51 protein-coding genes (1 of these 51 cut by a window edge) are annotated in these 56,579 nt (G+C 73.2%); 31 read left to right on the top strand and 20 right to left on the bottom strand.

The genetic code is table 11. The features are described from left to right. Window positions 1–25 precede the first annotated feature (25 nt). Together AC07A4_RS01315 and AC07A4_RS01310 are read right to left on the bottom strand one after the other, a co-directional pair. On the bottom strand, window positions 26–463 hold the full coding sequence (locus tag AC07A4_RS01315; RefSeq protein WP_478591314.1) for an ATP-binding protein: 438 nt from the start codon (window positions 461–463) through the stop codon (window positions 26–28). Between the two features lie 300 nt (window positions 464–763). Continuing rightward, on the bottom strand, window positions 764–1,756 hold the full coding sequence (locus AC07A4_RS01310; RefSeq protein WP_478591312.1) for a VldE C-terminal domain-containing protein: 993 nt from the start codon (window positions 1,754–1,756) through the stop codon (window positions 764–766). Between the two features lie 85 nt (window positions 1,757–1,841). Here AC07A4_RS01310 and dapE point away from each other — a divergent pair, with 85 nt between their 5' ends. Next, window positions 1,842–2,933 (top strand): succinyl-diaminopimelate desuccinylase, encoded by a 1,092-nt coding sequence (gene dapE, locus AC07A4_RS01305; RefSeq protein ID WP_478591310.1) that lies wholly within the window; start codon window positions 1,842–1,844, stop codon window positions 2,931–2,933. 98 nt (window positions 2,934–3,031) lie between these two features. Then, window positions 3,032–3,781 carry an LOG family protein gene (locus AC07A4_RS01300; protein WP_478591307.1) on the top strand — a complete coding sequence of 250 codons (750 nt, stop codon included), beginning with the start codon at window positions 3,032–3,034 and terminating at the stop codon, window positions 3,779–3,781. Between the two features lie 224 nt (window positions 3,782–4,005). Here AC07A4_RS01300 and folP read toward each other — a convergent pair whose 3' ends face one another. Continuing rightward, the gene (gene folP / locus AC07A4_RS01295; protein ID WP_478591306.1) at window positions 4,006–4,866 is read right to left on the bottom strand and encodes a dihydropteroate synthase; all 861 of its coding nucleotides are present in this window, start codon (window positions 4,864–4,866) and stop codon (window positions 4,006–4,008) included. 247 nt (window positions 4,867–5,113) lie between these two features. On the opposite strand from folP, the gene AC07A4_RS01290 reads away from it, so the two are divergent. Then, window positions 5,114–5,578 carry a DivIVA domain-containing protein gene (locus tag AC07A4_RS01290; RefSeq protein ID WP_478591304.1) on the top strand — a complete coding sequence of 155 codons (465 nt, stop codon included), beginning with the start codon at window positions 5,114–5,116 and terminating at the stop codon, window positions 5,576–5,578. Beyond that, entirely contained in the window at window positions 5,575–6,162 is a 588-nt protein-coding gene (locus AC07A4_RS01285; protein WP_478591301.1) for a DNA-3-methyladenine glycosylase I, read from the top strand. The genes AC07A4_RS01290 and AC07A4_RS01285 overlap by 4 nt, the downstream gene beginning before the upstream one ends. A gap of 16 nt (window positions 6,163–6,178) precedes the next feature. Here AC07A4_RS01285 and chcB read toward each other — a convergent pair whose 3' ends face one another. Beyond that, the gene (gene chcB / locus AC07A4_RS01280) at window positions 6,179–6,979 is read right to left on the bottom strand and encodes a 2-cyclohexenylcarbonyl CoA isomerase (protein WP_478591298.1); all 801 of its coding nucleotides are present in this window, start codon (window positions 6,977–6,979) and stop codon (window positions 6,179–6,181) included. Between the two features lie 352 nt (window positions 6,980–7,331). Between chcB and AC07A4_RS01275 the strand changes: the two genes are divergently transcribed. Continuing rightward, on the top strand, window positions 7,332–7,499 hold the full coding sequence (locus tag AC07A4_RS01275) for a DUF3117 domain-containing protein (RefSeq protein ID WP_003966491.1): 168 nt from the start codon (window positions 7,332–7,334) through the stop codon (window positions 7,497–7,499). Window positions 7,500–7,683: 184 nt separating this feature from the next. Here the strand turns inward: AC07A4_RS01275 and AC07A4_RS01270 are convergent, their stop codons facing one another. After that, entirely contained in the window at window positions 7,684–8,382 is a 699-nt protein-coding gene (locus AC07A4_RS01270; RefSeq protein ID WP_478592833.1) for an O-methyltransferase, read from the bottom strand. A 139-nt stretch (window positions 8,383–8,521) separates the two neighbouring features. Here AC07A4_RS01270 and sigE point away from each other — a divergent pair, with 139 nt between their 5' ends. From sigE to AC07A4_RS01245, 5 genes are all read left to right on the top strand, one after another. Beyond that, window positions 8,522–9,286, top strand: coding sequence for an RNA polymerase sigma factor SigE (gene sigE, locus AC07A4_RS01265; protein ID WP_199818946.1), 765 nt, complete (start codon window positions 8,522–8,524; stop codon window positions 9,284–9,286). Continuing rightward, window positions 9,283–10,251, top strand: coding sequence for an anti-sigma factor family protein (locus AC07A4_RS01260; protein WP_478591295.1), 969 nt, complete (start codon window positions 9,283–9,285; stop codon window positions 10,249–10,251). Before sigE ends, AC07A4_RS01260 begins: the two co-directional genes overlap by 4 nt. A gap of 112 nt (window positions 10,252–10,363) precedes the next feature. After that, the gene (locus AC07A4_RS01255; protein ID WP_478591294.1) at window positions 10,364–12,466 is read left to right on the top strand and encodes a S1C family serine protease; all 2,103 of its coding nucleotides are present in this window, start codon (window positions 10,364–10,366) and stop codon (window positions 12,464–12,466) included. A gap of 119 nt (window positions 12,467–12,585) precedes the next feature. Beyond that, a complete protein-coding gene (locus AC07A4_RS01250; protein ID WP_478591291.1) occupies window positions 12,586–13,068 on the top strand; it encodes a sec-independent translocase in 483 nt (160 codons plus the stop codon). 300 nt (window positions 13,069–13,368) lie between these two features. Beyond that, on the top strand, window positions 13,369–14,037 hold the full coding sequence (locus tag AC07A4_RS01245) for a hypothetical protein (RefSeq protein WP_478591289.1): 669 nt from the start codon (window positions 13,369–13,371) through the stop codon (window positions 14,035–14,037). Window positions 14,038–14,102: 65 nt separating this feature from the next. Here AC07A4_RS01245 and AC07A4_RS01240 read toward each other — a convergent pair whose 3' ends face one another. Genes AC07A4_RS01240 through AC07A4_RS01230 form a run of 3 tightly spaced genes read right to left on the bottom strand, consistent with a single transcriptional unit; the run spans window position 14,103 to window position 17,132 of the window. Next, window positions 14,103–15,236 carry an Mrp/NBP35 family ATP-binding protein gene (locus tag AC07A4_RS01240; protein ID WP_478591287.1) on the bottom strand — a complete coding sequence of 378 codons (1,134 nt, stop codon included), beginning with the start codon at window positions 15,234–15,236 and terminating at the stop codon, window positions 14,103–14,105. A 44-nt stretch (window positions 15,237–15,280) separates the two neighbouring features. Further along, window positions 15,281–15,868, bottom strand: coding sequence for a DUF1003 domain-containing protein (locus AC07A4_RS01235; RefSeq protein ID WP_478591284.1), 588 nt, complete (start codon window positions 15,866–15,868; stop codon window positions 15,281–15,283). Beyond that, entirely contained in the window at window positions 15,858–17,132 is a 1,275-nt protein-coding gene (locus AC07A4_RS01230) for a magnesium transporter MgtE N-terminal domain-containing protein (RefSeq protein WP_478591282.1), read from the bottom strand. The genes AC07A4_RS01235 and AC07A4_RS01230 overlap by 11 nt, the downstream gene beginning before the upstream one ends. 272 nt (window positions 17,133–17,404) lie before the next feature. Here AC07A4_RS01230 and AC07A4_RS01225 point away from each other — a divergent pair, with 272 nt between their 5' ends. Then, the gene (locus tag AC07A4_RS01225) at window positions 17,405–18,169 is read left to right on the top strand and encodes a hypothetical protein (protein ID WP_478591279.1); all 765 of its coding nucleotides are present in this window, start codon (window positions 17,405–17,407) and stop codon (window positions 18,167–18,169) included. Between the two features lie 7 nt (window positions 18,170–18,176). Here AC07A4_RS01225 and AC07A4_RS01220 read toward each other — a convergent pair whose 3' ends face one another. Beyond that, entirely contained in the window at window positions 18,177–18,686 is a 510-nt protein-coding gene (locus AC07A4_RS01220) for a hypothetical protein (RefSeq protein ID WP_478591276.1), read from the bottom strand. A 41-nt stretch (window positions 18,687–18,727) separates the two neighbouring features. Beyond that, window positions 18,728–19,843: a magnesium and cobalt transport protein CorA gene (locus AC07A4_RS01215; RefSeq protein ID WP_478591275.1), complete on the bottom strand. Its 1,116-nt coding sequence runs from the start codon at window positions 19,841–19,843 to the stop codon at window positions 18,728–18,730. 499 nt (window positions 19,844–20,342) lie between these two features. On the opposite strand from AC07A4_RS01215, the gene AC07A4_RS01210 reads away from it, so the two are divergent. The 4 genes from AC07A4_RS01210 (at window position 20,343) to AC07A4_RS01195 (ending at window position 23,992) form a co-directional block, all read left to right on the top strand. Further along, entirely contained in the window at window positions 20,343–20,927 is a 585-nt protein-coding gene (locus AC07A4_RS01210; protein WP_478591272.1) for a suppressor of fused domain protein, read from the top strand. Window positions 20,928–21,187: 260 nt separating this feature from the next. Then, a complete protein-coding gene (locus tag AC07A4_RS01205) occupies window positions 21,188–21,829 on the top strand; it encodes a DUF6758 family protein (RefSeq protein ID WP_478591269.1) in 642 nt (213 codons plus the stop codon). Between the two features lie 510 nt (window positions 21,830–22,339). Continuing rightward, the gene (locus tag AC07A4_RS01200; protein WP_478591267.1) at window positions 22,340–23,215 is read left to right on the top strand and encodes a PHP domain-containing protein; all 876 of its coding nucleotides are present in this window, start codon (window positions 22,340–22,342) and stop codon (window positions 23,213–23,215) included. A 174-nt stretch (window positions 23,216–23,389) separates the two neighbouring features. Then, window positions 23,390–23,992: a MarC family protein gene (locus tag AC07A4_RS01195; RefSeq protein ID WP_478591264.1), complete on the top strand. Its 603-nt coding sequence runs from the start codon at window positions 23,390–23,392 to the stop codon at window positions 23,990–23,992. Window positions 23,993–24,080: 88 nt separating this feature from the next. Here the strand turns inward: AC07A4_RS01195 and AC07A4_RS01190 are convergent, their stop codons facing one another. Beyond that, entirely contained in the window at window positions 24,081–24,233 is a 153-nt protein-coding gene (locus AC07A4_RS01190; RefSeq protein WP_478591261.1) for a hypothetical protein, read from the bottom strand. A gap of 220 nt (window positions 24,234–24,453) precedes the next feature. Here AC07A4_RS01190 and AC07A4_RS01185 point away from each other — a divergent pair, with 220 nt between their 5' ends. Beyond that, window positions 24,454–25,377, top strand: coding sequence for an NYN domain-containing protein (locus tag AC07A4_RS01185; RefSeq protein ID WP_478591259.1), 924 nt, complete (start codon window positions 24,454–24,456; stop codon window positions 25,375–25,377). Here the strand turns inward: AC07A4_RS01185 and AC07A4_RS01180 are convergent. Both AC07A4_RS01180 and AC07A4_RS01175 read right to left on the bottom strand, forming a co-directional pair. After that, on the bottom strand, window positions 25,371–26,294 hold the full coding sequence (locus AC07A4_RS01180) for an alpha/beta fold hydrolase (RefSeq protein WP_478591257.1): 924 nt from the start codon (window positions 26,292–26,294) through the stop codon (window positions 25,371–25,373). The genes AC07A4_RS01185 and AC07A4_RS01180 overlap by 7 nt on opposite strands. Window positions 26,295–26,910: 616 nt before the next feature. Continuing rightward, window positions 26,911–28,800 (bottom strand): DEAD/DEAH box helicase, encoded by a 1,890-nt coding sequence (locus tag AC07A4_RS01175; protein ID WP_478591254.1) that lies wholly within the window; start codon window positions 28,798–28,800, stop codon window positions 26,911–26,913. Window positions 28,801–28,996: 196 nt separating this feature from the next. On the opposite strand from AC07A4_RS01175, the gene AC07A4_RS01170 reads away from it, so the two are divergent. Further along, window positions 28,997–29,779: a ferritin-like fold-containing protein gene (locus AC07A4_RS01170; RefSeq protein WP_478591252.1), complete on the top strand. Its 783-nt coding sequence runs from the start codon at window positions 28,997–28,999 to the stop codon at window positions 29,777–29,779. Window positions 29,780–29,801: 22 nt separating this feature from the next. Here AC07A4_RS01170 and AC07A4_RS01165 read toward each other — a convergent pair whose 3' ends face one another. From AC07A4_RS01165 to AC07A4_RS01150, 4 genes are all read right to left on the bottom strand, one after another. Further along, window positions 29,802–30,071 (bottom strand): hypothetical protein, encoded by a 270-nt coding sequence (locus tag AC07A4_RS01165; RefSeq protein ID WP_478591249.1) that lies wholly within the window; start codon window positions 30,069–30,071, stop codon window positions 29,802–29,804. A gap of 339 nt (window positions 30,072–30,410) precedes the next feature. After that, window positions 30,411–30,638, bottom strand: a complete 228-nt coding sequence (locus AC07A4_RS01160) for a DUF3107 domain-containing protein (RefSeq protein WP_478591247.1) — start codon at window positions 30,636–30,638, stop codon at window positions 30,411–30,413. 173 nt (window positions 30,639–30,811) lie between these two features. Then, on the bottom strand, window positions 30,812–31,453 hold the full coding sequence (locus tag AC07A4_RS01155) for a TetR/AcrR family transcriptional regulator (protein WP_478591244.1): 642 nt from the start codon (window positions 31,451–31,453) through the stop codon (window positions 30,812–30,814). 194 nt (window positions 31,454–31,647) lie between these two features. Further along, window positions 31,648–31,872: a hypothetical protein gene (locus AC07A4_RS01150; protein WP_478591241.1), complete on the bottom strand. Its 225-nt coding sequence runs from the start codon at window positions 31,870–31,872 to the stop codon at window positions 31,648–31,650. Window positions 31,873–32,141: 269 nt separating this feature from the next. On the opposite strand from AC07A4_RS01150, the gene AC07A4_RS01145 reads away from it, so the two are divergent. The 12 genes from AC07A4_RS01145 (at window position 32,142) to moeZ (ending at window position 47,069) form a co-directional block, all read left to right on the top strand. Then, window positions 32,142–33,167 (top strand): alpha/beta fold hydrolase, encoded by a 1,026-nt coding sequence (locus tag AC07A4_RS01145; protein WP_478591239.1) that lies wholly within the window; start codon window positions 32,142–32,144, stop codon window positions 33,165–33,167. A gap of 8 nt (window positions 33,168–33,175) precedes the next feature. Further along, a complete protein-coding gene (locus AC07A4_RS01140; protein WP_478591236.1) occupies window positions 33,176–34,576 on the top strand; it encodes a DUF3152 domain-containing protein in 1,401 nt (466 codons plus the stop codon). A 119-nt stretch (window positions 34,577–34,695) separates the two neighbouring features. Next, entirely contained in the window at window positions 34,696–34,788 is a 93-nt protein-coding gene (locus AC07A4_RS01135) for an Ms4533A family Cys-rich leader peptide (RefSeq protein WP_478591234.1), read from the top strand. A 212-nt stretch (window positions 34,789–35,000) separates the two neighbouring features. Next, the gene (locus AC07A4_RS01130) at window positions 35,001–36,725 is read left to right on the top strand and encodes an ABC transporter substrate-binding protein (RefSeq protein WP_478591231.1); all 1,725 of its coding nucleotides are present in this window, start codon (window positions 35,001–35,003) and stop codon (window positions 36,723–36,725) included. 21 nt (window positions 36,726–36,746) lie between these two features. After that, the gene (locus AC07A4_RS01125) at window positions 36,747–37,802 is read left to right on the top strand and encodes an ABC transporter permease (protein ID WP_478591228.1); all 1,056 of its coding nucleotides are present in this window, start codon (window positions 36,747–36,749) and stop codon (window positions 37,800–37,802) included. A gap of 2 nt (window positions 37,803–37,804) precedes the next feature. Next, entirely contained in the window at window positions 37,805–38,860 is a 1,056-nt protein-coding gene (locus tag AC07A4_RS01120; protein WP_478592831.1) for an ABC transporter permease, read from the top strand. After that, the gene (locus AC07A4_RS01115; protein WP_478591225.1) at window positions 38,857–40,509 is read left to right on the top strand and encodes a dipeptide ABC transporter ATP-binding protein; all 1,653 of its coding nucleotides are present in this window, start codon (window positions 38,857–38,859) and stop codon (window positions 40,507–40,509) included. Before AC07A4_RS01120 ends, AC07A4_RS01115 begins: the two co-directional genes overlap by 4 nt. Before the next feature lie 247 nt (window positions 40,510–40,756). Further along, complete coding sequence (locus tag AC07A4_RS01110; protein WP_478591222.1) at window positions 40,757–42,580, top strand: DUF3492 domain-containing protein; 1,824 nt, start codon at window positions 40,757–40,759, stop codon at window positions 42,578–42,580. A 239-nt stretch (window positions 42,581–42,819) separates the two neighbouring features. After that, the gene (locus AC07A4_RS01105) at window positions 42,820–43,917 is read left to right on the top strand and encodes a hypothetical protein (RefSeq protein WP_478591220.1); all 1,098 of its coding nucleotides are present in this window, start codon (window positions 42,820–42,822) and stop codon (window positions 43,915–43,917) included. Between the two features lie 210 nt (window positions 43,918–44,127). Further along, complete coding sequence (locus tag AC07A4_RS01100; protein WP_478591218.1) at window positions 44,128–45,081, top strand: NAD-dependent epimerase/dehydratase family protein; 954 nt, start codon at window positions 44,128–44,130, stop codon at window positions 45,079–45,081. After that, a complete protein-coding gene (locus AC07A4_RS01095; protein WP_478591216.1) occupies window positions 45,069–45,827 on the top strand; it encodes a spherulation-specific family 4 protein in 759 nt (252 codons plus the stop codon). The genes AC07A4_RS01100 and AC07A4_RS01095 overlap by 13 nt, the downstream gene beginning before the upstream one ends. 63 nt (window positions 45,828–45,890) lie before the next feature. Then, window positions 45,891–47,069: an adenylyltransferase/sulfurtransferase MoeZ gene (gene moeZ, locus AC07A4_RS01090; protein ID WP_478591213.1), complete on the top strand. Its 1,179-nt coding sequence runs from the start codon at window positions 45,891–45,893 to the stop codon at window positions 47,067–47,069. Between the two features lie 135 nt (window positions 47,070–47,204). Here the strand turns inward: moeZ and AC07A4_RS01085 are convergent, their stop codons facing one another. The 3 genes from AC07A4_RS01085 to AC07A4_RS01075 all read right to left on the bottom strand — a co-directional run bounded on the left by AC07A4_RS01085 (window position 47,205) and on the right by AC07A4_RS01075 (window position 53,372). Next, window positions 47,205–48,776: an alpha/beta hydrolase gene (locus AC07A4_RS01085; RefSeq protein WP_478591211.1), complete on the bottom strand. Its 1,572-nt coding sequence runs from the start codon at window positions 48,774–48,776 to the stop codon at window positions 47,205–47,207. 94 nt (window positions 48,777–48,870) lie between these two features. Beyond that, the gene (locus AC07A4_RS01080; protein ID WP_478591209.1) at window positions 48,871–50,424 is read right to left on the bottom strand and encodes an alpha/beta hydrolase; all 1,554 of its coding nucleotides are present in this window, start codon (window positions 50,422–50,424) and stop codon (window positions 48,871–48,873) included. A 98-nt stretch (window positions 50,425–50,522) separates the two neighbouring features. Further along, complete coding sequence (locus tag AC07A4_RS01075; protein WP_478591207.1) at window positions 50,523–53,372, bottom strand: lysylphosphatidylglycerol synthase transmembrane domain-containing protein; 2,850 nt, start codon at window positions 53,370–53,372, stop codon at window positions 50,523–50,525. Window positions 53,373–53,536: 164 nt separating this feature from the next. Here AC07A4_RS01075 and AC07A4_RS01070 point away from each other — a divergent pair, with 164 nt between their 5' ends. Both AC07A4_RS01070 and AC07A4_RS01065 read left to right on the top strand, forming a co-directional pair. Continuing rightward, window positions 53,537–53,926 (top strand): MGMT family protein, encoded by a 390-nt coding sequence (locus AC07A4_RS01070; protein ID WP_478591204.1) that lies wholly within the window; start codon window positions 53,537–53,539, stop codon window positions 53,924–53,926. Window positions 53,927–54,130: 204 nt separating this feature from the next. Then, a protein-coding gene (locus tag AC07A4_RS01065; protein ID WP_478592829.1) for an ATP-dependent helicase crosses the window boundary here: on the top strand, window positions 54,131–56,579 show its 5' portion. 1,046 nt of this gene lie beyond the right edge of the window; the window shows 2,449 of its 3,495 coding nt (coding positions 1–2,449); it begins with the start codon at window positions 54,131–54,133; its stop codon lies beyond the right edge, outside the window.

The following is a 56,579-nucleotide window of genomic DNA, read 5'->3' as shown; positions in this document are numbered from 1 at the left end:
CGTGGACCGTACGTCGTGATCGACGTCAGCCCAGCGGCAGGCTCTTCACCGGCAGCTGGTCCGTCGGCAGTCCCTTGCCCACCTCGCCCGCGGGCAGGCCGCCCTTGGCGGAGCCCGCCGTGTCGTCCAGGACCTCGCCCGCGTCGTCGGTGACGTCGCCCGCGGCCCGCTGCGCGGCGGGCGTCGCGGTCTTCGCGCCCTTGCCGACGGTCTTGCCCGCCGTCGGGACGGCCTTCTTCACGGCCTTGCTCCCGGCTTCGCCCGCGAGGCCGCTGACGTTCTGCGCCGCGCCGTCGAGGGTGTCGCCCACGTGGGCCCCGTCCACGGCGGACAGGCCGCCGAGCGCGGGGGCGGCCGGGAGGTCGGCGGCGTGCGCGGAGCCGGCCGCACCGACCACGGGCGCCGCTCCCGCCGCGACGAGCAGCGCGGCACGGGCGATCCGGCGGGTCAGGGGGAGGGACATGATGCTCCTTTGACGGGAGAGGACGGGGGGTCGTCCGGCCGGAAGATCTCCGGCGTCGGACGCAGTGACTACCGCTCGAAGTCCCTGAAGGTTGCGGTGCGGCAACGTAAAGAGTTGTTAATGCGTCGCATTTTCGGCTGCGGATAAAATCGGGCAAACAGCATGCGCGAAAAGGGCGGCGGGGACGCTCAACCCCCTTTGCCCGCACGGGATTTGAGGGGCGCGGAAAGAACGTCCGAAAGTCCACTCGCGGTGCTGCCGGGGAGAGATCGCCGTCCCTCGATCGAGGGACCTTCCGCACTACTGCCCAGCGACGATTCGGACTTCGCGGGTACGCGCCCCGGACACGTCCGGGGCTTCGGGCGATGGCACCCTGCCCCCGGTGGACTCTCCGGCGCTCGCGTCCGGCAGGGGCGACTCCGCCCCCGACCCCGCGCGCGCCATCCGCCACCCGCCCCCCGAGTCCCCCGCGCGCCACTCCCGGCCCGCGAACGCGACCCGCTCGATGTGCAGCGCGGTGGCGTTGGCCACGGCCCAGTGCGCCAGCTCCCAGCCGCGCCTCGGCGCGTCGTCCTCCGGCGCGGCGGTCACACCGCCGGACACCGTCACGCTCAGCGACCGCCCCCGCTGCCCGGCCCCAGGGTCCGGCACGTCCCGCCCGAAGTCGCGCGCGAGGGCCCGCCGCACCCGCGCCGGGCCGCCCGGGTCCACGCCGGGCCGCCCCGCGCACGTCAGCGTCGCGGGCGCGCGGCCGGTGAGCGCGGCGGCGAGCAGCACGGCGTCCGGCTCGTGCTTGGCGTAGGCCTGCGGGAAGCCGCTGCGCTGCACGCGCTGCGCGGCGACCGTCAGGGGCAGCCGCGAATAGCCGGGGACCTTCTCCAGGCGCTCGTAGAACCGCCCCGACGCGTACACCGGGTCCATGATCTGCGCTTCGGTGCCCCAGCCCTGCGAGGGCCGCTGCTGGAACAGGCCGAGGGAATCCCGGTCGCCGTGGCGGATGTTGTGCAGGCCTGACTCCTGGAGCGCGGTCGCGAGGGCGATCGTCACCGCGCGCTCCGGCATGCCGCGCCGGGTGCCGACGACGGCGACCGTCGCGGCGTTGACGGCCTGCTCCGCGCTCATCTCGTACCGCGCCCCGTCGCCGTTGTCCGACACCACCGTGCACCGGGGTGTGGCGCGGTCCCCGGAGACGTACTGCATCGCCGCGTAGCCCGCGACGGCGAGCAGGACGGCGAGGGCCACCGCGCCGCGCGCGAGGCGGCCGCGCCGGGCGAAGGGGGACGGCTCGGACACGCGCACCAAGGTACTGGAGTCCGCCGACCGTGCCCGACCAGGAGCGGAGCGAGTCGGTCCGGGGCGGCGCGTTAGGGTCGACGCCATGGACCGGACCCCAGCCCACGCCCCGCTCGACCTGTCGCTCGACGCCGCCGCGCTGACCGCCGCGCTCGTCGACTTCCCGTCCCCCAGCGGCGAGGAGAAGGCCCTCGCGGACGCCATCGAGACCGCGCTGCGGGCCCTGCCGCACCTGACGGTCGACCGGCACGGCAACAACGTCGTGGCCCGTACGCACCTGGGCCGGGCCGAGCGCGTCATCCTGGCCGGTCACATCGACACGGTCCCGATCGCCGGGAACGTGCCCTCGCGCCTGGACGAGGACGGCGTGCTGTGGGGCTGCGGCACCTGCGACATGAAGTCCGGCGTCGCCGTGCAGCTGCGCATCGCCAAGACGGTCACCGAGCCCAACCGCGACCTCACCTTCGTCTTCTACGACAACGAGGAGGTCGCCGCCCACCTCAACGGCCTCGGGCACGTCGCCGAAGCCCACCCGGAGTGGCTCCAGGGCGACTTCGCGGTGCTCCTGGAGCCCACCGACGGCCAGGTCGAGGGCGGCTGCCAGGGCACGCTGCGGGTCTTCCTGAAGACCAAGGGGGAGCGGGCGCACTCCGCGCGCGCCTGGATGGGCTCCAACGCGATCCACGCGGCCACCCCCATCCTGCGGCGGCTCGCCGCGTACGAGCCGCGCAAGCCGGTCGTCGACGGCCTGGAGTACCACGAGGGCCTCAACGCCGTCCGCATCGAGGGCGGCGTCGCGAACAACGTCATCCCCGACGCGTGCACGGTGGTCGTCAACTTCCGCTACGCGCCGGACCGCACGCCCGCCGAGGCGGAGGCCTTCGTCCGCGACTACTTCGCGGACTGCGGCGTCGAGGAGTTCGTCGTCGACGACCACACCGGCGGCGCGCGCCCCGGCCTCACGCACCCCGCGGCGGCGGCCTTCATCGAGGCCGTCGGCGGCACGGCACGGCCGAAGTTCGGCTGGACCGACGTGGCCCGCTTCAGCGCGCTCGGCGTGCCCGCGGTGAACTACGGACCCGGCGCCCAGCTCCTCGCGCACAAGGTGGACGAGCGGGTGCGGGCGTCCCTGATCCCGGAGGCGGAGGCCCGCCTGCGCGCCTGGCTCACCTCCTGACGTCCCTCTGACATCGGCTCCCGACTTCCGTTATTACGCCACTCGTAACGCCCCTAGACCTACGCTGAAGAGGCACACGTCAGTGGAAGGGGATGTTCATGGGCAGTCCGGAAGATCAGGGTCCGCCGGAGGAGCAGCGCCTGGGGCCGGTGGTGCGGCGCCGCGAGCAGATCACACCCGGCACCACTGACCAACGGCTCCTCGACACCGAGGGCGACTCCGAGTGGGTGCACACCGACCCCTGGCGGGTGATGCGCATCCAGTCGGAGTTCGTGGAGGGCTTCGGCGCGCTCGCCGAACTGCCGAGCGCCATCAGCGTCTTCGGCTCCGCCCGCACCCGCCCCGGCACGGCCGAGTACGAGGCCGGGGTCCGCATCGGCAAGGCCCTGGTCGACGCGGGCTTCGCGGTGATCACCGGGGGCGGCCCCGGCGCGATGGAGGCCGCCAACAAGGGGGCCCGCGAGGCGAAGGGCGTCTCCGTCGGGCTCGGCATCGAGCTGCCCTTCGAGCAGGGGCTCAACCCGCACGTCGACATCGGCGTCAACTTCCGGTACTTCTTCGTCCGCAAGACGATGTTCGTGAAGTACGCGCAGGGGTTCGTGGTACTGCCCGGCGGGCTCGGCACCCTCGACGAGCTCTTCGAGGCGCTCACCCTCGTCCAGACCCGCAAGGTGACCCGCTTCCCCATCGTCCTGTTCGGCTCCGCCTACTGGGGCGGCCTAGTCGACTGGCTCCGCGACACGGTGGTGGCCCAGGGCAAGGCCTCGGAACACGACCTGCTCCTCTTCCACGTGACGGACGAGGTGGAGGAGGCGGTGTCGTTGGTGACGAAGGAAGTCGGCCGGTAGCCCGCGTGGGACGCCCCAGACCCACCCCTTCCCGAACTGGGGCTCTGCCCCAGACCCCGCTCCTCAAACGCCGGAGGGGCTAAAACTGTCGCAGCCCCGGCCGGATAGTTTCAGCCCGTCCGGCGTTTGAGGACGAGGCGCGAAGCGCCAATTGCTGTGAGCGGGGGAACGGGGGCAGCCGCCCCCGGATCGGGAAGGGGCGGGCCTGGGGCGCACCGCGAGGGCTATGCCAAGCCGCGGCGGGCCACCGCCGGAGCCCGGTGCCCCGCGATGGCGGCCACCATGTCCACCACCTGCCGCGTCTCCGCGACTTCGTGCACCCGGTACACCTGCGCCCCCAGCCACGCGGACACCGCGGTCGTGGCCAGGGTCCCCACCACCCGCTCCTTCAGCGGCCGGTCGAGCGTCTCCCCGACGAAGTCCTTGTTGGACAGGGACACGAGCACCGGCCACCCCGTGTCCACCATCTCCCCGAGCCGCCGCGTCGCCTCAAGCGAGTGCCGCGTGCTCTTGCCGAAGTCGTGCCCGGGATCGATCAGCACGGACTCCCGCGGCACCCCGAGGTCCACGGCCCGCTCGGCGAGCCCGACGGTCACCCGCAGGATGTCGGCCACGACGTCGTCGTACTCGACGCGGTGCGGCCGCGTCCGCGGCTCGGCGCCGCCCGCGTGGGTGCACACCAGGCCCACCCCATAGCGCGCCGCGACCTCCGCGAGCTTCGGGTCGACGCCGCCCCACGCGTCGTTGAGCAGGTCGGCCCCGACGTCGCACACGGCCTCGCCGACCTCGTGCCGCCAGGTGTCGACGCTGATGACCACGTCGGGGAAGCGGCGGCGCACCTCGGCGACGAACCCGACCGTCCTGCGCGCCTCCTCCTCGGCGGTGACCTCCTCGCCGGGACCGGCCTTGACGCCGCCGATGTCGATGATGGCGGCCCCTTCGGCGACCGCCTGCTCCACGCGCGCGAGGGCGGGCTCGTCATGGAACGTGGCGCCCCGGTCGTAGAAGGAGTCCGGGGTCCGGTTCACGATCGCCATGATGACCGGATCATGCGCCTCGAACACGCGCGTGCCGAGCTTGAGCATCCGCTGTGCGCCTCCTCGTCGTTACGTCGGTACGTCGTTATGTCGTTACGGAATGGCGGTTCCCGCTGTTGCCGCGGTGACGGCCGCCGCCGCGGGTCGCCGTGGTCGCCGCGGCGCGCCACAGCCTCCGTGGCCGTCGCCGCCTGCGACCTTAGCTGTCAGAGCCGCATGGCACGATCAGAGCCTGACAGTTTCCGTGCCGGCCGCCGTGGTCGGCATCCGAGCGTGGGGACCAGCTGAGATGGTCATGTTCCTGTTCTTGGTCATCGCCCTCGTCGTGGTGGTCGCGGCGGTGACGCTCGCCATCCTCGGCGGCCCGGAGGGCGCCGCGCTGCCGGACGTGCCGCCGGAGCGCTTCGCCGACCCCCTGCCCCCGGACCGCCCGCTGCGCCGCGCCGACGTGGACGCGGTGCGCTTCCCGATGACCGTCCGGGGCTACCGCATGGTGGACGTGGACGAGGCGCTCGACCGCCTCGGCGCCGAACTCGCCGAGCGCGACGCGCGCATCGCGGAACTGGAGACGGCCCTCGCGGGCGCCCAGGCGACCGCCGTCGGCGGCCCCGGCCTCTTCAAGGCGTACGGCTCCGAGGCGTACGGCTCCGAGGCGTACGGCGCCGAGGAGTACGGCTCCGGGGCGTACGAGCCCTCGGACCGCCCACCAGGAGACCGCGGCCAGGCGCCCTCGGCCGACCGCCCGGAGGAGGACCGATGAGCGGCGCGGTCCCCGGCCCCGACGGCGCCCCGCGCTGCCCCTGGGGGCTGTCCACCGATGACTACGTGGCGTACCACGACGAGGAGTGGGGCCGCCCGGTCCACGGCGACGACGCGCTCTTCGAGCGGCTGTGCCTGGAGGCCTTCCAGTCGGGCCTGTCGTGGATCACGATCCTGCGCCGCAGGGAGGGCTTCCGCGCGGCGTTCTCCGGGTTCAAGATCGCCGCGGTGGCGGAGTTCACGGACGCCGACCGGGAGCGGCTCCTGGCCGACGAGGGGATCATCCGCAACCGCGCGAAGGTCGACGCGACGCTCGCCAACGCGCGCCTGCTCGCCGACTGGCCCGAGGGCGAGCTCGACCGCCTGATCTGGTCCTTCGCCCCGGATCCCGCGACCCGCCCGGCCCCGCGGACGCTCGCCGACGTGCCGGCGGTGACGGACGCCTCCACGGCCCTGTCCAAGGCCCTCAAGAAGCAGGGCCTGCGCTTCATCGGCCCCACCACGGCGTATGCCCTGATGCAGGCCTGCGGCCTGGTGAACGACCACCTCGCGGACTGCGTGGCCCGCGCGGCGAGCGGCGCCTGACCTGGTCCTGAGCGGCTCAGCGGCCCAGGTACTTCGGCTTCTCCTTGTCGAGGAAGGCCTGTACGGCGATGGCGTGGTCCTCGGAGGCGCCCGCCTTCGTCTGCAGCTCGTCCTCCTTGTCCAGGGCCTCGTCCAGGGAGTGCCCGGCGGCGAAGGCCAGGGACTCCTTGATCGCCCCGTACGCCAGCGTCGGGCCCTCGGCCAGCGCGCGGGCCACCGCGCGCGCCTCGTCGGCGAGCGCGTCCGCCGGGACGACCTTGTTGGCGATCCCCAGGTCGTACGCCTCCTGCGCCTTGACGCTGCGCGGGAAGAGCAGCAGATCGGCGGCCCGGCCGGGGCCGATCAGCCGGGACAGCGTCCAGGAGACCCCGGAGTCGGCCGTCAGGGCGACCCCGGCGAAGGACGTGGTGAACGAGGCGGTGTCCGCGACGACGCGGTAGTCCGCGGCGAGCGCGAAGCCGAAGCCCGCGCCGGCCGCCACGCCGTTGACGCCCGCCACCACGGGCTTGGGCATGCCGGTCAGGGCCCGCACGATCGGGTTGTAGTGCTCGCGCACCGTGCTCATCGTCTGCCCCGACCCCGAGGCGCGGGCCTCCTGGAGGATGCCGACGTGCTCCTTGAGGTCCTGTCCCACGCAGAACGCCCGGCCGGTCGCGGTGAGCAGCACCGCGCGCACCGCCGGGTCCGCCCCGGCCTCCTGGGCGGCCTCGCGCAGGGCGACCTTGGCCTCGGTGTTCATCGCGTTCATCGCGTCGGGGCGGTTCAGCGTGATCGTCGCGAGCCCGTCGCTCACTTCGTAGAGCACGGTGTCGGCCATGGTGGGGTCCCCTCCGCTGGTCCTGTGGTGGCCCGGTGGGCCGCCCGGCGGGGAGATGTCCCGCGGGCTCCGGTGCGCCCAGCATGACCTAGATCATCGGCCTTCGGTATGCGGCCGGAGATGTGACCTGCGTCAAAGAATATGAGCCGGGAGTGGTGCCCGGGACGGCGCAGTATCGCAGTCACATCGCCGAATTGAGTGGTTTTGCGGGCGTGCGTTGCGCAAGCGATGCCGACTGATGTTGGTCATCGGGTCCCGCCATGCGGGATAATGACCTGGAAGCAATGTGTTCGATGCCGGTGACACCTGGGTTGTCGGCTGCGACAAGCTGGTTTCAGGAAGGGGAACGAGCATGGCGGCCATGAAGCCGCGGACGGGCGACGGCCCGCTCGAGGTGACCAAGGAGGGGCGGGGCATCGTCATGCGCGTTCCGCTCGAAGGCGGCGGTCGACTTGTCGTCGAACTGACCCCGGATGAGGCCGACGCACTCGGCGACGCCCTGAAGAAGGTAGTCGGCTGACGCGCAAGCGCCCACACTTTTTCACTGCCCCGGCATCGTACGACGAGCCGGGGCAGTGCTGTGTGCGGAGATCGAAAAGACACTCGAAGGCATACGGGAGCTTGACGCGCCCGGGCGCTGACCCTGTCGGGACCGGGGCGCTGACCCTGTCGGAACCGGGGCGCTGGCCCTGTCGAGCGGGGCTCTAGCGTTTGACCGCGCACAGCAGGCCGTCGCCCACCGGAAGCAGGGACGGCACCAGGTCCTGGCTCTCGCGCACCGCGCGCAGCAGCTCCCGCAGCCGCAGCACCTCCACGGGCTGTGGCCCGGAGTCCACCGTGCGGCCGTCGGCGAAGACGCCCTCGAAGCAGACGAGGCCGCCCGGGCGCAGCAGGCGCAACGATTCAGCGAGGTAGTCGAGGCACTCCATCCGGTCGCCGTCGCAGAACACGAGGTCGTAGCCGCCGTCGGCGAGACGCGGCAGGACGTCGAGGGCGCGGCCCGGGATGAAGCGGGCGCGGTTCCCGGCGAAACCGGCCGCCCGGAAGGCCATCCGGGCGAACTGCTGGCGCTCCGGCTCCGGGTCCACGGTGGTCAGGACGCCGTCGGGCCGCATGCCGTGCAGCAGATGGATGCCCGAGACGCCCGTGCCCGTACCGATCTCGGCGACCGCCTTGGCGTCCACGGTGGCGGCGAGCAGCCGCAGCGCGGCGCCGGTGCCGGGCGACACCGAGCGCAGCCCCGCGTCCCGCGCCCGGTCGCGGGCCCAGAGCAGCGCCTCGTCCTCGGCGACAAAGGCGTCGGAGAACGCCCAGCTCGTCTGCCGGTTGCCGGTAATGGCCCTCTCCTGTCCCCGTGGTTGCCTGGCCGTGACTGTATCCGTTGCCGCCGGGAACCCGCAGATGGGACCGCGCGTTAGTCAGGGGTGTGAGGCCGACGGGGGTTAACGGATGGATCAAGGCGCGAACGGCAGGGCCGCGAAGCATTGCCAAGAGGCAAATCTAGGTAAAAACGCTTATCCGGAGCTAACGGGCGAGGTGGTTATGGTAGGGGCTCCACTGGACACCACCAGAGCCGACAGGGGAGGTGCGGCCGAGTCCGCGGATCGAGGCGGAGCGCTCCGGCGTTTCCTCAGGTTGGCGGGTAGGCCGAAATCCGTGACCGACACCGCTGACCGCGCTAACTCCGCTCAGACCGCGACCTTTGCCGCTGACGCGGATGCACAGGCGTGGACTCCCCCCACCTGGGAGGAGATCGTCAGCACGCACAGCGGCCGCGTCTACCGCCTCGCCTACCGCCTGACGGGCAACCAGCACGACGCCGAGGACCTCACGCAGGAGGTCTTCGTCCGCGTCTTCCGCTCGCTGTCCACGTACACCCCCGGCACCTTCGAGGGCTGGCTGCACCGCATCACCACGAACCTCTTCCTGGACATGGTGCGCCGCAAGCAGCGCATCCGCTTCGACGCCCTCGGGGACGACGCGGCGGAGCGGCTGCCCAGCCGCGAGCCCTCGCCCCAGCAGGTGTTCAACGACACGCACTTCGACGCGGACGTCCAGCAGGCGCTCGACACCCTCGCGCCGGAGTTCCGCGCCGCCGTCGTCCTCTGCGACATCGAGGGCCTTTCGTACGAGGAGATCGCCGCCACCCTGGGCGTCAAGCTCGGTACGGTCCGCAGCCGTATCCACCGTGGCCGCTCCCAGCTGCGCAAGGCCCTTCAGCACCGTTCCCCCGAGGCCCGTGCCGAGCGTCGTTCGCTCGCCGTCACCGGAGCCGTGGCGCTGGGAGGAGGGGGCGCGACCGCGTGAGTGGATCACGGTCCAATCCTGCCGAGCGGCTCTTCGCCGAGCAGCACCTGGGGGACCGACTCGCCGCGCTGGTCGACGGTGAGCTCGGTCATGACGCGCGCGAGCGGGTGCTCGCGCATCTGGCCACCTGTCCGCAGTGCAAGACGGAAGCCGACGCCCAGCGTCGGCTCAAGAGCGTGTTCGCGCAGACGGCGGCCCCGCCGCCCAGCGCGAGCTTCCTCGCCCGGCTGCACGACCTCCCGGGGATGAGCCCCGACGACATCGAGCGACAGGGCGGCCCGCGCACCCCTGTCGACGACGGCTTCGCCACCGGCTCGTCCGAGACGACGGGGCTGCCGGGCGGCGGCGTCTTCTCCGTGAGCGCCCGCCGCGACCCCCTGATCGGGTACGCGCCTTCGGGCACCCACGCCGCCGTCCTGCCCAGCGAGGGGCGCGGCTTCCGCATCCATGACGTCGGCAGACCCGAGAGCGACCGGTCCGGCTGGCGCGGGCGGCGGTTCGCCTTCGCGGCGGCCGGAGCGGTGTCCCTGGCCGCGATCGCCCTCGGCGGGGTCACGGTCAACGCCCCGTCCGGAGCGGGCGAGCAGCGCGCGGGCGGGACCGGGGCGAACAGCAACGCCTCGCCGGGCTCCGCGAACGGCTCCGCCACCGGCGTCCCCGAATCGGTGCGCCGCCGTGGCAACAGCCCGCTCTCCGTCCAGGGCCAGCGCCCCCAGGCGCCCACGGTGAGCACGCCCGCCGTGCCGCTCCTCACGGGCGCGCAGGCGGCGTCCGCCCGCACGCCGCAGCACCTCGCGGCTCCGCTGCTCGCGGGCGCCGGGGTGATGTCCCCACTGGTGCGCGCCGTGACACCGGAGGACGGCCCGGGCACGGGCCTCACCCTGAACGCCGCCGCGGAGTCCTCGGCCCCGGCGACACCGCCCCCCGGCCTGGCCCAGCGGCGCGGCACGGCGGAGATCCACTGACGTCCCTTCGCCGCCGCGCACTGCGCGGCGGCGCGTCGACCTGATTGAATTCCCCGGTGTGCCCGACGGGGCATGGAATCGGCGTCCGCCGTGGGGCAGTTGTGGGGAGAGCATGGACGAGGTCGTGGGCACGGGGCCGGGCGGGGACGCGGGGACGGCCTCCGGAGCGCCCCAGGGCGATCCGTCAGCGCTGACGGATCCCCCCGCCGCGCCCGTCGCTCCGGCGACCCCCGCCACGCCCCCAGCGCCCGGCCAGCCCTCCGGGGCGCCCGCGCCCGCCGCGCCCCTGGACGCGGCCGCCGCCCCGGCCGACCGCCCCAAGCCCTTGCACGACCCGGACCCGTACAGCACCCCGCCGTACGGCAAGCCCGGCCCCTGGGCCCCCGCCCCGCCCGTACAGCACCCGATGGCGACGACACCGGCACACGGCACCCCCGCGCACGGCACCCCCGCACATGGCACCACGCCGGGCGCCCCGGCACCGGCCACTCCGGCCCACGGCACGGTCCCGCCCGGAACTCCGGCGCCCGTCGCGGGCACCCCGGCCGTTCCCGCGGCGCCCCAGGGTCATGGCGTGCCCGCGCCCGGCCCTCAGGCCCATGGCATGCCCGCGCCCGGCCCTCAAACCCCCGGCGTGCCCGCGCCCGGCACTCAGCCTCCCGTCGCCCACGGCGCTCCGGCCCACGGCGCTCCGGCCCCCGGCACGGTCCCGCCCGGAGCCCCCGCCCCCGGCACGGGCGCCCCAGCCGCCCCCGCAGCACCCCAGCCCCACGGCGCGCCCGTGCCCGGCCCTCAGGCCCATGGCACGCCCGCGCCTGCCGCCCCGGCCCCCGGCGCTCCCGGCCCCGGCGCCCCCCTGCCCGGAGCCCCCGCCCCCGCCATGCCTGTTCCCGGAACCCCGGCGCACGGCACACCCGCGCCTGCCGCCCCGGCCCCCGCCGCACCTCACACCCACGGCGCCCCCGCACCCCTCCCCAGCGCAGCCGCCCCCGCACCCCTCCCCAGCGCAGCCGCCCCCGCCGCCCCCTGGCAGCGCTACGACCCCTGGAGCGGGCCCTTGCAGCAGACCGGGGCCGCCGTGGACAGTGCGGCGGGGCGGCGTCGGCGGGTGCGGCGGGGGATCGTGTGGGGGGCCGTGGTCGTCGCGCTCGTCGCGGGCGGCATCGGTGGGGTCGTCGGGGCCAAGCTGGAGCGCGACGGCGGCCTCGGCGGCGGGGTGGAGCTGCCGCAGGCCGGGGCGGAGTCCGAGAAGCGGCCCAAGGACAGCGTGGCCGGGATCGCCGCGAGCGCCCTGCCCGGCGTGGTCACCCTGCACGTGCGGGGCGACGACGGCGCGGGCACCGGCACCGGCTTCGTCCTGGACCGCAAGGGCCACATCCTCACCAACAACCACGTCGTCGAGCCGGGCGGCGGCGACGGCGAGATATCGGTGACCTTCAGCGGCGGCGAGACCGCGAGCGCCAAGGTCGTGGGCCGCGACGCCGGGTACGACCTGGCGGTCGTCAAGGTCACCGGCGTGCGCGGGCTCAGGCCGCTGCCGCTCGGCAACTCCGAGAACGTCCAGGTCGGCGACCCCGTGGTGGCCATCGGCGCGCCCTTCGACCTCGCCAACACCGTCACCTCCGGCATCATCAGCGCCAAGGAGCGGCCGATCACCGCGGGCGGCGAGAAGGGCGACGGCAGCGACGTCTCGTACGTGAACGCCCTCCAGACCGACGCGCCCATCAACCCCGGCAACTCCGGCGGCCCCCTGGTCGACGCCAAGGCCCGTGTCATCGGCATCAACAGCGCCATCCGCTCCGCCGACGGCGGTTCGGAGTCCGACCGGGGCCAGGCGGGCTCCATCGGGCTCGGCTTCGCCATCCCGATCAACCAGGGCAAGCGCGTCGCTGAGGAGCTCATCAACACCGGCCGGGCCACCCACCCCGTGATCGGCGTCACCATCGACAAGCAGTTCACCGGCGACGGCGCCCGCATCGCCCGCAAGAGCCAGAGCGGCGGCCCCGCGGTCAACCGCGGCGGCCCCGGCGACAGGGCGGGCCTCAAGCCGGGCGACGTCATCACCGAGGTCGACGGCCAGCGCGTGCACTCCGGCGACGAGCTGATCGTCAAGATCCGCGCGCACAAGCCCAAGGACCGCCTCGACCTGACCATCGAGCGGGGCGGCGACGAGCGGAAGGTGGCCCTGGTCCTGGGCAGCGCCAGCGGCGACTGAGCCCCGCGGGCCACCCCGCGCGCTCCTGAGCCCCGTTGTCGCCGTGGTCGCCCTGCGGCTACCGAATGGACAGGAGCGCCGGGTACCGTAGAGCGGGTCCGGACGGCAAGGAGCTCAGGGTGTTCAACGACATCGGCGTATTCGAGATAGTGACGCTGGTCATCCTCGCCGTGCTCATCTTCGGCCCGGACAAGCTGCCGAAGCTCATTCAGGACGTGTCGCGGACCGTCCGTAAGATCCGGCAGTTCTCCGACAGCGCGAAGCAGGACATCAGGGACGAACTCGGCCCGGAATTCAAGGACTTCGAGTTCGAGGACCTGAATCCGAAGAAGTTCCTGCGCAAGCAGATGGAGAACGACGACCTCGGTCTGAAGGAAATCCGCAACGGCTTCGACCTGCGGAAGGAAATGGCCGAAGTCGCGGACGCCGTGCACGATCGCGAAGGCGACTCCGCCGAGGACGGCACGAGCCGCTCCGGCGCGGCCAAGACCGTGGCCAACGGCTCCGGTGGCGGCTCCGGCGGCGGCAGTGTCGACATGCAGAAGCGCCCGGCCAAGCCCGCCGCGGACGAGCACCCGCCCTTCGACGCCGACGCCACCTGAGCGCCCGGCACCAGCACCCGCTCCGCTCCGCTCCGGCACCGTCACCAGCGCCGGGGCGACCGTCCCGTCCCCCGCCTGACCGGCGCGGACGCCGCCGGTGCCCGTGTGCGCCGGTTGACGCCACGCGTGCGCCGCCCGGCGCGTCGCGGCCACGGCGCCGTAGCGTTCCGGACACCCGCGGGCCGACTGCCTTACCGGCTTCCGGAACCGGTGTGGCTATCCTGCCTTGTTGTCCGGCGTGAGGACGCCCGAGGGGGGCGGGCCGCTCCGGACCGACGAGAGCGAGGAGGCGGCCGGTAGATGGAGACGACAAGTCGCGTGGGCGCGCAGGCGTCAGCCGCGGACGGTGCCGCGTCAGCGGTGCCCTCCGCCCGGCGCGCGGTCGACGGCTACCTGATGGCGCCCTTCCCCTGGTACGGCCTGGACGAGGCCTACACGGGACCGCGCTGGCTGATGCAGGTCGGCACCGCCGCGGACGGCGCCGTGGAGCACGGCTCGATCGGCCACGGCGACGAGCCGTCGGTACGGGCCGAGGGCGGATACGGCAACGGTGACCGGGAGCGGTTCGCGGTCGTGGTGACCGTCGCCGCCAACCCCGTGCGGCGCAGCGCGGACGGCACCGGCGTCCTGGAGGCCACCTCGGTGTCCTCGGCGGCCTGGCTCGCCGGGGTCGGACTGCTGTCCTTCACCTGGCCCGGGCAGATGGACCACAGCCTGCGGGACGACTGGCTCGACCAGCAGACGGAGACCGCCTGGGTCCTCGCGGACGACCTGCACGGATCCGACTGGTCGTCGCTCTCCCTGCCCGTGGACGGGGTCCCGACCTCGTTCCACTACCGGGAGTCCGAATACGGCTGGGTGCTCGCCGGGTCCACCAAGGAGGGGGTGCATCTGGGGGCGTACGGACGCGGAATGAGCGCGTACGGGCTCGGCTTCGCCGTGGTGAAGGACATCGCCGCGTACGCGTAGCCCTCCGGGTCGGCCGTACGGGTCGGGGGCGCCACCGTGAGGGTGGCGCCCCCGAGACGTCCCGGCTAGAACTTGTTGCGGGGCGTGATGCCCAGGGACATGCCCGACAGGCCGCGCTGGCGGCCGCCCAGCTTGCCCGCGATGGCGCGCAGGGCGCTGCCCGCGGGGGATTCGGGGTCGGAGAGGACCACCGGCTTGCCCTCGTCGCCGCCCTCGCGCAGGCGCACGTCGATCGGGATAGAGCCGAGCACCGGCACGTTCGCGCCGGTCGTCTTCGTGAGGCCCTCCGCGACCCGCTGGCCGCCGCCGGTGCCGAAGACGTCGACCATCTCGCCGCAGTGCGGGCACGGCAGGCCCGACATGTTCTCGACCACGCCGACGATCTTCTGGTGGGTCTGGACGGCGATGGAGCCCGCGCGCTCGGCGACCTCGGCCGCCGCCTGCTGCGGGGTCGTGACGACCAGGATCTCCGCGTTCGGGACGAGCTGGGCGACGGAGATCGCGATGTCGCCGGTGCCCGGCGGCAGGTCCATCAGGAGCACGTCCAGGTCGCCCCAGAAGACGTCCGCGAGGAACTGCTGGAGCGCGCGGTGCAGCATCGGGCCGCGCCAGACGACCGGCGCGTTGCCCGGGGTGAACATGCCGATGGAGATGACCTTCACGCCGTTCGCGGACGGCGGCATGATCATGTTCTCGACCTGGGTGGGACGCCCGTCGGCGCCCAGCATGCGCGGCACCGAGTGGCCGTAGATGTCGGCGTCGACGACGCCGACCTTGAGGCCGTCGGCGGCCATCGCGGCCGCGAGGTTCACCGTCACGGACGACTTGCCGACGCCGCCCTTGCCGGAGGCCACCGCGTACACGCGGGTGAGCGAGCCGGGCTTGGCGAACGGCACCTCGCGCTCGGCCGTGCCGCCGCGCAGCGCCGCCGCGAGCTCCTTGCGCTGCTCGTCGCTCATCACGTCGAGGGTTACGCCGACGCGCGTGACGCCCTCGACGCGGGCGACGGCGTCCGTCACGTTCTTCGTGATGGTGTCCCGCATCGGGCAGCCGGAGACCGTCAGATACACGGTGACCGCGACCGCGCCATCCGCGTCGATCTCCACGGACTTGACCATCCCGAGCTCGGTGATGGGCCGCTGGATCTCGGGGTCGTTCACCGTCGCCAGCGCTTCGCGCACCACGTCTTCCGTAACCATGTACTCGATGGTACGGCTCCCGGTAGGGGGGTCCGAAAGGCCCGTCAGCGGTCGCCTACATCACGTGCCGCAGCGGACTCGGACGGGAATACGGGACGCTGCTCCTCCAGCTCCTTGACCAGGTCCTGGAGTTCGGAGCGCAGCCAGTCGCGGGTGGCGACCTCGCCGAGGCCCATGCGCAGCGAGGCGATCTCACGGGTGAGGTACTCGGTGTCGGCGATGGAACGTTCGTTCTGGCTGCGGTCCTGTTCGTGCGTGACCCGGTCGCGGTCGTCCTGGCGGTTCTGCGCGAGCAGGATCAGCGGGGCCGCGTACGAGGCCTGGAGCGACAGCATCAGGGTCAGGAAGATGAACGGGTAGGTGTCGAAGCGCAGGCTCTCGGGGGCGGAGACGTTCCAGACCACCCACAGGATGATGACGACCGTCATCCAGACGATGAACCGGCCCGTCCCGAGGAACCGCGCGATCCGCTCGGAGAGCCGCCCGAAGGCCTCCGGGTCGTAGTCGGGCAGGAGCTTGCGGCGCGGGGCGCGCGGCTGGTCCAGACGGAAGCGGGGGCGCCCCTCCGGGCGGCTGTCGCGGCCGTCGCGGGCCTCGCGCCGCTCGCCGCGCGGTTCGCGGTCACGCGCCATGACCGGCCCCCTCCTGGAGGTGGAACTCCGTCTCGCGCCAGTCCTCGGGCAGCATGTGGTCGAGCACGTCGTCCACGGTGACCGCCCCGAGCAGCGAGCCGCCCTCGTCGACCACCGGCGCGGCCACCATGTCGTACGCGGCGAAGAAGCCCGCGACGACCGGCAGCGGCGCCTCCGGTCTGAGGGGGCGCAGATCGTCGTCGAGGATCGAGCCGACGAGCGTGTACGGCGGATCGCGCAGCAGGCGCTGGAAGTGGACGGTGCCCAGGTACTTGCCGGTCGGGGTCTCGTCGGGCGGGCGGCACACGTAGACCTGCGCGGCGAGCGCGGGCGAGAGGTCGCGCTGGCGCACCCGCGCGAGGGCGTCGGCGACGGTGGCGTCCGGGCGGAGCACGATCGGCTCGGTCGTCATCAGACCGCCCGCCGTGCGCTCCTCGTACGCCATCAGGCGCCGTACGTCGGCCGCGTCGCCCGGCTGCATCAGGGTGAGCAGCCGCTCCTTGTCGTCCTCGGGGAGCTCGGCGAGCAGGTCGGCGGCGTCGTCGGGGTCCATGGCCTCCAGGACGTCGGCGGCGCGCTCCTCCTTGAGCTTGCCGAGGATCTCGATCTGGTCGTCCTCGGGGAGCTCCTCCAGGACGTCGGCGAGGCGGTCGTCGTCGAGGGCGGCGGCGACCTCGGCGCGGCGCTTGGCGGAGAGGTGGTGCAGCACGTTGGCGAGGTCGGCGGGGCGCAGCTGCTCGAAGGTGGCGAGCAGGCTCTCGGCGCCCTGCCCCTGCTCCTCGAGGGTGAAGCCCGCCACCGCCGACCAGTCCACCGTCAGGGCCTCGCCCTTGCGCCTGAACGCCCCGCTCTTGCCCTTGCGCACGAAGAGCCGGTCCACCTCCCAGTCGCGGCGGGCCGGGAGCTGCCGCACCGAGACGTCGAGGACGGTGACCTCCTCGCCGGTGTCCACCAGGCGGACGCGCCGGTCGAGCATCTCGCCGAGCACCAGGCGCTCGGTGGGGCGCTGCTCGAAGCGGCGCACGTTCAGCACGCCGGTGCTGATGACCTGGCCGGAGTCGACGCCGGTGATCCGGGTCATGGGCAGGAAGATGTGGCGGCGCGTGGCGAGTTCGACGACCAGGCCGAGCAGGCGGGGCGGCTTGCGGCCGACGCGGAGCATGACGACGAGGTCCCGCACGCGGCCCACCTGGTCGCCGTTCGGGTCGAAGACGGCGGTGCCGGACAGGTGCGAGACGAAGATCCGGGGCGCGCCTCCTGCCATGCGTGGCGCCTTTCTCGGGACGGGTGCGGGATGGGGCGGGGGGATGGGGTGCGGGTGCCGGGTCGTGCTTGTGCCGAATGCTCCCTTCCTGCCGTTTGCGTGCGGTTCAGGCTAGCCCGTACCCACCGCATATGCCCTGGTGAGAAGTCCATACGGACTGGCGCCAAGGGACGTAGGCGGCACCGGTACGCTGCGGTACGGCCACGCCGTAGAGGCTTACGGCCACGGCCGTAGACGACGTCCGCACGAGAGGCGCCCCACCTGTGACTGCGATGCGACAGGCCCCCCGTACGCGAAGGTCCGCGCTGGTGAGCGTGGTGTGCGCGGGCATCGTCGTGGGGGGCGCGGGGCTCACGGCGTGCGGCGGCGGGGGCGAGGACCCGGACGCGGGCACCAACGGCGTCGGCAAGTTCTCCGCCGCGAAGATCCAGAGCAGTACGCGGCAGGCGGCGAAGGCGGCGCCCGCCGTGCGTCTATCCGGCACCGTCGTCAGCAAGGGCGGCACCTACAAGCTGGACATGCGGCTCAAGAGCGACGGCGGCACGGGCACGGTGACGTCCAAGGGCAAGTCGTTCGAGCTGCTCCGCGTCGGCGAGAACCTGTATCTGAAGGCGGACTCCGCCTTCTGGGCGCGGGCGGACGGGCAGGGCGGCGGCACCGCGCAGCCGGACGGTTCCGCGGCGGCCAAGCTGGACGGCAAGTACGTGAAGGTGCCCCAGGGCGATCCGGCGTACCGGCAGCTGAGCGGGTTCACCGACAAGGACGTGCTCCTGGACGGCACGCTCACGCTGCACGGCACGCTGGCCAAGGGCGGGCGCGGCGAGTTCGGCGGCAAGCGCTACATCAAGGTCAGCGGCGACGACGGCGCGGGCGGCACCCTGGAGGTGTCCCTGCAGGGCAAGCCGTATCCGCTGACGCTGCGGCGCGGGGGCGGCGCGGGCACGCTGCGGCTCAGCGAGTGGGGCAGGCCCTTCCCGCTGGAGGAGCCCGGCGAGGACGAGACCGTGGACTACGGCAAGCAGCTGCCGACGTCGTAGCCGGGCGTCAGCGCCGCTTGCGCCGGAACAGCAGCCGGGGCAGCGCCGGTGGGGCCGGCTGCCGGGTCGTCACGGGCGTCGGCAGCGGCGCGGCCGCCAGGGAGCCGTCGGGCAGCTCCAGGTCCGCCTCGCGCGGGGTCAGGCGCAGGACGCGGCACTCGGCCGCCCAGCGCTCCACGACCCGCTCGCCGTCGGGCGCGTTCAGGCGCTTGCCCTTCAGCTCGGCGACCGCCGCCTCCCACTCCTCGCCGCGGGGCGCGAGCTGCGTCACGTCCGCCGTCCACGACAGCAGGCGGCCGCCCTTGTCCTTGCTGCGCACGGTGACCTCGGCGGTGGCCCCGTCGGCGAGGCCGGGCAGGGGCTGCTCGCCAGGGCCGTCGCCCACGAGGTGGACGGCGCCGTCGTGCCAGACGTGCCACAGGGCGCGGTCCTGGCCGGTGCCGCGCACCCAGATGAGGCCCGACTTCTTGGTGGCCTCTTCGATAAGGGCGCGCCCGAACAGCGTGTCAGCGGTCATGACGGCAGCTTAGCCAGCGGCCCCGGGGGCGGGCCCCCCGCTCACAGCCAGCCGTTGCGCTTCAGGGTGCGGTGGATCGTGTAGCAGACCGTGACGATCAGGCCGAGCACCATGGGGTAGCCGTAGCGCCAGTGCAGCTCCGGCATGTGGTCGAAGTTCATGCCGTACACCCCGCACACGGCCGTGGGCACCGCGATGATGGCCGCCCAGGAGGTGATCTTGCGCATGTCCTCGTTCTGCGCGACGGCGGCCTGCGCGAGGTTGGCCTGGAGGATCGAGTTGAGCAGTTCGTCGAAGCCGAGGACCTGCTCCTGGACGCGGGCGAGGTGGTCGGCGACGTCGCGGAAGTACTTCTGGATGTCCGGGTCGACGAGCCGCATCGGGCGCTCGCTCAGCAGCTGCATGGGCCGAAACAGCGGCTGCACGGCCCGCTTGAACTCCAGGACCTCGCGCTTGAGCTGGTAGATCCGGCCCGCGTCGACACCGCGCGCGCCGCCCTTGCCGGTGGCCGCGAACACCTCGTTCTCGACGTCGTCGATGTCGACCTGCATCGCGTCGGCGACCGCCAGATAGCCGTCGACGACGTGGTCGGCGATGGTGTGCAGGACGGCCGAGGGGCCCTTGGCGAGCAGCTCGGGCTCGTCCTGGAGGCGGCGGCGCAGCGCGCGCAGCGAGCCGTGGCCGCCGTGCCGGACGGTGATGAAGAAGTCCCGGCCGGTGAAGCACATCACCTCGCCGGTCTCCACGACCTCGCTGGTGGCGGTCAGTTCGGCGTGCTCGACGTAGTGGATGGTCTTGAAGACGGTGAACAGGGTGTCGTCGTAGCGCTCCAGCTTGGGCCGCTGGTGGGCGTGGACGGCGTCCTCGACGGCCAGCGGGTGCAGCCCGAACTCGGCGGCGATCACGGCGAATTCGGCCTCGGTCGGCTCGTGCAGGCCGATCCAGGCGAAGCCGCCGTCGCGGCGCACCTGGAGCATCGCCTCGTGCGGGGTGAGGGTGCTGTCGCAGGACACGCGGCTGCCGTCGCGGTAGACGGCACAGTCGACGACGGCGGACGCGACCCGGGGGTCGCGCGTGGTGTCGTACGAACTGGAGGAGCCGCTGTCCTTGTGCTGGGAGGGGCGGACGGCGGCGCGCAGGTCGCGGATCATCGACATGGGCAGGCTCCTTCGACGAAAGGGCCGCCTGTGACGGGTGGAACTACCCGGAATGGGGACGTCCGACTGTGCCTGTGGCACGTCCACAAAGCGGGGAGCACCGCACCGTCACGGTGGCAGCAACGCTACTGATGCGGATCAGGTGAAACGTTGTGCTCTTCCGTCGTGCGGGGCACGGGCCAGGCGGGGCCGGGACGTTCGCGGGTGCCGTTCGCACAGCCGCAGCGTCGTTGCTGCGGGAATTCAGCGGGCGGAAGAGCGAGTGGTACTGCACGGTCGACTTCGATCCACTGCAGCCCCACCTCCTCCGGCCGGTCCCCCGTGGGGGAGTTCCCAGGCGCGTGCGCGCCGTCCGTCGAGTGCGGGCCCGAAGGCCCTGAGGTCCGGACTTGAGAGCGACGCTTCTGCGTGCCACCCGGGCCAGCAGCCAACAGTATCAGCCGACTGGCGTGTCAAACCCCCACCTTTACCCGTCACTGACGAGATCTATGCTCCCGTCATGGCTGATGTTCTTGCCCTGGTCGAGGAGCGGCTCCGCGAGAGCCTCGGGGAACCGGACGCGCGCGCGGCGGTGACGTTCCTCGGCACGGACCGCGTCGAGGTGCTCCGCTTCCCGTCCGGCGACGTCGTCCGCTACGCCACGCTCGGCATGGCGGCGGCCCCCATGGCCGACCCCACGGAGGTCCTCGCCGATCCGCTGCGGGGCCCTCGCGCGGAGCTCGTCCTTTCGGTACGGGCCGGTCGCGCCGACACCGCCAAGGTGCTGCGCCCGCTGGCCGTGCTCGCCGCGTCGCCGCAGGTCGAAGGGGTCGTCGTGGCGCCCGGCGGCTCGCTGGACGTGGGGGAGCCGCTGTGGCCGGGGGCGCCCTTCACCTCGGTCCTCGTGGCCGAGCCGGGGGGCCTGGTGCCGGACCTGGAGCTGCCCGAGCCGCTGGATCCCGTGCGGTTCCTGCCGCTCCTTCCGATGACACCGAACGAAGCGGCGTTCAAGCGCGTGCACGGCGCGCAGGCGCTCCAGGAGCGCTGGCTCGCCAAGGGCACGGACCTGCGCGATCCGCTGCGGGTGGCGGTGGCGCTCGACTGACGGGGCGGCAGCCGCTGGTGGCGGTGCGTCAGGTGGCGACGGCGCGTCAGGTGGCGTCGGCGCGTCAGTGGGCGTCGGCGCTCGCGCCGCTCTCCGTCTGAGTCTTCTCTCCGTCTGAGTCTTCGGCGTGAAGTAGGGGGTGGCGGCCGTCGGTACGGCTGGGGTGGGGGGTGCGAGACGGGGTGCCGTCCGGCGGAGGCCACCTCCGGACGGGTGATCGTCCTTGACGCGGCGACCGCCGGGGAGGACCGTGGGGCGCTATGAGGGGCGAACCCAGTTGCCCGAAGTGTGGTGGCCGGGTCAGGGCTCCCGGCCTCTTTGCCGACTCCTGGCAGTGCGCCGCGCACGGCACCGTGCACCCGCTGCAGCCCGTGATCCCGCCCAGCGTCGAGGCCCTCCAGGTGGTGGTCCACCGCGCCCACGTGCCCGTGTGGATGCCCTGGCCGCTGCCCGTCGGCTGGCTCTTCACCGGGGTGGCCTGCGCGGGTGACGACCGCAGCGGGGGGCGGGCCACCGCCGTGGCCTGCTCGGGCCCCGCGCCGCTCGGCGGCATCGGTGAGCTGATCCTCGTCGCCGAGGAGCTGGGCATCGGCCTCGGCGCGCGCTACGCGGGCATCGACGGGCCCGACCCCGGGCACGCCCTGAACGTCGGCAAGCCGCCTGCCGCGAAGGTGCTCGCGGCCGGGCGGCCGACGCCGATGTGGCATGTGCCGGGGGCGCCGGACGACCGGGCCGTGTTCGCGGGGGAGGCGCTGGGGTTGTGGCTGTGGGCCATCGCGTGGCCCGAGCAGTCGGGGCTGCTGATGTACGACGAGCTTGTGCTCACGGATTTGCGGGACGCGGGGGCGGAGGTTGAGCTGCTGCCCTGTGGGGCGCTGTCGCCGCGGCTGCTCACGCCGTAGCCCTCGCGGGGCGCCCCAGGCCCGCCCCTTCCCGCTCCGGGTGCTGCCGCCCCCGTTCCCCCGCTCACAGCCCATCGGCGCTTGCGCGCCTCGTCCTCAAACGCCGGACGGGCTGAATCATCGCGCTCCGCGCTCGTCCTCAAACGCCGGACGGGCTGGATCACCGCGCTTGCGCGCTCGTCCTCAAGCGCCGGACGGGCTGAATCATCGCGCCGCGCGCTCGTCCTCAAGCGCCGGACGGGCTTGAGCTGCCGCCGGACGGTCGCGTTACCGGGCTGGCGCGGGGGTTTCCGCGCCAGCGCGGTTGTTTTCCCACCCACCCACCCAGCCGCGAGCCGCTAGGTCGGGGGGTGCGGGGGCAGCCGGGGATGTAAGGGCGGGTGGGTGGGGGAAAAAGCCCGTCCGGCGTTTGAGGACGAGCGCGCAGCGCGATGGAGGGGCGGGTGGGCGGGGAGGAGGGCGTTATCCTGGGGAGACCCCGTCCGCCCCGTCAGAGCCTGGAGTACGCGCGTGCGCATCGACCTGCACACCCACTCCACCGCCTCCGACGGCACGGACACCCCGGCGACCCTGATGCGCAACGCGGCCGCGGCCGGTCTGGACGTCATCGCGCTGACCGACCACGACACCACGCGCGGGCACGCCGAGGCGATCGCCGCGCTGCCCCCGGGCCTCACCCTCGTCACCGGCGCCGAGCTGTCCTGCCGCCTCGACGGCGTGGGCCTGCACATGCTGGCGTACCTCTTCGACCCGGACGAGCCGGAGCTGGCCCGCGCCCGCGAGCTGGTGCGCGACGACCGCGTGCCGCGCGCGCGGACGATGGTCCGCAAGCTCCAGGACCTCGGCGTCCCCGTCACCTGGGAGCAGGTCGCGCGCATCGCGGGCGACGGCTCCGTCGGCCGCCCGCACGTGGCCGAGGCCCTCGTCGAGCTGGGCGTCGTCGCCACCGTCTCCGACGCCTTCACGCCCGAGTGGCTCGCGGACGGCGGCCGCGCCTACGCCGAGAAGACCGAGCTGGACCCCTTCGAGGCGATCCGCCTGGTCAAGGCCGCGGGCGGCGTCACCGTCTTCGCGCACCCGGCCGCCGCCCAGCGCGGCAAGGTCGTACCGGAGTCGGCGATAGCCGAGCTGGCCGCCGCCGGCCTCGACGGCATCGAGGTCGACCACCCCGAGCAGCTGGCGTACGCGCCCGAGGCGGGCCCCCGCCTCCGCGGCCTCGCCGCCGACCTCGGGCTGCTCGTCACCGGCTCCAGCGACTACCACGGCAGCCGCAAGACCGTCGCGCTCGGCGAGTTCACCACCGACCCCGAGATCTACGGCGAGATCACCCGCCGGGCCACCGGGGCGTTCCCCGTGCCGGGCGCGGGCGGAGACCTCCCCGCCTAAGGGCGCGCGCCACCCACCGGCCACTCCCCGCCCCACCCCACCCCCCTGAACCGTACTGACGCGTACCAACGCGTCACGCGTACCGACCTGTACTCGTGCGCGCCGATCTGTGCCGAAACGCAACGATCCGCGCCAACCCGTACGACTCCATCGACTCTCTGCAAGGCCATCACCGTGTTCGACGTCGCTGTCTTCGGCTCTCTCTTCCTCACCCTTTTTGTCATCATGGATCCCCCTGGGATCACCCCGATCTTCCTGGCCCTGACCGCGGGCCGCCCCGTCAAGGTGCAGAAGAAGATGGCCTTCCAGGCCGTCTGCGTCGCCTTCGGCGTCATCACCGTCTTCGGCGTCGTCGGCCAGCAGGTCCTCGACTATCTGCACGTCTCGACGCAGGCCCTGATGATCGCGGGCGGTCTGCTGCTGCTCCTGGTCGCGCTCGACCTGCTCACCGGCAAGACCGACGAGCCCCAGCAGACCAAGGACGTCAACGTCGCGCTCGTCCCGCTCGGGATGCCGCTGCTCGCCGGGCCCGGCGCGATCGTCCAGGTGATCCTGGCCGTGCAGCACGCCAGCGGAATGGAGCAGGTCTCGGTCTGGGCGGCGATCCTCGCCATCCACGTGGTGCTGTTCCTGGCCATGCGCTTCTCGCTGCTGATCATCCGCGTCATCAAGGACGGCGGCGTCGTCCTGGTGACGCGCCTCGCGGGCATGATGCTGTCGGCGATCGCCGTCCAGCAGATCATCAACGGCGTCACCCAGGTGATCAACGGCAGCTGAGGCCGCCCCGCACAGCACAGAGCCCTGTACGGCACCGGCGTGATCCGGTGGCGTACAGGGCTCTGGAGTGTGTGGGGGGTGCCCGGGGTTACGAGGCCGATGCCTCGGCCGGGCGGATGTAGAGCCGCTGGCCTATGGCGGCCGCCTGCTGCACGATCCGGTTGACGGAGGCGGCGTCCACGACGGTCGTGTCCACGGCGGTGCCGTCGACGTCGTCGAGTCGCATGATTTCGAAGCGCATGGGCTTCTCCCTTCGTCTGGTGATCCTCCTGGAGGAGAACTGTTCGCCTTGCTACGTACGGTCCAACGAGTTGCCTGCCTAAAACATTCCCTACGCTAAGGAAATTTTTTCAAAGGCTAATGAACGCCGTGTTGCGTCACGGTATCGCGGCCGGTTGTGTTCGCTGCGTAACATCCACAGGTTGTGTCCCCCATGTGACGGACGCGACAATGCGCTTCGTATGAACAGGGACGAGACCGACGAGACCGTTGACGGGCACGGCGAGGTCAGTGCGCTGCTTCAACGCGCCAATGGCCTGCTGGAGCGGATGCTCGCCGAGGTGGCGAAGACCCCGTCCACGCACGCGATCTTCGTCGACGCCGGATATCTGTACGCCGCGGCGGGCCGCCTGACCGTGGGTACGGAGGACCGGCGCGCGTTCGACTTGGACGCCGAGGGGCTCATCGACGCGCTCATCGACAAGGCCCGCACGATCTTCGCCGACAGCAGGCTCCTGCGCGTGTACTGGTACGACGGCGCCCGCCGCCGCATCCACACCCTGGAGCAGCAGTCCATCGCCGAACTGCCCGACGTGAAGGTGCGCCTCGGCAACCTCAACGCCAACAACCAGCAGAAGGGCGTCGACTCGCTGATCCGCAGCGACCTGGAGTCCCTCGCCCGGCACCGCGCCATCAGCGACGCGGCGCTCATCGGCGGCGACGAGGACCTGGTGTCGGCGGTCGAGGCCGCGCAGGGGTACGGGGCGCGCGTGCACCTGTGGGGCATCGAGGCCCCCGACGGGCGCAACCAGGCCGAGCCGCTGCTGTGGGAGGTCGACAGCCAGCGCACGTTCGACGCCGACTTCTTCAAGCCGTACGTGTCCCGCCGCACCGCCGTGTCGTACGAGTGCTCGGCGTCGACGCCCCGGCCCGCACGGGACGACGTGCGCTTCGTCGGCGCGCAGATCTCCGCGAGGTGGCTGTCGGAGCGCGGCCGCGAGGCCCTCCTCGGCCTGCTGCCCGGCCACCCCTATCTGCCCGGCGCCGTCGACCAGGAGCTCCTCGTCGAGGCGGAGCGGCTCCTGGACTACTCACTGCGCGGCCAGGCCGACCTGCGGCGGGTCCTGCGGGACGGCTTCTGGGAGCACCTGCAGAAGTGCTACTGAGGCGCCGCCGCCCGCTCCCAGAAGGAGACGAGAGCGGTGGCGGTCGCCTCCGGGCGGTCGGTGTTGGGGGAGTGCTCGGCGCCGGTGATGACCGTGCGGTGGGCGCCGAGACGGCGGGCCATGTCGTCCAGGAGCGGCACCGGCCAGGTGTCGTCCCGCTCCCCGGACAGCACGTGCGTGGGCAGGCCGACGGCGGTCAGCTCGTCCACACGGTCCGGCTCCACGCACAGCTGCTTGCCGGTGGCGATGAGCTGGGCGGGGTTGGTACGCAGCCACCGCGCGCGCAGGGCGCCCGTGCCGTTCGGGCCGCCGGTGTCGTCGAGGTCCTCCGGCGGGTCCATGGCCCGCATGAACTCCCAGACCGACGCCATCGAATGCGCCGCGAGCGCGTCCGTGAGCAGGGTGGCGCGGGTGCGCTGGGAGGGCGAGATGCGGCCGGGTCCGGAGGACATCAGGGTCAGGGAGGAGAAGGCGGGAGCCGGTGCCTGTGCCGTGTGTGCTCTCTGCGGTGTTTCCGAGGGTGCGAGCAGTACGGCCGCGCGGGCCACGAGGCCGCCGAAGGAGTGGCCGAGGAGGTGCAGCGGGGTGCCGGGCGGGTCGCCGAGCGCGGCGGCCTGCGCGAGCGCGTCCCGCGCCAACTCGGCCATGGCGTAGGCGGATTGGTCTTCGGGGCCCGGGCTCTCGTACTGGCCGCGCCCGTCCACGGCGACCGCGCGGTAGCCTGCGGCGGCCACCGGCGGCAGCAGGGCGATGAAGTCCTCCTTGCTGCCGGTGAACCCCGGAAGGAGCAGCACTGTGCCCTTGCCGGGGGGTGCGCCCGCAGGGGCGGCGTCCAGCACGGCGAACGACCCGCGCGCCGTGTCGAGCCGACGCGCGACGGTGCCCGGGGGCGGGGTGAACGTGGGGGGCCTGCTCATGCCCAGAGGCTACTGGGCGGGGCCGTGGCGCGGGACAAGGGCTTCCCGGCCAACGGTCGACTCCGGGCCGCACGCGCTGGCTGCGCCTTCGGGGGCCGGTTGAACAGGGGGGAGGCCTGGCGGCCCGCTCCTGGTACGGGGGCGAAAGTCCGCCCGGCCTTTTTGCTTCCGCTGCGGGGTGGCGGGGTGGGTGGGCTGTGGCCGAGGCATCTGCCCGCCCTTTTTGCTGCTGTGGGGTGGCGAGGTGGCTGGGCTGCGGCCGAGGCTTCCGCCCGTCCCTTTTCCTGCCGTGGAGCGGCGAGGCGGCCGGGCTGTGGCCGGAGCATCCGCCCGCCCATCCCTCCTCCTGCCGCGGAGCGGCAGAGCGGCGAGGTGGGTGGGGGTGGGTGCAGAGCCCGCCCCCCATTTCCCGCCGCGGAGCGGCGGAGCGGTGGGTGGTGCGGGTGTTGGGGGGAAGTGGGCGGGTGGGTGGGAAAGGCCCGGCGCGGAGCGGCGGAGTGCGGGGCGCGTAGCTGGGGGCGCGCCCCTAGGGCCCGGCGCGGAGCGGCGGGGAAATGGGGGAGGGGGGCTGGGGGATAACCTCCCAGCCCCCCTCCGCCCACCGCGGAGCGGTGGGTTACTGGTCCGGGGTTTCGGTGGACTTCCGGGTCCGCCGCCGCCGAGGCTTAGCCGGGGCGGCCTCCTCCGAGGCACCGGCACCGGCACCGGCAGCCGAAGCCGCCACCTCAGGCGCACCCTCCGCACCCGCCCGGGTGCGACGCCGACGCCGCGGCGCCCGCGTCGCGGACTCCTTAGAGGCGGGGGCGGCCTCCGCCGAGGCCGGAGCCTCCGCGGCCGCGGCACCCTCGGCCGGGGCACCCTCGACCGGAGACCCCGCCCGCGTACGGCGGCGCTGGCGCGTGGTGGTCCTGGCCGGACGCTCGGCGGGCTCCTCCGCGGCCTTGGCGCGGCCACGGGAGCGACCCCGGGGTCCGCCGCGGCCGCCGGGCTCGCCCAGGTCCTCGATCTCCTCGGCGTCGAGGCCGGCCCGGGTGCGCTCGGCACGCGGCAGGACGCCCTTCGTACCGGCGGGGATGCTCAGCTCCTCGTACAGGTGCGGGGAGCTGGAGTACGTCTCGACCGGGTCGTTGAAGTCCAGCTCGAGCGCCTTGTTGATCAGCTGCCAGCGCGGGATGTCGTCCCAGTCGACGAGCGTGATCGCCGTACCCGAAGCGCCCGCGCGGCCGGTGCGGCCGATGCGGTGCAGATACGTCTTCTCGTCCTCGGGCGACTGGTAGTTGATGACGTGCGTCACACCCTCGACGTCGATGCCGCGGGCGGCGACGTCGGTGCACACGAGCACATCCACCTTGCCGTTGCGGAAGGCGCGCAGCGCCTGCTCGCGGGCGCCCTGGCCGAGGTCGCCGTGGACCGCGCCGGAGGCGAAGCCGCGGCGCTCCAGCTGCTCAGCGATGTCGGCGGCCGTCCGCTTCGTACGGCAGAAGATCATCGCGAGACCCCGGCCTTCGGCCTGCAGGATGCGCGAGACCATCTCCGGCTTGTCCATGGAGTGCGCGCGGTACACGTGCTGCGCGATGTTCGCGACGGTCGCGCCCTGGTCGTCAGGGGCGGTGGCGCGGATGTGCGTGGGCTGCGACATGTAGCGGCGGGCGAGGCCGATCACGGCGCCCGGCATCGTCGCGGAGAAGAGCATCGTCTGGCGCTTCGCCGGAAGCATGTTGATGATCTTCTCGACGTCGGGCAGGAAGCCCAGGTCGAGCATCTCGTCGGCCTCGTCGAGGACGAGGCACTTGACGTGCTTCAGGTTCAGCTTGCGCTGCCCGGCGAGGTCGAGCAGGCGGCCCGGGGTGCCGACGACCACGTCGACGCCCTTCTTCAGGGCCTCGACCTGCGGCTCGTAGGCACGGCCGCCATATATGGCGAGGACGCGGACGTTGCGGGCCTTGCCCGCGGTCAGCAGGTCGTTGGTGACCTGCTGGCACAGCTCGCGGGTGGGGACGACCACGAGCGCCTGCGGGGCCTGCGTGAGGTCCTCGGGGGCGCCGCGGCCCGCCTCGACGTCGGCGGGGACGACGACGCGCTCGAGGAGCGGGAGGCCGAAGCCGAGCGTCTTGCCCGTGCCGGTCTTGGCCTGGCCGATGACGTCGGTGCCGGAGAGCGCGACGGGGAGCGTCATCTCCTGGATGGGGAAGGGGGTCACGATGCCGACGGCCTCGAGGGCTTCGGCTGTTTCGGGAAGGATTCCGAGATCTCGGAAAGTCGTAGTCAGGGCTATGCCTCTTCTGTGAGACGCGGCGCGAGGCGAACGCTGGGGGTCGATGACCGTGCCGGGGACTGCCGGCCGCCTGTGGAACGAACCGGGCGGGCCGGGTGGCACGGGACCACTGCCGACGCTCGAGCGCTCACACCGCTGAGGGGGTCCCTCCGCATGCCGTACGCATGGCGCGTACCGCCCTGGAGGGCTGTCTGGTCGGAGCCGATCGGGCCACCGACCGGGCATCCTCATTCATATGGCCCGTCGAAATAGTCGGCGGGCGCATTACCACTGTACCCCGGAATCTCGCAGGAGTGTCCGGCGAATTGTGTCACCCGTCTCGCGCCGCCGCTGTCGGGGCGCGGACACCAGGGGCCCGCCATCGCCGTACGTCGTTGTCGTCACAGTGGCTGACCAGCGCCTTACGCCTCCCCGCTGGCGGGCTATTGTGCGCTTCATGGAGACGCCTGACAACGCCGCTCAGCCCGCCAACGACGCAGCCGGCACCGCGGCCGCAGAGACTTCCGGAACCCCGACCGGGGTGGCCGCCCAGGACTGGGCGAAAGCTTCCGCCGACCCGCAGTACCGCGCCGCGGTCGTGGACCTGCTCGGCGCGCTCGCCTACGGCGAGCTCGCGGCGTTCGAGCGGCTCGCGGAGGACGCGAAGCTGGCGCCGACGCTGGCCGACAAGGCCGAGCTGGCGAAGATGGCCTCCGCCGAGTTCCACCACTTCGAGCAGTTGCGGGACCGCCTCGCCGCGGTCGGCGCCGAGCCGACCGAGGCGATGGACCCCTTCGTCGCCGCGCTCGACGGCTTCCACCGCCAGACGGCCCCGTCCGACTGGCTCGAGGGCCTGGTCAAGGCGTACGTCGGCGACTCCATCGCGAGTGACTTCTACCGCGAGGTCGCGGCCCGGCTCGACGTCGACACCCGCGGTCTCGTCCTGGGCGTCCTCGACGACACCGGGCACGCGAGCTTCGCCGTGGAGAAGGTGCGCGCCGCGATCGAGGCGGACCCGCGCGTCGGCGGGCGGCTCGCTTTGTGGGCGCGGCGGCTCATGGGCGAGGCCCTCTCGCAGTCGCAGCGGGTGGTGGCCGACCGGGACGCGCTGTCGACCATGCTGGTCGGGGGCGTCGCGGACGGCTTCGACCTGGCGGAGGTCGGGCGGATGTTCTCGCGGATCACCGAGGCGCACACCAAGCGCATGGCCGCGCTCGGGCTCGCCGCCTGAACCGGTGCCGCCGCCGGTCCCGCTAGGCGGGCGCCTGGCGGCGGCGCAGCTGGCGGGTGGGCCGAAGCAGCAGCGAGAGCAGGGCGGCCGCGACGATCACGGCGCCCACGAGCGTGGCGGGGGCGTGGTCGGGGCCGAGCGCCGTGTGCGTGATGAAGGCGCCCACCAGGGCCCCGCTCACGCCGGTCGCGAGGACCAGTGCCCGGGACGGCAGCCGGTGGGATAGCCGGTGGGCCGCGGCCCAGGCGAGGGCCAGGCCGAGCAGTGTGGAGCCGAGTGCTTCCAGGATCACGGTGTGTTCCCTCCCTCATGGCGCGGGTGCGGGTCGCGCGCACGGTCCGGGACGCGGATCGCGTGCGCGATCGGGGGGCAAAACGGTCGTAGCCGGTCTTACCCCCGGCGTTCTGAACGCAACCCTCCACCCCCATCCATGTCCGGAACAGGAAGATGATCCCCGTACTTCGGGTGAACAGCGGGTGAATATGTGGGTGGGTGCGCGGGTGGGTACGTGAGATGGGTACGCGGGTGCGTACGTGAGTGCGTACGCGAGTGCGTACGCGAGAACGGCCCGGTGGTTCCCCCACCGGGCCGTTCTCGTGCGCGCCCGCGGCGCGCGGTGCCGCTCGCGGTACTACAGGGCGCCGAAGCCCACCTTGCGCTGGGCCGGCTCGCCGATCTCCACGTACGCGAGGCGGTCGGCGGGGACCAGGACCTTGCGGCCGTGGTCGTCCGTCAGGCTCAGCAGCCGGGCCTTGCCCGCCAGGGCCTCGGAGACCGCGGTCTCGACCTCTTCGGCGCTCTGACCGCTCTCCAGAACGATCTCGCGCGGCGCGTGCTGCACGCCGATCTTGACCTCCACGCTGTGTCCCTCCGACGGTCAGTGATGTGCGCGGCCGCCCGCGCCGTACCAGCACAGATTAGCCCGGTGAGGCGACGGTGACGGCTCCGGCCGCGCACGCCAGGAGCGAACACGTACCGGGAACAGAGCGGGAAGCGCGTCGGCGGGGTGTGCGGAAGCGCGCGGGGGAGCGCTCAGTGGACCTCGACGCCGTGCAGCGGGAAGCCCGCGATGCCGCGCCACGCGAGCGACGTGAGCAGCTGCACGGCCTTCTCGCGCGGCACCCCGCCGTCGCTGTGCAGCCAGTACCGGGCGACGACCTGGGCGAGGCCGCCGAGGCCGGAGGCCAGGAGCATCGACTCGGCCTTGGAGAGACCGGTGTCCTCCGCGATGACCTCGCAGATCGCCTCCGCGCACTCCAGGGTGACCTTGTCCACGCGCTCGCGGACCGCGGGCTCGTTCGTCAGGTCCGACTCGAAGACGAGCCGGAAGGCGCCGCCGTCGTCCTCCACGTACCCGAAGTAGGCGTCCATCGTGGCCGCGACGCGCAGCTTGTTGTCCGTCGTGGACGCCAGGGCCGCGCGCACGGCCTGCAGGAGGTTCTCGCAGTGCTGGTCGAGCAGCGCCAGGTACAGGTCGAGCTTGCCGGGGAAGTGCTGGTAGAGCACCGGCTTGCTGACGCCGGCGCGCTCGGCGATGTCGTCCATGGCCGCCGCGTGGTACCCCTGGGCGACGAAGACCTCCTGGGCCGCGCCGAGGAGCTGGTTGCGTCGGGCACGGCGCGGCAGGCGAGTGCCCCGCGGGCGTGCCGCCTCTGTCTGCTCGATGGCTGTCACGCCGCCTCCCAAATCGTCCTTAGTGCTGCGGTGTGCGCCGCGCCGCCATCGTACTTTTCGGTAACTGTGATGTGCGCGGTGCGAGCGCAGAATTTCACGGACTGGATGTCCACGGAAGCCGTGCGTAGCGGGGCGAACACGGGCAGCCGCCAAGGGCGCGCGCCCCCTCGCCGGGGGACGGCGCCCCCCTGTGCTCAGCGGTAGTCGTCCTCGTCGAGGTCGACGACGCGCGCCTGCTCGGCCACGTCGGCCACGTTGGCGGCGCCCGGGTCGATGTCCTCCAGCGAGCCGTCCTGGTGCGGCGCCAGGTCCGTGTGCTGCTCGGCGGCGTCGGCCTCGGGGGTCTCCGCGTCGTGGTCCGCTTCGGGGGCCTCGTCCTCGGTCTCGAACGTTTCGGGGTCGCTGGGGTCGACGGTCATGGCGGACTCCTCGGCTCTCTGCCCTTGAGGGCGTGGCCCACGGGTGCGAGGGGCCTTGCGGCTCCCTCGGTACGTGTTCCCTATCGAGCCTAGGGAAGACCTGTACGAGGCGCTACGCGATCTGTCGCGCCGTGCGTGACGCCATCTGTCGCGCGAGGGATGACGCCATCTGTTACGCGATCTGTTACGCCATCTGTTACGCGATCCAAACCGCACCTGTGACACCGAACACGCGATCCAAGGCGTGATCGTCTCGTAACATTGCCCGCATGTCTTCGACCGAGTTGCCGCATGTGCTGGCCGCCGCCGCCCCCGAGCCGGGCGCCGTCGGCGTCACGGAGGGCGAGCGGATGGACTCGGTCACGCTGCCGGGCCTGACCCTCTCGGTCCGGGTGCGGCCCGCGACGGCCGAGGGCCTCGCCCCCGCCCTGTTCGTGCACGGGCTCGGCGGGTCGTCCCAGAACTGGTCGGCCCTGATGCCGCACCTCGCGGACATCGTGGACGGCGAGGCCCTCGACCTGCCGGGCTTCGGCGACTCCCCGCCGCCGGACGACGGGGACTACTCGGTCACCGGGCACGCGCGCGCGGTCATCCGCTATCTGGACGCGCGCGGCCGCGGCCCCGTGCACCTGGTCGGCAACTCCCTGGGCGGCGCCGTCACCACCCGCGTCGCCGCGGTCCGGCCCGACCTGGTGCGCACCCTCACGCTGATCTCGCCCGCCCTGCCCGAGCTGCGCGTGCAGCGCACGGCGGTGCCGACGGGCCTGCTCGCGCTGCCCGGAGTGGCCGCCCTGTTCACCCGGCTCACCAAGGAGTGGACGCCGGAGCAGCGGGTGCGCGGCGTCATGGAGCTCTGCTACGGCGATCCGGCCAAGGTCGCGCCGGAGGCGTTCGCGGCGTCCGTGCGCGAGATGGAGCGCCGCCTGGCGCACCCCTACTTCTGGGACGCGATGGCCCGCTCGGCCCGCGGCATCGTGAACGCGTACACCCTCGGCGGCCAGCACGGCCTGTGGCGGCAGGCCGAGCGGGTGCTCGCGCCGACGCTCCTGGTGTACGGCGGCCGCGACCAGCTGGTGTCGTACCGCATGGCGCGCCGGGCCTCCGCCGCCTTCCGTGACTCGCGGCTGCTCACGCTGACCGAGGCGGGACACGTGGCGATGATGGAGTATCCGGAGGCGGTGGCCGTCGCGTTCCGTGAACTCCTGGCCGATAAAGGTGAGTTGAGCGATCCTCGTGGTGTGCGCGATCGTGGCGGTGTGCAGGATGACCGCCGTGATTCGGGTACGAGGAGCTGAGGCGCCGCGTGGGACGTCATCGCCGCCGGAACCCGGCCGACATCACCGACACCACCAGCACCTCTGGCATACCGCGGGCCCAGGTGAACCCGCCCACGGCGGGCGCCGGGCGCCGTCGGCGCGACGGCTCGCCGGAGGACACGCCGCCTCGCGGGGTGCCCGTGCAGGACACGCCGTCCCACGGCGTGCCTGTGCGGGACACGCCCGTGCGGGGCGCACCCGCGCAGGGGACGCCCCCGCACGGCACCCCCGCCCACGTGCGCGGTGGGCATCCCGAGCAGCGTGAGCCGGGGGGCGGCTGGGGCGAGGTCGGCGGTGCGGCGGCCCGTGGCGGGTCCGGCGCGGCGCGGCCGCCCCGGGTCCCCGGCCCCAGACACGAGGACGTCGCCACCTTCGACGCCCTCGATGCCCCGCGCGGCTTCGAGGGCGCGGACGTGTTCGCGGCGGGCGCCACCCCGGTGCGCCGCACGCCGCAGCCCGACCCGTACGCGTCCGTCACCACCTGGGAGACCGACGCCGGTGGCGACGGGGACGGCAGGGGCGGCGACGGCTCCGGCGGCACCGGGACCCGTGCCGCCACCGGTGGCGGGCCCGCGCGCGGCCGTCGCCGCGGCCGGGTCGTCGCCGGGGTCGCCGCCGCGGCCGTCACCACCGCCCTCGCCGTCTTCGTGGCCGGTCAGGTCGCCGACGACGCCAAGGGCCCCGGCGCCCGCCCCCGGGCCGCCGGCGACGACGCGGACGGCCGTGCCGCCCGCGACCCCGCATCGCGCTCCGACAACCGGCCCGCCCCGTCCGCGTCCCCGACCCCGGCGACGTACGACGAGAAGATGGGCGAGAAGTACCCGATGGACCCGAAGCTCGCCGCGTCCGGTGACTTCGCGGTCATACCCGGATTCGACAAGGCGCCCGGCAAGGGGCGGAAGTTCCGCTACCGCGTCGACGTGGAGAAGGGCATGGGCCTCGACGGTGAACTCTTCGCGCGGGCCGTGCAGAAGACCCTGAACGACAAGCGGAGCTGGGCCCACCAAGGGGCCCGTACCTTCGAGCGGATCTCCTCCGGGCAGCCGGACTTCGTCATCACCCTGGCGAGCCCCGTGACCACCGCGAAGTGGTGCGCCAAATCCGGCCTCGACACCCTCCAGCAGAACGTGTCGTGCGACTCGGCGAGCACCGACCGCGTCATGATCAACGCCTATCGCTGGGCGCAGGGCGCCAAGACCTACGGCGACCGCATCCACCCCTACCGGCAGATGCTGATCAACCACGAGGTCGGCCACCGCCTGGGCTACGGACACGTGGACTGCCAGCGCAGCGGCGACCTAGCCCCCGTCATGCAGCAGCAGACCAAGTTCCTCGACCACGACGGAATCCGCTGCAAGGCCAACCCCTGGGTGTATCCCAAGGGTTGATCCCAAGGGCGTATCCCCGGGGTGTATCCCGGAGGTGCATCCCAAGGGCTGAGACGCCCTCGCTCGAATAGAGAGACGTCGCGTTGACATTCCGCGCGGCATCGTCCATATTTCTCCGCATGTCGATCCGTCACGCCTCCACGAGCGCCGCCCTTGAGCTGGCGCTGTTCGGCGTGACCGCGCTCTGCGTGGCCGATATTCACTGTCGCTGACGCCCGCCCCCGGCGAGTGCGTCGCGCTTCTCCTTCCTTCACCGCGTTTCCGTGCCCCACGCCCCTCGCGTGTGGCACGTTCTGCACGCGGTCCACGATGTGGTCAGGTGTCCGCATCCTGGATGCATGGGTCGTGGACGTACGTGCCCGGGGCGGGCTCCCGCGCTTTCCTCCGCTCCCCTTATCTCTTCAGCTTTCCGAGAGGCACTCCGATGCGTCTGCGTCGTCAGAAGTCCGTCATATCCCGCCGCGTGGCAGCGGCATCCGCCACCCTGGTCGTCCTGGCCGCGGGCGCCGCCGCCTGCGGACCTGACGACGGCAACGACGCCGGGGGCGACGGCGAGGCCAAGAAGGGCGGCACCCTCACCATCCTCAACCGCGACCCGCAGAAGACCTTCGACCCGGCGCGCCTGTACACCTCCGGCGGCGGCAACGTGCCGAGCCTGGTCTTCCGCACGCTGACCACGCGCAACCGCGAGGACGGCGCCGAGGGCGCGAAGGTCGTCCCCGACCTCGCCGAGAGCCTCGGCAAGCCGAGTAAGAACGCCACGGTGTGGACGTACAAGCTGAAGGCGGGCCTCAAGTTCGAGGACGGCACGCCGATCACGACGAAGGACATCAAGTACGGCATCGAGCGCTCCTTCGCCGCCGAGCTGTCCGGCGGCGCGCCGTTCCTGCGGGACTGGCTCATCGGCGGCGCCGAGTACCAGGGCCCGTACAAGGACAAGAAGGGCCTGAAGTCCGTCGAGACGCCGGACGACCGGACGATCGTCTTCCATCTGAACAAGCCCGTCGGTGATTTCGACTACGTGGCCACGCAGACGTCGTTCGCGCCCGTCCCCAAGAGCAAGGACAAGGGCACCAAGTACGAGGAGCACCCCATCTCCTCGGGCCCCTACCAGGTCGTCAAGAACACGAACGGCGGTGAGCGGCTCCAGCTGGAGCGCAACCCGCACTGGTCCGCCAAGACCGACGCCGAGCGCAAGGCCTACCCGGACAAGATCGACGTCCGCTCCGGCCTCAACTCCTCCGTCATCAACCAGCGCCTCTCCGCGAGCCAGGGCGCCGACGCCGCCGCCGTCACCACCGACACCAACCTCGGCCCGGCCGAGCTCGCCAAGGTCACCGGCGACAAGAAGCTCGCCGGGCAGGTCGGCACCGGCCACTTCGGCTACACCAACTACCTGGCCTTCAACCCGAAGAAGAAGCCCTTCGACAACCCGAAGGTCCGCCAGGCCATCGCCTACGCCGTCGACCGCTCCTCGGTCATCAACGCCGCGGGCGGCTCCTCGCTCGCCGAGCCCGCCACCACCTTCCTGCCGAATCAGAAGTCCTTCGGCTACGAGAAGTTCGACCACTTCCCGGCGGGCGACTCCGGCAACCCGAAGAAGGCCAGGGAACTGCTGAAGGAGGCCGGTTACAAGGACGGCCTGACCATCACCCTCACGCATTCCAACGCCAAGAACTTCGAGACCAGCCCGGAGATCGCCACCGCCCTCCAGGACGCCCTGAAGAAGGCCGGCATCACCGTCAAGCTGGAGGGCCTTGAGGACAACGACTACGAGGACAAGGCCCACGACGCCAAGGACGAGCCGGGCCTCTTCCTCGCCCACTGGGGTGCCGACTGGCCCTCCGGCGGCCCCTTCCTCGCCCCGATCTTCGACGGCCGCCAGATCGTCAAGGACGGCTACAACTTCAACTCCAGCTTCCTGAACGACAAGGCGGTCAACAAGGAGATCGACGAGATCAACAAGCTGACCGACCACGCCGCGGCCGCCAAGCGCTGGGGCGCGCTCGACAAGAAGATCGGCGAGAAGGCCGTCAACGTGCCGCTGTTCCACCCGGTCTACAAGCGCCTTTACGGCAAGGACATCAAGAACGTCGTGATCAGCGACTGGACGGGCGTCCTCGACGTCTCCCAGGTCGCGGTCAAGTAAGGGTCCGCAGGTCAACCTGTCATGAGTGAGGCCCTGTTGGCCTCGGAGAGCGCGGGAGCGGGCACCGAAGCGGTGCCCGCTGCCGCCGCCTCCGGAGCCCGTCAGTTCTGGCGGCGCCTGCGCACCCAGCGCGCCGCCCTCGTCGCGGGCGGCGTCGTCGCCCTGCTCGTCCTGGTCGCGCTCGCCGCGCCGCTGCTCACCGCCCTGGAGGGCCAGGACCCCACCACGTACCACCCCGACCTCATCGAGTCCGCGCGCGGCGGCGTGCCCGTCGGCTCCTTCGGCGGCATCAGCGCCGAGCACTGGCTCGGCGTCGAACCGCAGACCGGCCGCGACCTGTTCGCGCGCCTGGTGTACGGGGCCCGCGTCTCGCTCGGCGTGGCGCTCGTGGCCACGGTGCTCCAGGTCACCCTCGGCATGGCCGTCGGGCTCGCCAGCGGGCTCGGCAGCCGCTGGGTGGACCTCGCGCTCAGCCGCGCCACCGACGTCATGGTGTCGCTGCCCCTGATGGTCCTCGCGCTCGGACTGCTCGCCGTCGTCCCCAGCGGCTTCCCGCGGCCGGTGCTCGTCGCCCTCGTCGTCGGCTTCGTCGGCTGGGGCGGCATGGCGAAGATCGTGCGCGCGCAGACCATCTCCCTGAAGGCCGTCGACCATGTGGCTGCGGCCCGCCTGAGCGGCTGGAGCGGTGTGCGCGTCGCCCGCCGCGAACTCCTGCCCGCGCTCGCCGCGCCCGTCATCACCTACGCCGCGCTGCTCGTGCCCACCAACATCGTCGTCGAGTCGGCCCTGTCCTTCCTCGGCGTCGGCGTCAAGCCGCCCACCGCGTCCTGGGGCCAGATGATCACCTCGGCCGACGTCTGGTACCAGGCGGCGCCGCAGTACCTGCTGCTGCCCGCCAGCGCGCTGTTCCTGACCGTGCTCGCCCTCACCGTCCTCGGCGACGGCGTCCGCACCGCCCTCGACCCGCGCGCGGCATCGCGGCTGCGGGTCGGCACGAAGCGCGCCAAGAAGACCGACGAGAAGCAGGCCGAGAAGCAGGCCGAGAAGCAGGCCGAGAAGCCGGAAGGGGGTGCGTGACCTTGCGTACGGGACTCTCCGGGTTCTCTGGGTTCACCAGGTTCACCAGGTTCTCCGGCCTCAGCGGCTTCACCGGCTTCATCGCGCGGCGCGCCATCGGCGCCGTCGTCACCCTGTTCGTGCTGTCCGTCGTCATCTACGCCGTCTTCTACGTCGCGCCCGGCGACGTCGCCCAGATCACCTGCGGCCCGCGCTGCTCGCCCGCGCAGGTCCAGCAGGTCTCCGAGCAGCTGAAGCTCGACGACCCCGTGTTCACGCGGTACCTGGACTTCCTGAGCGGTGTGTTCGTCGGCCACGACTACTCCACCGGCACCGCCGTGCTGCACTGCGACGCGCCCTGCCTCGGCCTGTCGTACCAGACCGACCAGCAGGTCACCGACCTGATCCTGAACAAGGTGCCGGTCACGGGGTCGCTCGCGCTCGGCGCGATGGTCCTGTGGCTGATCCTCGGCGTCGGCACCGGCGTCCTCTCCGCCTGGCGGCGCGGGCGCCTCACCGAGCGCGTCCTGACCGCCGTCACCCTGGCGGGCACGGCCACGCCGGTGTTCGTCATCGGCCTGCTCCTGATGATCCTGGTCTGCGGCCAGCTCCAGTGGCTGCCGTTCCCGCAGTACGTGCCCTTCACCGACGACCCGCAGCAGTGGGCGTGGAACCTGCTCCTGCCCTGGCTCTCCCTCGCGCTCATCGAGTCCGCCAAGTACGCGCGCCTCACCCGCGCCGCGATGCTGGAGACCCTCGCCGAGGACCATGTGCGCACCTTCCGCGCGTACGGCGTCAAGGAGCGCTCCATCGTCGGACGGCACGCCCTGCGCGGCGCCCTCGCGCCCGTCATCGCGCTCACCGCCAACGACTTCGGCACGATGTTCGGCGGCGCCCTGCTCACCGAGACGCTGTTCGGCCTGCCAGGGCTCGGCCGCGAACTCGTGCAGGCGGTCCGCGTCGTCGACCTGCCGGTGGTCGTCGGCATGGTGCTCATCACCGGCTTCTTCGTGGTCCTCGCCAACGCCGTCGCGGACGTGCTGTACGCGGTGGCAGACCGACGGGTGGTGTTGTCGTGAGCCTGGTTCAAGTGGACCGGCTGAGCGTCGCGTTCGGTGACGTGCGCGCCGTGGACGCGGTCTCCTTCACGCTGGAGCGGGGCGCCGCCCTCGGCCTCGTCGGCGAGTCAGGATCCGGCAAGTCGACCGTCGCCGCCGCGCTGCTCGGCCTGCACCGGGACACCGGGGCGCGGGTCGAAGGAGCCGTGCGGGTCGGCGGCGTCGACGTCACCGCCGCCACGGACCGCGAACTGCGGCGGCTGCGCGGCTCGGTGGCCGCGATGGTCTTCCAGGACCCGCTGTCCTCGCTCGACCCGTACTACGCCGTCGGCGACCAGATCGCCGAGGTGTACCGCACCCACTCCGGGGCCTCGCGCCGCGCCGCACGCGCGCGTGCCGTCGAGGTCCTCGACCGGGTCGGCATCCCCGACGCCGCGCGCCGGGCCCGGTCGCGCCCGCACGAGTTCAGCGGCGGCATGCGCCAGCGGGCCCTGATCGCCATGGCCCTGGCCTGCGAGCCGGACCTGCTGATCGCCGACGAGCCGACCACGGCCCTCGACGTGACCGTGCAGGCCCAGATCCTCGACCTGGTGCACACGCTGCGCGAGGAGACCGGCATGGGCCTGCTCCTCGTCACCCACGACGTGGGCGTGGCCGCGGGGAGCGTCGACGACGTGCTCGTCATGCGGCACGGCCGCGTCGTGGAGCGCGGCCCCGTCGGCGAGGTCCTCTCGGCGCCCCGGGAGACGTACACGCGCGCGCTGCTGAGCGCGGTGCCCCGCGTGGACGCCGCCCGCGAGGACCGCGGCGGCGACCTCGGTGACGTCGTCGTGGCGGCCGAGGGGCTGCGGCGCGAGTTCGGGCGCGGCAAGGGCGCCTTCGTCGCCGTGGACGACGTGTCGCTGACCGTGCGGCGCGGCGAGACCCTCGGCGTCGTCGGCGAGAGCGGCAGCGGCAAGACCACCCTGGGGCGGATGCTCGTCGGCCTGCTGGAGCCGACGGCCGGGGAGCTGAGCTACGGGGGTGCGCGCAAGCCAGGGCGCGGTCCGGTGCCGGGCGTGCAGATGGTGTTCCAGGACCCCGTCGCCTCGCTCAACCCGCGCCGTTCCGTGGGCGAGTCCGTCGCCGACCCGCTGCGGGCCCGCGGCGACCGCGACGAGGCCGCGATCCGCGCCCGCGTGCGCGATCTCATGGAGCGCGTCGGCCTCGACCCGGAGCACTACGACCGCTATCCGCACGAGTTCAGCGGCGGCCAGCGCCAGCGCGTGGGCATCGCGCGGGCGCTCGCCGCCGAACCCCGGCTCATCGTCTGCGACGAGCCGGTCTCCGCGCTCGACGTGACCACGCAGGCCCAGGTCACCGCCCTGCTCGCGGAGCTCCAGCGCGAACTCGGGCTCGCGCTCGTCTTCGTCGCGCACGACCTCGCCGTGGTGCGTCAGGTCAGCGACCGGGTCGCGGTGATGCGGCGCGGACGGCTCGTCGAGTACGGCTCCGTGGACGAGGTCTACGACGCGCCCAAGGACCCGTACACGCGCGAGCTCCTCGCGGCCGTGCCCGCGCTCGACCCGGCCGTCGCGGCCGAGCGGCGCGCCGCCAGGCTCGCGGCGTCGCGCACGGCACCCGAGCAGTCCGGGGAGTCCGGGAAGTCCGGGGAGCTGGCCGTGGCGTGACTCCGCGTGAGTGAGGCCCGTGCGAGGTGACCCTCACACGGGCCCCTCATGGCTGTTTTCGTCGCGCTATGGGCCTTCTATAGCGCGACGAAACGCCATGGGCGCGGGAAAGTTACTGCTCTTCACCCCTTTTGGTGGCGCGACGGACAACCGTCCATCGCGCCACCGGCATGTCCGCATACCTTCGTCCCGCTGCGAGCCGCCGGGACAACGGCGGCTCCCCTTAGGGGAGATCGGGGGTGCACGCGTGCGCATTGGACTGCTTACGGAGGGTGGTTATCCGTATGTGGGCGGTGAGGCCAGGCTCTGGTGCGACCGGCTCGTGCGCGGGCTCGGGCAGCACGAGTTCGACGTGTACGCGCTGAGCCGGAGCGCACGGCAGGAGGCGCTCGGCCAGGTCGAACTGCCGCCGCAGGTCCGCCGGGTGCGCGGCGCCCGGCTGTGGGGCGACCCTGGCGGCCCCGACCGGTCCGCCCTGTGGGGGCGGCGGCGCGCGGGGCGGCGGTTCGCGGAGCACTTCGGCGAGCTGGCGGCGGGGATGTGCGCGGGGCCCGCGCCGGGCGCCCCGGACTGCTCCGCCCAGTTGGCGGACCGTTTCGGCAGCGCGCTGTACGGACTCGCCGACCTCGCCCGCGACACCGGCTCGCTCGCCGGGGCCCTGCGCTCGGAGGCCGCCGTGCGCGCCTTGGAGAGCGCCTGCCGCGCGCCCGGCGCCTCCCAGGCCGCCCGCGCGGCCCGCGTCCCCGACCTGCTCGCGGTGGCGGGGGAGCTGGAGCGCGCGCTGCGCCCGCTGTCCCTGGACTGGTACGGGGCCGACGCGCTCGGCGCCGCCGACCTGTGCCACGCCACGGCGGGCGGCACCGCCGCGCTCCCGGGCCTGCTCGCCCGGCACTTCGCGGGCGTACCGCTGCTGGTCACCGAGTACGGCGTACGGCTGCGGGCGCAGCTCCTCGCGGGCGCGCGGGGGGCCGGGGCCGCGGGTGAGCCGGAGCTCGGCCCGTCCGCGCGGGCGCTGCTCGCCTCCTTCCACGGCAGGCTCGCCACCGAGGTGTACCGGCGGGCCGTGCTCGTCACGCCCGGCAACGCGCACGCCCGCCGCTGGCAGGAGCGGTGCGGTGCCGACCGCGCCAAGCTGCGCACGGTCCACCCCGGCCTGGACGCGGGCCGCTTCGGCGAGGTCGGCGAGCGCGAGGAGCCCGGCGAGCCGCACACGCTGCTGTGGGTCGGCCGGATCGAGCCCGCCAAGGACCTGATCTCGCTCCTGCACGCCTTCGCCGAGGTCCGCGCGCACGAGCCGAAGGCACGCCTGAGGATCGTCGGCGTGCTCGCGGAGGGCCCCGACGCGGCGTCCTACCTCGCGCACTGCCGGGCCCTCGCCGCGCGGCTCTTCCCGTACGAGGCCGACGACGCGCACGCCGTCGGGGAGCGGCCGGTGTCGTTCGAGGAGCTCGGCGGCCCGCGGGCGCCCGACCTCGCGGACGCCTACGCCGGGGGAGCCGTGGTGGTGCTCTCGAGCGTCGTCGAGGGCTTCCCGGTCAGCCTCGTCGAGGCGATGCTCTGCGGGCGCGCCACGGTCTCCACGGACGTCGGCGCGGTGGTCGAGGTCATCGGCGGCACGGGACTCGTGGTGCCCGCGCGCAATCCGCGGGCGCTCGCGCAGGCGTGCGTGGCGCTGCTGCGCGACCCCGAGCGCCGTGCGCGCCTGGGGGCGGCGGCGCGTGCCCGTGCCCTCGAACTCTTCACGGTCGAGCAGAACATCGCGGCATTTCACAGCATTTACCTGGAGATCGTCTCGCACTGCCCGGTCCGCCGCGAGGCCGTCGACGCGGCGGGCGAGCCGGTGCCGTTCGCCCACCCGGCCGAGGCCTCGGTGCCGGGGCGGTGGGCGGTCGGGGGCGGCTCCATTGCTGCCGCTGCCGCTGCCGCTGCCGGGGAGCCGGTGCCCGTGGTGCCCGCCACCGGCCCGAGCTGGGCCGCGCACCGCGGCCCGCTGCGGGGTTCCCTGGGCGGCTCCTTGGGCAGCTCCCTCGGCGGATCGCTCGGCGGATCGCTCGGGGAGGTGGCCCTGTGAAGGGACTCGAACGACCGACGGACGGCCCCAGGGCGCCGGAGGGCGCCACGGGGTGGGACGCGCGGTCGCAGGCGTGGGTGACGGGGGTTGCCGGAGGTGCGGGCACGGGTGGGGCCGCTGAGGCTGCTGAGGTCGCTGTGGCCGCTGGGGCCGGGGGAGGTGCGGAGGCCGCGGGACAGGCGCGGGTCACCACCGGACCCGCGGATGCCGCAGCGCCCCGGCGCGGCCCCGTCGACCCCGTGAAGGCGCTCCTGCACCGCCACCGCGAGCTGTGCGAGCACGCCGTCGACCCGCTGGAGATCGCGGCGGGCCTGGAGGCGCACGGCGTCACCGACCGGACCGCCGCCCGGTTCCGGCACCGCGACGTGTTCGCGCTGGCCGAGGAGATGTACGCGCGCGTGCCCCGCGACAGCGCCGAGTGGGACGCCCTGGGCGACGACGTCGGCCACGACCGGGACACCGCGGCCCCCGAAGCCCCCGCGGGCTGGCCCGTGTTCGCGCTGCTGCCCGGCGCCGTGTGCGCCCTCGCCGTGGCCGGGCTCGCCCTGACCGACGGCCGAGTGCGCCTGGCCGTGGCGCTCGGCGGCGGCCTCGCCCTCGCCGCGAGCGCCCGGATCGCCCTGCGGTACGGCCCGCTGCGCACCGCGCGCCCCGGCGCACCGGCGGCGCGCGCGTGGGCGTGCTGGCTGCTCGTGTACGCCGTCCTCGGCGAAGGACTGCTGCGGGCCGCCGCGCCCGGCGGCGCCGACCCCGCGTGGGCGCCTTCGGCCGTCGCGGCCGTCGGGCTCGCCGCCGCCGTCGCACCCGGCATGGCGTGCGCGCGGCTGTTCACGGTACGGGCCCACGCACGGCTCGGCAGGAGCCGCGGACTCGCCGACTTCGCCGCCTCCGTACGCCCGTTGCTGATCGCCGTCTTCGCGCTGTACGCGGCTGCGGTGGGCCTCGCGCTCGCCGTGGCGGCCGCCGTCCTCGGCGGGGGCGACGCCGCTGGTGCCGCCAGCGCTGACGGGACCGGCGGCGCGGCGCCCTGGGCCGGGGCCTGCGCGCTGGCCGCGCTGCTGTGGCTGGGCCGGATGCTCGCGGTCCACGGCTCCCGGCGCGCGCCGACGCTGGTGTACGCGGCGGTCGGCGCGGCCGAGGCGACCGCACTAGCCCTGGCCTGCGCCGCCCGCCTGCCCGGGTGCGGCTTCCTCGCGGCGCCGACGCAGGGCGCGGTGGCCACGGCCGCCGCCTGGGGAGCGCCCGCCCTCGCGTGCGCCGGAGCGGTCCTGCTGCTGGCCCGCGCCGTCCGCGTACTCTCCCGCGCCTCCGCGTACGCCCCCGGGGGTGCGGCATGACCACCCACCCCGCGCGTACCGCGCACCCCAGGCCCCGCACCCGCCCCCGCGGCGCCCCCCTCGACCGACCCTCCCGCCCCCGGAGCGGGCCCCGGCCACGACGGGCCGTCCCGCCCCACCCGCTGCCCGCCACGGACAGCACCACCCCCCTGAAGGAGAAACACAGATGACAAGGCACAGCCTCCGAGCGTCCGTCGTGGGAGCCGCCCGATGAGGGTGCTGCTGATCGGAGCCAACGGATACCTCGGCCGGTTCGTCGCCGACCGGCTGCTCGCCGACCCGGCGGTGCAGCTCACCGCGCTCGGCCGCGGCGACGACTCGGACGTACGGTTCGACCTCGCCAGCGGCAGCCCCGGAGCGCTCACCCGCTTCCTGGACGCCGTCCACCCGGGCGTGGTCATCAACTGCGCGGGCGCGACGCGCGGCGGCGCCCGCGAGCTGACCCGGCACAACACCGTCGCCGTCGCCACCATCTGCGAGGCCCTGCGGCGCAGCGGCTGCGGCGCCCGCCTGGTGCAGCTCGGCTGCGGCGCCGAGTACGGGCCGAGCCAGCCGGGATCGTCCACCGCGGAGGACGCCGTGCCCCGGCCCGGCGGGCCCTACGGCGTCAGCAAGCTCGCCGCCACGGAGCTCGTCCTCGGCTCGGGGCTCGACGCCGTGGTGCTCAGGGTGTTCTCGCCCGCGGGCCCCGGCACCCCGGCCGGGTCGCCGCTCGGCCGCCTCGCCGAGGCCATGCGGCGCGCGATGCAGTCCGGCGACGGCGAGCTGAAGCTCGGCGGCCTCGGCGTGCAGCGGGACTTCATCGACGTGCGCGACATCGCGCGCGCCGTCCACGCCGCCTCGCTCTCCGCCGCCCAGGGCGTCGTCAACATCGGCTCCGGGCGCGCGGTGCGCCTGCGCGACGCCGCCGCCGTCCTCGCCCGCGTCGCGGGCTACGGCGGCGCCCTGCACGAGCTCGACCAGCCGCCCGGCAGGCCCGGCATCAGCCACCTGCGCGTCGACCCCGAGCACGCGGCCCCGACCGCGTACCCCTACCCGGACGGCTGTGGCAGCTGGCAGCAGGCCGACGTGCGCACCGCGCGCGACCGGCTCGGCTGGCGGCCCCGCATCAACCTCGAAGAGTCCCTCGCCGACATCTGGATGGAGGCCGCGTGCCGCATCTGACGAGCACGGCCCGCGGGCTCCAGCACACCGACCTGCGCGTCGGCTTCGGCGTCCCCGGCATCGCCCACCCGCTGCTCGCCGCCACCGAGTGGGCCGAGCTCTCCCGCCCCGGCCTCCCCCTGCACTGGGTCGTCCTGAACGTCTCGGGCGGCCCCGGCGACCGGCCCGACCCGCGCTGCCTCGAAGCCGCGGGACGGCTGCGCAACGCGGGCGTCCGCGTCCTCGGGCACCTCGACGTGACGTACGGGGCGCGCGGCTTCGGCGAGCTGGTCTCCGACGCCCACCGCTTCCTGGACTGGTACCTCGTCGACGGCTTCTTCCTCGCCCGCTGCCCGACGGCGGCCACCGCGCTCCCAGCGGTGCGCCGCACGGTCACGACCCTGCGCGCGCTCCTCGCCGGGGGCCACGTCGTGTTCGGGCACGGCACCCATCCGCACCCCGGATACGCCGAGGCCGCCGACCAGTTGGTGACCTTCAGCGGGCCGTGGAGCGACTACCGCTGGTCCCAAGTGGCCGAGTGGACCGCCGACTACCCGCCCGACCGCTTCTGCCACCTCGTCCACGGCATGCCGCGCGGCCACCTCGACGAGGCGCTCCGCGTCGCCCGCTGGCAGGGCGCGTCGACGATCTACTTCACCGACCGCACCGATCACACCGTCGGCGGCACGGGCGCGGCCCCTTGGGAGGCCCTGCCCGGTTACTGGGACGAGATCGTCTCGCGTATCGGACCAGGTGTCTCGGAATGAAGAAGGCCGTGGCAGTGTTACGGAAAGAACCACCGTTCCGCATATCCGACCAACGGAGTCCCCGTGTCGCTGCCACCCCTGGTCGAGCCAGCATCTGAGCTCACCGTCGACGAGGTCCGCAGGTACTCCCGCCACCTGATCATCCCGGATGTCGGGATGGACGGGCAGAAGCGGCTGAAGAACGCCAAGGTGCTCTGTGTGGGCGCCGGCGGCCTCGGGTCACCGGCGCTGATGTACCTCGCGGCGGCGGGCGTCGGCACCCTCGGCATCGTGGAGTTCGACGAGGTCGACGAGTCGAACCTGCAGCGCCAGATCATCCACAGCCAGGCCGACATCGGCCGGTCCAAGGCGGAGTCCGCGAAGGACTCGGTCCTCGGCATCAACCCGTACGTGAACGTGGTCCTGCACGAAGAGCGGCTCGAGGCCGACAACGTGATGGACATCTTCAGCCAGTACGACCTGATCGTCGACGGCACCGACAACTTCGCGACGCGCTACCTGGTCAACGACGCCTGTGTGCTCCTGAACAAGCCGTACGTCTGGGGCTCCATCTACCGCTTCGACGGTCAGGCCTCGGTCTTCTGGTCCGAGCACGGCCCCTGCTACCGCTGCCTCTACCCGGAGCCCCCGCCCCCCGGCATGGTCCCGTCCTGCGCCGAGGGCGGCGTGCTCGGCGTGCTGTGCGCGTCCATCGGCTCCATCCAGGTCAACGAGGCCATCAAGCTCCTCGCGGGCATCGGCGAGCCGCTCGTCGGCCGACTGATGATCTACGACGCCCTGGAGATGCAGTACCGCCAGGTCAAGGTCCGCAAGGACCCGAACTGCGCGGTCTGCGGCGAGAACCCCACGGTCACGGAGCTCATCGACTACGAGGCCTTCTGCGGCGTCGTCTCCGAGGAGGCCCAGGAGGCCGCCGCCGGTTCGACGATCACTCCCAAGCAGCTCAAGGAGTGGATCGACGCCGAGGAGAAGATCGAGATCATCGACGTCCGGGAGCCCAACGAGTACGAGATCGTCTCGATCCCCGGCGCCAAGCTGATCCCGAAGAACGAGTTCCTGATGGGCACCGCCCTGGAGGCCATGCCGCAGGACAAGAAGATCGTCCTGCACTGCAAGACGGGTGTCCGCAGCGCGGAGGTCCTCGCCGTCCTGAAGTCCGCGGGCTTCGCGGACGCCGTGCACGTCGGCGGCGGCGTGATCGGCTGGGTCAACCAGATCGAGCCCGGCAAGCCGGTCTACTAGACCCGCTTCCCGCGCCTCTTCCGGGCCCCGCTCACCCCTCGGCGAGCGGGGCCTCGCGCTGTCCGGCACGCACGGCCCCCGGCCCGCTCAGGTCACGCGGCCCCCGGCCTGTTCAGAGCGCGAGTCCCGGCCCGCTCAGGACGCGCAGACCTTGCCGTCCTTCGGGACCTCCCCCTTGAGCAGATAGGCGTCGACCGTGCCGTCGACGCAGTCGCTGCCGTTGCCGTACGCGCCGTGGCCCTCGCCCTTCCACGTCAGCTGGACGCCGACGCCCTCGCCGAGCTCGTCCGCCATCTTGCGGGCGCCCTCGTACGGCGTCGCCGGATCGCCCGTGGTGCCCACGACCAGCACCGGCGCGGCGCCGGGGGCGCTCACCTCGGGGGTGTCGCGCAGCCCGGACACCGGCCAGTCGTGGCACCAGCCCGCCGTGTCCCAGGCCATGAACGGGCCGAACACCGGGGATATCTCCTCGAACGCGGCGAGCCGCCCCTTGGCCTCGGCCGGCGTCGACCGCTCCCTGCCGTCCCGGCAGGCGATCGCGCGCTGCGAATGGCTCGTTGTGCTGTAACGCCCGGACGGGTCCCGCTCGTTGTACGCGTCGGCCAGCTCCAGGAGCGCCGAGCCTTCGCCCTCCTCCGCCTCCTCCAGGGCGTTCGACAGGGTGGGCCAGGCCTGCTTGCTGTACAGCGCGTAGATGATGCCCGTCGTCGCGAGGGCCTCGCTGAGCCTGCGGCCGGGCGACGAGGTGCGCAGCGGCTTGGCGTCCAGACGGCGGAGGAGACCGGCTATCTCGCGCGTGCCCGCCTCAGGGTCCTCGCCGTTGGAGCGCAGATAGTTCTCCAAGGCGCGCTGGAAGCCCCGCGCCTGGTTCCGCGCGTGGCCCACCGTGGCCGCTGTCGGGTCGACGACCGCGTCCAGCGTGAGGCGGCCCACCCTCTTGGGGAACAAGTGGGCGTACGTACCGCCGAGTTCGGTGCCGTAGGAGATCCCGAAGTAGTGCAGCTTGGCGTCGCCGAGCACCTGCCGCAGCACGTCCATGTCCCGGGCCGCGTCGGTCGTCGAGACGTGCGGGAGCAGCTTCCTCGCGTCCCGCGCGCAGCCCGCGCCGAACGCGGCGGCGTCGGCCAGATAGGCCTTCTCCTCCGCCGCGGTGTCCGGCGTCGGGTCCGTGTTCTCCGCCGCCTGGGTCCGCTCGTCGCTGCGGCACCGCACGCCCTCGCTGCCCGCGACGCCGCGCGGGTCGAAGCTCACCAGGTCGTACCGCTCGCGCAGTGCGTCGTACGAACTCGCGAACGCGGGCAGCAGGGAGACGCCGGAGCCGCCGGGGCCGCCGAAGTTGAACAGGAGGGAGCCGATGCGGTCGCTGTCCTTCTTGGCGGTGGACTCGGCGCGGATCAGGGCGATGCCGATCGTCTCGCCGTCCGGCTTCGCGTAGTCCAAGGGGACCTTGAGCGTGGCGCACCGCCACTCCGAGCCCGGCGCGGACTCGCCCTCGGGGGCCTCGCACCCGCCCCAGTCGAGCCGCTGCGCGGTGACCGCCGCGGGCAGCGTGGACGACGGGTCCGGCCGCGGCGTGGGGTCGGCGCCGCGTGCGGTGGGACGCTTGCCGTCCGCCTCGTCCTTGTCACCGCCGCCGCAGCCGCCGAGGAGACCGGCGGTCAGGGCCAGCGCGGCGGCCCAGGCGAGCGGCCGTGCGCATCGCGCCATGATGTTCCCCCCGCTGTGTCAGACAGTCAGGCCATAGTAGGTCGGACCACTGACAGCGCCCGCGAAGTGCCCGCCGCCCCCGCCTCCCGGCCTTCTACGCGCAGACCGTGCCCGCGTCCGGAACCTTCCCGTCCAGCAAGTAGCCGTCCACCGCGCCCCGTACGCACCGGTTCCCGCTGTCGTACGCCCCGTGCCCCTGCCCCTTGTACGTCACCTCGACGCCGACGCCCTTGCCCAGGGACTCGGCCATCTTGCGGGCGCCCTCGTAGGGCGTGGCGGGGTCGCCGGTGTTGCCGATGACCACGATGGGGGGCGCTGTGGGGGCGCTCACGTCGGGCTGGTCGGCGGCGCCCGCGACGGCCCAGTCGACGCAGCCGAGCATGCCCCACGCCAGATAGTCGCCGAACAGCGGCGACGCCGCGCGGAACCGCGGCAGCTTCGCCTCGACGTCCGCCGTCGTGTACCGCGGCTTGTCATCGGCGCAGTTGATGGCGATGTTCGCGGCCTGGATGTTGCTGTACTCGCCGTTCTCGCCGCGCCCGTTCATGGAGTCGGACAGGAGCATCAGGATCTTGCCGTCGCCGTCGTAGGCCTCCTCCAGGCCCTCCTTCAAATAGGGCCAGAAGTCCTGGGAGTACAGGGCCTGCACGATGCCGTTGGTGGCGGCGGTCTGGGTCAGCTCGCGCGACGGCAACGCGGGCAGCGGCTTGGCGTCCAGGTCCTTCAGGAGCTTCGCGATGCGGTCCTTGACGCCCTGCTCGGTGTCGCCGACGGGGCAGTCGTCCTCCTGGGACACGCAGTCCTTCGCGAAGTTGTCGAGCGCCAGCTGGAAGCCCTTGGCCTGCCCGAGCGAGCCCTGCTCGGCCGTCTCGGTGGGGTCGACGACCGCGTCGAAGACGGCGCGGCCCACCTTCTTGGGGAACAAGTGCGCGTAGACGCCGCCGAGTTCGGTGCCGTAGGAGATGCCGAAGTAGTGCAGCTTGGCGTCGCCGAGCACCTGCCGCATCAGGTCCATGTCGCGCGCCGCGTCGGTGGTGCGCACATGGGGCAGGATCTCGCCGGAGTTCTTCTCGCACGCCCCGTTGAAACGCTTCACGTTGTCGATGAACTCGGTGCGCTCGGCCGCGTCGTCGGGCGTCGCGTCCTGCTGGAAGTACGCGTCGAGCTGTGCGTCGTCCTCGCACCGCACGCCCTCGCTGCGGCCCACGCCGCGCGGGTCGAAGCTCACCAGGTCGTAGCGGGTGCGCAGCTTGGCGTAGTCCGAGCCGAACGCGGGCAGCGTGGTGACGCCGGAGCCGCCGGGGCCGCCGAAGTTGAAGACCAGGGAGCCGATGCGCCGGTCCGCGGCGCCGCTGGCCCGCGCGCGGATGAGCGCCAGGTCGATCGTGTCGCCCTTGGGCTTGGCCCAGTCCCGTGGGGCCTTCATGGTGGCGCAGCTCCAGGTGGCGCCGCCGGGCAGCGGGGACGGGGCGTCGCCGCCGCCCTCGGCCGCGGACGGCGCCGGGCAGTCCTTCCAGCTGAGCTTCTGGTCCGGCAGGGCCGCGCCCGGCGAGCCGTCGTTCTCATCGTCGCCGCAGGCCGTGAGCGCGGCGGTGAGCAGGACGGCGGTGGTGGCCAGGGCCTTGGCGCGCGGCGGAAGCTTGGGCATGGCTCCATCCTGCGGGCCGCCCGGGCGGGGCGCTCGGGACGCGGGCCGTGTGGGTGACCCCCGTCCGGCCCTGGGGGCGGCGGCCGCCCCCAGGGGTCCTACAACAGGCCCTTACGGGTCAGGTGGTTGAAGAACAGCCAGCCGGGGAGCACCGGGAGCCACAGCGTGAGCAGCCGGTACAGGAGCACCGCCGGGGCCGCCACGTCCTTGGGCACGCCCACCGCGATCAGGCCGAACGTGAGCGTCGCCTCGACCGCGCCGACACCGCCCGGTGTGGGCGCGGCGGAGCCGAGGGCGTTGCCCGCGAGGAAGACCACGGCGACGCTGGCGAGGCTCAGCGTGCCCATCTCCTGGCTGGCGAAGGCCCGTACGGACGCGTCCAGGCACAGGACGAAGAGGAACGTCAGGAGCAGCATCCCGCCGATGCCGGTGAGCAGCTTCTGCGGCCGCTGCAGCACGTCCAGCATGCGCGGCACGACACCCGCGAACAGCGACCTGACGCGGGTGACGACGAACTTCCGCAGGAACGGGATGGCGGTCACCACGAGCACCAGGACCGCGACCGTCAACAGGCCCGCGATGACCGTGCGCGACGGCGTCAGCGTCGGCGTCTTCTGGGTGCCCGTCACATAGCCGAAGACGAGCAGCAGGATGATGTGCGCGCCGAGCCCGAACAGCTGGGAGGCGCCCACGCTCGCCACGGCGAGCCCGGAGCGCACCCCGGACCGCTGCAGGAACCGCGTGTTCAGGGCGACGCCGCCGACCGCCGCGGGCGCCACGATCTTCACGAACGACCCGGCGACCTGCGCCGCCACCGCCCGCAGGAACGGCACCCGCTCCGGCACGAAGCCCAGCAGGCTCATCGCCGCGGCGAAGTAGCTCAGCGCGGAGAACGCCACGGCCGCCGCGACCCAGCCCCACTCGGCCTCTTCGACGATGGTGGCGAAGTCGACGTGCGTGAGCTGCGAAAGCAGGAAGTACGCGCCGAAGGCACCGGCGATGAAGCTGATCAGGGTGCGCGGCCTGATCCGCTCCAGCTGCGCCGGTTCGATGGGCGCCGTCGGCCGGATCAGGAGCACCTGGTGGCGGATCTGGCTGAGCAGGTCCTCCTCGCGGGCCTGCTCGAGGGCCTCGTCTATGGCCTGCTTCTCGGCCTGCTTCTCCGCGCGCACGGACTTGCGGGCGGCCGCCGGGTCCAGGGCCTGCTCCTCCCGCTCGCCCTCACGGCGCTCGCGGTGCTCGCCGCTCGCACCCTTCTCATCGGTCTCGTCCTCGCCGCGGGCGAGCTTGGCCTTCCGGGACGCCTCGAGGACGGCGTCGCGCTCGCGCTGGGCGCGCTCGCGGGCCCGCTTGCGCAGCGTCCCGCGCGTGGAGCGCGTCAGGGCGATCGGCTGGAGCAGCGGCAGACAGTCCGCCACCGCGTCCGGGCCGAGCACGTCGACCGCCGTGGCGACCGCGCGCTCCGCGCCGATCCGCAGCCCGAAGGCGGTCAGGAGCTGCGCGATGTCCATCCGCAGGACCAGGTCACCGGCGGCGATCTCACCGCCGCGCAGATCGGTGAGGATCACCTTGCCGGAACGATCCACCAGGATGGCGTCCCCCGCGAGCCTGCGGTGCGCGATGCGCCGCGACTGCAGCGCCTTGACCTGCCGCCAGGTCTCCCGCATCAGCTCGTCGGTCAGGGCCGCGTCCGGCAGCGAGTCCAGGGTCCGGCCGCCGGTGTGCTCGTAGACCAGGATCACCGCGTCCGGGCCGAGCTCGGAGGTGGCGATCAGCTTGGGCGCGTTGGCGCCCGCCGCGATCGCCGCGTACGCGAGCAGCGCCTCCTGCTCCAGGGCCTGGCGCAGCGACTGGAGGCTGCGCCGCGTGGTGATGCTGCGCAGCGTGAGCCGCCGCCAGACCCGGTAGAAGAAGCCCTGCGCCTGCTGTTCGCGGTCGATGACGGTGACGTCGAGCGGAGGGCCGTCCTCCAGCGTGACGAAGTAGCGCCGGCCCCGGTCGCCCTGGTCGCCGCTGTCGCCGGACTCCTCGCGGGCGGCGCTCACCGGGCGGAAGCCGACGTGCCGCAGGCCCGCGAGCAGCGTCTGCCCGGTGGGCTGCACGTTCGGCGAGCCGACCGCGTACAGCGTGCCGTAGGCGACGGTCCAGCCGATCAGGACCGTCAGGATGATCGAGAACGGTGTCGTGTTGCCCGACACCAGCATCGTGAACGCTTCGAGCAGCAGCACGACGAGCAGGACGACGCGCCAGCGCGGCCTGCGCGACATGCCGACGGCCGTCATGTACGCGATCACCGGCGCGAGATAGCCGTGCACCGGGTCGGTGAGCGAGTTCAGATCGCCGGGGGATGGCTGGGTGAGGGCGTCCTGGATGGACTCGGGGGCGGCCTTGGCGACCCAGAGGTCGGTGGCCAGGGTCACGCCGTGCGCGAGTACGGCCGCGAGCACGCCGTCGGCGATGCGCAGACCGTCGCGCTTGATCAGGCGCTCGATCGCGAACGCCACCGGGATGAGCAGGACGCCGATGCTCGCCGTCAGCCCGGAGAGTTTCATCAGCAGGTCGGGCGGCGAGCCGGTGCCCGCGTTGATGTCCTGTTCGAGGCCCGAGGTGGTGCCGTGCGCGAACGCGGAGATCGCGAGCAGCACCGCGATGGACAGGATGCCGACGAGCAGCCGCACCAGGTCGGAAGGGCGGTGCACGCGCGCGGGGAGCAGCGGTTCGTCGCCCTCCACGCGCTCGGCGTACGCGTCGTCGTCGGCGCAGTCGGCGTCGTGGCCGTGGAAGCCCTGCGCGGGGGCGGGGTTCTCGGGCTCGGGGTCCGGACGCTCCCGCGGGGTGTTCAGGACGGGCTCACCGGTGTCGGGGCGCGCGGTGTCCGCAGAGGTGCTCGCCGTGTTGTCGGAATGCACGCTCTGCTGCTCCGTCGCCTCTTCTTGATCTCGTATCACCAGTCACCGCCCGCACGATGGTGGCATGCCCCGTCGGTGACGGGGGGCATCAGGGGGCGATGCGGGAGCGCGAAACGGTCACGATTTGCCAGTTCGGTGCTTGTCGGGCACTGTTCCGCACGCTCTGTGGCCGACCCGTCACGGTGTCGGTGGCATGCGGCAGGATGGTCCGGATGAGCGAGGAGAGTCGAGCGGCACAGGAGCTTCCGGAGTACGCGGAACGGGTCCTGGAGGTGGCGGAACTGATCCCGCCGGGCCGTGTGATGACGTACGGCGACGTCGCCGAATGGCTGGAGGAGGGCGGCCCCCGACAGGTCGGCAGGGTGATGGCGCTCTACGGGGGCGCGGTTCCGTGGTGGCGCGTGGTCCGCGCGGACGGCGCCCTGCTGCCCGGGCACGAACTGCGCGCCCTCGCGGCCTACCGCGCGGAGGGCACGCCGCTGCGCGAGGCGAGCCGCGCGGCGGAGGGCCACCTGCCGCGGCTCGACATGCGGCGGGCCCGGTGGGACGGCCGCGACGGGACGCCCGGCGGCGGCGCGGGGACTCACATCTGACAGCTTCCGCCATCGCGCCCCGCGGCGGCGGGCCGGTGGCCCGTACGGGGGAAGACACCCGCCCCGCGCGCTCGCTGGCGTAGCGTCGACAGCACCCATGCACACTCACCCCGCAGCTGTCCCGCAGCCACATCTCGACCAGCACACCCACCAGGACCGGCGACCCACGTGAGCTCCACCACTTCGGCCAGGCACGCCCGGCACCTGTCGTACCAGCAGGCACGACAGGGATCCTCGGGCGCCTACCGGCTGGTGCGTACGCCACCGGTCCCCGCGGATCCCCCTGACCTTGACGCAGCGCAGCGCGCCGTGGTTGACCATGACGGCGGCCCGCTGCTCGTCCTCGCCGGTCCGGGCACCGGCAAGACCACGACCCTGGTCGAGTCGGTCGCCGCGCGCGTCGCCAAGGGCACCGATCCCGAGCGCGTCCTGGTGCTCACCTTCAGCCGCAAGGCGGCCGTGGACCTGCGCGACCGGATGGCCCGCCGGGTCGGCGCCGCCGACGCGCCCCAGGCGACCACGTTCCACTCCTTCTGCTACGCCCTGGTCCGCGCCCACCAGGACGCCGACCTGTTCGTCGAACCGCTGCGGCTGCTCTCCGGGCCCGAGCAGGACGTCGCCGTGCGCGAGCTGCTCGCCGGCCAGATCGACCTCGGCAGGGACGGCCTCGCCCGGGTGCGCTGGCCCGACGAGCTGCGCGCCTGCCTGACCACGCGGGGCTTCGCCGACGAGGTGCGCGCCGTCCTCGCCCGCAGCCGCGAGCTGGGCCTCGGCCCCCGCGCCCTGGACGCCTTCGCGCACCGCACGGGCCGCCCCGACTGGCGCGCGGCTGCCGCGTTCCTCGCCGAGTACCTCGACGTCCTCGACCTCCAAGGGGTCCTCGACTACGCCGAGCTGGTGCACCGCGCGGTGCTGCTCGCGCACCGCCCCGAGGTGGCGCGAGCCCTTGCCGCCCAGTACGACGCGGTCTTCGTGGACGAGTACCAGGACACGGACCCCGCGCAGGTGCGGCTGCTGCACGCCCTCGCGGGCGGCGGCCGCGACCTGGTGGCCTTCGGCGACCCGGACCAGTCGATCTACACCTTCCGGGGCGCCGACGTGAACGGCATCCTCCAGTTCCCCGCCGACTTCCCGCGCGCGGACGGCTCCCCGGCGCCCGTGGGGGTCCTGACGACGTCCCGCCGCTCGGGCGCGGGCCTCCTCGCGGCCACGCGCCTGCTGACCCGGCGCATGCCGCTGACCCGGCTGCCCGCCGAGAAGGTACGGGCCCACCGCGACCTCGCGGCCGTGCGGGACGGCGGGCGCGTGGACGTCCTCACCTTCCCGACCGCCGGTACGGAACTCGACAACATCGCGGACATCCTGCGCCGCGCGCACCTGGAGGACGGCGTCCCCTGGAGCGAGATGGCCGTGCTCGTCCGCGCGGGCGCCCGCACCATCCCCTCGGTGCGCCGCGCCCTCACGGCCGCCGGGGTGCCCCTGGACATAGACGGCGACGACATCCCCCTGCGCCACGAACCGGCGGTGACGGCCCTGCTGACAGCGCTGCGCGCGGTGGCTATGGCGGAGGCGGCGTCTACGGAGGTGGCGGCTACGGGGGCGGCGTCTACGGGGGCGGCGTCTACGGAGGTGGCGTCTACGGACGCGGCGTCTACGGGGGTGGCGCCTACGGAGGTGGCGTCTACGGGCGCGCTCGTAGAGACGGTGTCTTCGGAGCGGTCCGAACAGGCGTCGTCTTCGGGGCCGTCCGAAGAGACGGTGTCTTCGGAGACGTCCATGGGCCAAGGCGCGGTGAGCGCCCCGCGCGCGGAGTCCTGGCTCGACACCGAGACCGCGCTCACCCTGCTCACCTCGCCCCTCGCGGGCATGGACGCCGCCGATCTGCGCCGCCTCGGCCGCGCCCTGCGCGAGGAGGAGCGCGCCGCGGGCAACCGCGTGCCGCCGCCCTCCGACGTGCTGCTGGCCCGCGCGCTCGCCGAACCGGAGCGGCTCGTCGCGCACGACACCTCGTACGCGCAGGGCGCACAGCGCCTCGGCAGGCTCCTGAGCCGCGCCCGCCAGTGCCTCGCGGACGGCGGCACGGCCGAGCAGGCCCTGTGGGAGCTGTGGGACGGCACCTCCTGGCCCCGGCGCCTGGAGCGCGCCGCGCGCCGCGGCGGCGCGGCGGGCCGCAACGCCGACCGCGACCTCGACGCGGTGTGCGCCCTGTTCGCCACGGCCGCCCGCGCCGAGGAGCGCACCGGCGGCCGTGGCGCCCTGAACTTCCTGGAGGAGATCGAGGCCCAGGACATCGCCGCCGACACGCTCACCCGCCGCGCCGTGCGCCCCGACGCCGTACGCCTGATGACGGCGCACCGCTCCAAGGGCCTTCAGTGGCGGCTCGTGGTCGTCGCGGGCGTCCAGGAGGGCCTGTGGCCGGACCTGCGCCGCCGAGGCTCCCTCCTGGAGGCCGACCGCATCGGACGCGACGGCATCGCCGAACCCCTCACCCCGGGAGCGCTCCTCTCCGAAGAGCGCCGTCTCTTCTACGTGGCCGCCACGCGCGCGCGTGAACGCCTCGTCGTCACCGCGGTCAAGGCGCCCGCGGACGACGGCGACCAGCCCTCCCGCTTCCTGACCGAGCTAGGCGTCGAGCCCCGGGACGTGACGGGTC

This window comes from Streptomyces sp. NPDC043996, assembly GCF_056435225.1.
Note: the sequence above shows the minus strand (reverse complement) of the source record. Positions and strands in the feature narration are given on the sequence as shown.

Excerpts from the sequence above, each read along its gene's own strand:
- AC07A4_RS01125 (WP_478591228.1), top strand. The coding sequence starts at position 36,747 with ATGAGTGAGGCCCTGTTGGCCTCGGAGAGCGCGGGAGCGGGCACCGAA.
- AC07A4_RS01235 (WP_478591284.1), bottom strand. The coding sequence starts at position 15,868 with ATGGCGCGTGACCGCGAACCGCGCGGCGAGCGGCGCGAGGCCCGCGAC.
- AC07A4_RS01175 (WP_478591254.1), bottom strand. The coding sequence starts at position 28,800 with ATGAGGATGCCCGGTCGGTGGCCCGATCGGCTCCGACCAGACAGCCCT.
- AC07A4_RS01210 (WP_478591272.1), top strand. The coding sequence starts at position 20,343 with ATGGCTGATGTTCTTGCCCTGGTCGAGGAGCGGCTCCGCGAGAGCCTC.
- AC07A4_RS01275 (WP_003966491.1), top strand. The coding sequence starts at position 7,332 with ATGGCGGCCATGAAGCCGCGGACGGGCGACGGCCCGCTCGAGGTGACC.
- AC07A4_RS01285 (WP_478591301.1), top strand. The coding sequence starts at position 5,575 with ATGAGCGGCGCGGTCCCCGGCCCCGACGGCGCCCCGCGCTGCCCCTGG.
- AC07A4_RS01245 (WP_478591289.1), top strand. The coding sequence starts at position 13,369 with ATGGAGACGACAAGTCGCGTGGGCGCGCAGGCGTCAGCCGCGGACGGT.
- AC07A4_RS01145 (WP_478591239.1), top strand. The coding sequence starts at position 32,142 with ATGTCTTCGACCGAGTTGCCGCATGTGCTGGCCGCCGCCGCCCCCGAG.
- AC07A4_RS01205 (WP_478591269.1), top strand. The coding sequence starts at position 21,188 with ATGAGGGGCGAACCCAGTTGCCCGAAGTGTGGTGGCCGGGTCAGGGCT.
- AC07A4_RS01220 (WP_478591276.1), bottom strand. The coding sequence starts at position 18,686 with ATGACCGCTGACACGCTGTTCGGGCGCGCCCTTATCGAAGAGGCCACC.
- AC07A4_RS01135 (WP_478591234.1), top strand. The coding sequence starts at position 34,696 with ATGTCGATCCGTCACGCCTCCACGAGCGCCGCCCTTGAGCTGGCGCTG.
- AC07A4_RS01185 (WP_478591259.1), top strand. The coding sequence starts at position 24,454 with ATGAACAGGGACGAGACCGACGAGACCGTTGACGGGCACGGCGAGGTC.
- AC07A4_RS01255 (WP_478591294.1), top strand. The coding sequence starts at position 10,364 with ATGGACGAGGTCGTGGGCACGGGGCCGGGCGGGGACGCGGGGACGGCC.
- chcB (WP_478591298.1), bottom strand. The coding sequence starts at position 6,979 with ATGGCCGACACCGTGCTCTACGAAGTGAGCGACGGGCTCGCGACGATC.
- AC07A4_RS01225 (WP_478591279.1), top strand. The coding sequence starts at position 17,405 with ATGCGACAGGCCCCCCGTACGCGAAGGTCCGCGCTGGTGAGCGTGGTG.
- AC07A4_RS01070 (WP_478591204.1), top strand. The coding sequence starts at position 53,537 with ATGGTCCGGATGAGCGAGGAGAGTCGAGCGGCACAGGAGCTTCCGGAG.
- AC07A4_RS01100 (WP_478591218.1), top strand. The coding sequence starts at position 44,128 with ATGAGGGTGCTGCTGATCGGAGCCAACGGATACCTCGGCCGGTTCGTC.
- AC07A4_RS01080 (WP_478591209.1), bottom strand. The coding sequence starts at position 50,424 with ATGCCCAAGCTTCCGCCGCGCGCCAAGGCCCTGGCCACCACCGCCGTC.
- dapE (WP_478591310.1), top strand. The coding sequence starts at position 1,842 with ATGGACCGGACCCCAGCCCACGCCCCGCTCGACCTGTCGCTCGACGCC.
- sigE (WP_199818946.1), top strand. The coding sequence starts at position 8,522 with ATGGTAGGGGCTCCACTGGACACCACCAGAGCCGACAGGGGAGGTGCG.
- AC07A4_RS01180 (WP_478591257.1), bottom strand. The coding sequence starts at position 26,294 with ATGAGCAGGCCCCCCACGTTCACCCCGCCCCCGGGCACCGTCGCGCGT.
- folP (WP_478591306.1), bottom strand. The coding sequence starts at position 4,866 with ATGCTCAAGCTCGGCACGCGCGTGTTCGAGGCGCATGATCCGGTCATC.
- AC07A4_RS01300 (WP_478591307.1), top strand. The coding sequence starts at position 3,032 with ATGGGCAGTCCGGAAGATCAGGGTCCGCCGGAGGAGCAGCGCCTGGGG.
- AC07A4_RS01290 (WP_478591304.1), top strand. The coding sequence starts at position 5,114 with ATGTTCCTGTTCTTGGTCATCGCCCTCGTCGTGGTGGTCGCGGCGGTG.
- AC07A4_RS01130 (WP_478591231.1), top strand. The coding sequence starts at position 35,001 with ATGCGTCTGCGTCGTCAGAAGTCCGTCATATCCCGCCGCGTGGCAGCG.
- AC07A4_RS01230 (WP_478591282.1), bottom strand. The coding sequence starts at position 17,132 with ATGGCAGGAGGCGCGCCCCGGATCTTCGTCTCGCACCTGTCCGGCACC.
- AC07A4_RS01240 (WP_478591287.1), bottom strand. The coding sequence starts at position 15,236 with ATGGTTACGGAAGACGTGGTGCGCGAAGCGCTGGCGACGGTGAACGAC.
- AC07A4_RS01085 (WP_478591211.1), bottom strand. The coding sequence starts at position 48,776 with ATGGCGCGATGCGCACGGCCGCTCGCCTGGGCCGCCGCGCTGGCCCTG.
- AC07A4_RS01150 (WP_478591241.1), bottom strand. The coding sequence starts at position 31,872 with ATGACCGTCGACCCCAGCGACCCCGAAACGTTCGAGACCGAGGACGAG.
- AC07A4_RS01315 (WP_478591314.1), bottom strand. The coding sequence starts at position 463 with ATGTCCCTCCCCCTGACCCGCCGGATCGCCCGTGCCGCGCTGCTCGTC.
- AC07A4_RS01190 (WP_478591261.1), bottom strand. The coding sequence starts at position 24,233 with ATGCGCTTCGAAATCATGCGACTCGACGACGTCGACGGCACCGCCGTG.
- AC07A4_RS01215 (WP_478591275.1), bottom strand. The coding sequence starts at position 19,843 with ATGTCGATGATCCGCGACCTGCGCGCCGCCGTCCGCCCCTCCCAGCAC.